Below are 57671 nucleotides of genomic sequence, written 5' to 3' on the forward strand. Positions count from 1 at the left end.
TCAGCGCCTCGCGCACTTTTTCTTTATCTTCTGACGCCGTCGCTCCCCCACCCCAGAGCGATCGACGATAAGGGTGCCGTCCGCGCTCCACAAGTTCTCCAACGGTCAATCCCGCCGGACACAGCGGGTGTTGTGGCAAAAGCGCAATTAGTTGGGCGGCTTCGCGCGACCGCAAACTATGCACGTCCTTTTTCTCTACAAGAACCCGTCCTTCGGCGGGAGCAAGCAGCCGAGAAAGCGTCTTGAGCAACGTCGACTTGCCACAACCATTGGGGCCTAAGAGCGTGGTGACCTTCCCGGGCTCTGCAGTGAAAGACACGTCCTTAACAATGCTTGGGCCGTCGTTGTAGCCCACGGTGACGTGATCAACTTGAACGTTCATTGAACCATTCCTTTCAGAGTTCCGCGACGGGCCGCCAACCACACAAGCAACACCAACGCGGGGCCACCGATGATGGCGGTAACCAAACCCACAGGGGATGTAAATGGCAGTGCGCCCGCCACGACGGCGCACGCAGCTAATAGAGCAGCGCCTGCAAAAGTAGAGCACAACGGATGGGGCGTGGGCGTTCCGGCCACCAGCTTGGCCAGCTGAGGAGCCAATAGTGCCACGAATCCAATTGGGCCGACAAAGGAAACCACCACCGCGACAATGCCCGTTGCGGCAATGAGCAAAATAGCGCGCACCCTCGTGACATTTACCCCAAGTGTGGACGCGGTGGCGTCATCATGAGAAAGAAGAGGGACATCGCGCGTAACACAGAGGCCTAAAACTACGAAGGGCAACAGGCCCAACACCATAGGAAACAAAGCTTCCATACGCACAAAGCCGGTAGACCCAGCGAGCCAAGTTTGGGCATCCGTGGCACGAGTTAAGTCAGCCCGGAGCAGGAGATACTGCACTAAAGACTGCGTGAGGAAAGACAGTGCCAGGCCGATGACCACTACGCGCTGCGACGTCCCGAAGCCACCGAGTAGAACGAGCAAACCAACGATCACTAGTGCGCCAAGCAAAGCGAGTGCAGCACGCCACCAGAACGTCGGCACCCCCTCACTCCATGCAGGGCGGGTAACTACGGTGCCCGCCACAACCAAAACCGCCGCGCCGCCGGATACACCGAGAATGTCCGGGCTGGCCAGCGGATTGCGGGCCATGGTCTGAGTCCACGCACCTGCCAGCCCTAGAGCCGCGCCGACCAGAACGGTAGCGATTGCTACAGGCAGGCGGAGATCCCACACCACGTTGATTGCTTGCTGTGTGCCCCCACCGGTGAGAACCTCGATGACTTCCATCGGGCTGAGCTTCACCGCTCCTTGCCCCAGGATTAAGCAGTAACAAAGAGCCGCTACGAGGGCGAACCCTGCCGAAGCCGCCAGGACGCGTCTGCTTCGTGAACGCTTAATACTACGGATAGACGTCATATCGCTCATATCGTCAGCTCCGAGTCATTCGAGGTCGGTGAACTCTTCTTACGTCGCACCGCCAGAATCATCACTGGGGCACCGACAATAGCTAAGACAATGGACATTTCCAGCTCGTTAGGCTGCAGGACGAAGCGGCCCACAATATCGGCTAGCAACACAGCCGCGCCACCAACAATGCCGGTCGGCAGCAAGAGGCGAGTCAGGGACGGGCCGGTAAACGGGCGTAGTAGGTGTGGCACGGCGAAGCCCACGAATGTCACAAGCCCCACAGTGGCTGTCGCCGAGCCGGCGAGGATGATCACCGCTGCGGCAGCCAACAAGCGGGTTCTCGTGGGCGAGCTGCCAAGGGAACGGGCGGAGTCCTCTCCCATCGCAAGTAGATCCAGCGGGCGTGCTGCAAGCGCACCACATAGAGCACCTAGTGCTAGACCTAAAGCAGCTAAGGCCACGTCTTCCATACCCCGCCCAGCTGTAGAGCCAACGGTCCAGCGGCGGAGCCCTTCCAGGGTGTCGGAAGAATAGAGGCTCAGCATATTCGTGGCCGCTTGCAGGGCGAAGGTAACTCCCACGCCCACGAGTACCAGAGTTAGCGGGTTACGCGATACGCGGGAAATCAACAGCACGATTAAGGCAGCGACGGCCGCCCCGACGAGCCCTACAAGTGTCCGCTCCCCGACCGTCGTTGCCCAGCCCAAGGTCAGTGCCGCAGCGACTGCGAAACTTGCTCCAGCGTTCACGCCGATAATGCCGGGATCTGCCAGGGGGTTGCGGGTCCAGCTCTGAGCAATGGCACCCGCCATAGCCAGGGCTGCGCCTGTGATCACAGCCAAGAGGGTGCGCGGAACGCGCAAGTCCCAAATGATGCCGGATTGCGTAGATGGGTGCGGACCATGCATGAGGATGCTGGTCACTTCGCCAATGGAAAGATCTTTGGAACCCAAGTACAGGGAGGCAAGCAGCAGCAAAGCCAAGCCAACGAGTGCGGCCGAAGTAAGCAAACGCCGGGAAAACACCAAAGAATGTCGAGCTCTTGAAACGGACACTTTCAATTAAATTGCGTCAGAGAACTTGTCGACTGCCCAGGGGATGGTCAATGGGTTCGGCATACTCATTGCATTGCCCACGTTTTCGTCCATCCAGCGGACCTTGCCTTCGCGAACAACGTCCAGCTTGCTGAATGTTGGATCCTTCTTCAAGGTATCGGCGGCACCCTGGTAATCAAGGATGAAGAGGTAATCGACGTTGTTGAGGTCGCTGTAGTTCTCAGGTGCGATGTCGCGGTAGAACTCGCCCCCGTTACCTTCGAGCTCCTTCGGGATCTCGAAGCCCAGACTCTTGATAAACTGCCCGCGACCGTCACCGGAGGTGTACAGGCCGATCTTTCCCTGATAAGGCATGACGATAGCCGCACGCTTGCCTTTGAGCTCAGGGTGCTGCTGTTGGAAATCATCGAAGGCCTTCTGCGTTTCTTCGACGAGTTTGTCGCCTTCTTCTTGCTTGTCTACAGCGCCGGCGATCTGGTTGACCTGATCCCGCCAGGGGATCTGCCAGTCCGTGGCACCGTCTGGCTTAACGGTGGTTGGGGCGATGTCATTAAGCGCCTTCTTCGCCTGCGCGTCTACGGCAGAGTTCACCGCAATGATCTTGTCCGGATCAGCGGCGGAGATCTTCTCCAGGATTTCAGCAGTGAATCCGTTGGCAGTACCGTAAACCACTTCAGGCTTGTTGTCGCCGAGCTTTTCGGTAGCCCATGGGCCGACGCCAGATGCATCAACATCTCCCTCAGCACCCCAGGGCGCTACGAGGACTGGTTGGATGCCTAGAGCGAGCAAGGTATCGCTGTCTCCCAGGCCAACTGCGGCGATGCGCTCGTCCCCGGTGCCCTCATTTTTTGACGCCGCCGCGTCGTCGCCTCGGGAGCAACCAGACAGAACAAGAGTGGATGCTGCCAAGACAGCGGCGGTCTTCAGCGCCGCTCGACGGGTCAGCGAATTGTTTCGAAACATGTGAAAGCCTAACGCGTAAGGAACTCTTTGAAACGCTGTAAAGTACCCGTAGCCCCAAGAGACTGATGGCCTCTTTCGGCTACGGCCAACACAGCAATCGAGCCTATATTACACAGGTAAGGCTAACCACACAACAGGCTACCCTAAATTAGTCCGCTTCCTGCTCGGCCGCTACCGACTCCATCGCCGCCCTGGCCACCGTCGCCACGCTGGCCACCCTAGCCACCCTGGCCACTGTCACCGCCCTGGCCACCCTAGCCACCCTGGCTCTCAATGCCGAGATGCTCGCGCTATTGCAACTCGTGGCACCAACTGTCGGAAAAGTTGCACTTCGAAGGTCGAAATGTCGCTAGAACGGGAATCTGTCAGCACAGGCGCGCCTCCGAATTTTGCGTCAATTCCCTGACCTGCAGTTTTGCGGAGCTGCAAATCAGTGTCTTTAACGCATTCCCGTTCTAGCGACATTCACCCCTGCTAGCGCCCCAAATACGGCGCCGTCGGCCACGCATTCCCGGTCTAGCGACATCTGCACATCCTCACGCCACCAAATAGGGCGCCGGCGCCTCCCGTCACGCAATCCCCCCAGCACTGCGCTCGCACAATCTCACATTCCGCTGGCGCTGCAGCCAAGCGGAAAGCGTGGGCGTCAATAAGAAAAAATAGGCCCCCCTACCGCAACAATGTGAACTGCTCCCCATTAGTTGGACTGAGAAATCAGTTACCGACTAGTGGGGAGTAGTTGTCATTGAGAGCACGAAGTTCGCTAAGTGCCGAGGCTTAACTTTTTGCGCTCTCAAGTACTGCGCTCAACTACTGGTCAGCGACCAACAACTCCGCAATCTGGATGGTATTCAGAGCAGCGCCCTTACGCAGATTGTCGCCAGAGACAACCAGCACCAGGCCACGCCCCTCCGGAACCGACTGATCGACACGGATACGACCCACCAGGGACTCATCCACACCAGCGGCAGCGAGCGGATTCGGAACGTCGACGACCTTCACGCCCGGCGCGGACTCCAGCAGTTCGGTTGCCTTCTCTACAGACAGAGCATTCTCAAACTCAGCGTGAATCACCAGCGTGTGGCCAGTGAACACCGGAACGCGCACACAAGTACCAGCAACAGCCAGCTCAGGGATAGACAGAATCTTGCGGGACTCATTGCGGAGCTTCTGCTCCTCATCGGTCTCCAGTGAACCGTCATCAACAAAGTTTCCAGCCACCGGCAGCGCGTTGAACGCAATCGGGGCGACATACGGACCAAAGTCCTCCGCAACCAGAGCCGAACCATCAGTGGTCAGCTTCTCCAGGTTGTCGATGTTCTCGCGCACCTGACCAGCCAGAGTATTCACACCAGCAAGGCCCGAACCCGAGACCGCCTGATAGGAGGACACACGCAGACACTGCAACCCGGCCTCGTCGTGAAGCGGCTTGAGAACCGGCATCGCGGCCATCGTGGTGCAGTTCGGATTAGCGACAATGCCCTTCGGGATGTCCTGCAGAGCATCCGGGTTGACCTCGGAGACCACCAACGGGACCTCCGGATCCTTACGCCACGCCGACGAGTTATCAACAACAACAGCGCCAGCAGCCGCAAAACGCGGAGCCTGCTCCTTCGACAGCGTGCCGCCAGCGGAGAACACCGCGACATCAATGCCCTTCAGATCCTCGTCAGAAGTAGCCGCGACATCCTCGACAACAACCTTCTCGCCGCGGAACTCCAGCTCCTTGCCCGCGCTACGGGCAGAAGCGAAGAAACGAACCTTATCGGCCGGGAAATTACGCTCCGCCAACAGGGTGCGCATCACACGACCAACCTGGCCAGTGGCACCAACAACAGCAATCGTGGTCATTAGAACTCCTTAACGTCCCGTACCAGCGTAAACAACAGCCTCAGTGTCGCCACCGAGATTGAAAGCGTCGTGCAGGGCCTTCACAGACTTGTCGACATCCTGGTCATTAACCAGCACCGAGATACGAATCTCAGAAGTGGAAATCAGATCGATATTCACACCCTCATCAGCGAGCGCCTCACAGAACGTCGCAGTCACACCCGGGTGGGACTTCATGCCAGCACCGACCAAGGAGACCTTGCCCACGTGATCGTCGTAAAGCACGTCCTTCCAGTCGTTGTCAGCCTGCAGCTTCTTCAGCAACGCCATCGCCTTCGGAGCATCCTCGCGCGGGCACGTGAAAGTAATGTCAGTGCGGTTATCCGCGACGGTGGAGACGTTCTGCAGCACCATATCGATGTTGATCTCCGCATCCGCAACAGCACGGAACATCTTCGCCGCCTGGCCCGGATCATCCGGAATGCCCAGCACGGTCACCTTCGCCTCGGAGCGGTCATGAGCCACACCGGTCAACACTGCTTCTTCCATAGGGATATCCTCCATCGATCCATCAACAAGGGTGCCAAGTTCATTGCTATACGACGAACGCACACGCAACGGGACGTTAAACGCGCGGGCGTATTCGACACTTCGCAGCTGCAAAATCTTCGCGCCAACCGCGGCCATCTCCAGCATCTCCTCGAAGGAAATGGTGTCCAAGCGCTGTGCATCCGGCACAATGCGCGGATCCGCCGTGTACACGCCATCCACGTCGGAGTAAATCTCGCAGACGTCTGCCTCCAGAGCTGCCGCGAGAGCGACCGCAGTGGTATCCGAGCCACCACGGCCCAGCGTAGTGACGTCCTTGGTCTCGCGGTTCACACCCTGGAAACCGGCCACCAGGCAGATGTGGCCCTCGTCGAGAGCCTCGCGGACACGGCCCGGAGTGACCTCGACAATGCGGGCGTTACCGTGGCGCTCCGTAGTAATTACGCCGGCCTGCGAACCGGTAAAAGAACGGGCCGATGCGCCGAGGCTTGCGATTGCCATAGCGACCAGCGCATTAGAAATACGCTCACCGGCGGTCAGGAGCATGTCCATCTCGCGTCCCGGCGGGACCGGGTTGACCTGCTCAGCGAGGTCCAGAAGCTCATCGGTGGTGTCGCCCATTGCCGAGCAGACAACCACGACGTCATTGCCCTGCTTTTTGGTTTCCACAATTCGTTCTGCAACACGACGAATGCGTTCGGCGCTCTCCAGGGATGAACCACCGTACTTCTGCACAACCAGTGCCATGGTCGGCAACCTCCAAAAACTAGGCAACTATATGCACGTAACTATTATTGACTCAATTTACTTGAGTCGCATTCGTAATTACATAGTGGGTTACCAAAACGTAGCTTGCGGGGGTTGTGTGGAGGGTTTGGATCGGGTTGCGTGGGGGTTGCGGGGTGATTGGGCGTGGGTTGGGTGTCGGTCGGGTGCGAATCGGACGCTGCTGCGCGGCGAGGGTGTGACGGCTGGGGTGTTTGGGGTGTTTGGGGTGTCGGTTGGGTGTGGATCGGACGCTGCTGCGGGCTGCAAATGTGAAACTGACTAAGTTTATGACAAAAACAGGCCATAAAATGCCTCGAAACTGTCATAAACCTAGTCAGTAACTCTCGGTACTGTGCCAGGAACTCCGGGCTCAGTCAGCTCCACTCCCTAACTCCCCGGCCCGAGCTCAGTCAGCTTCTTGGCCGAACCAGCTAATTCCCGAGGCGCTGCGGGCACCAACCACTGCCCCGCCCAACCCCTGCGAAGTGGACATGACAAGTGTTGCATGCCTAGCATTCCCTACGTGAACAATGACCTTCTCGCTGCGATACTGGCACTGCTGTCCGCACTCAGCATCGCGTGGGGAACCGTCATCCGCCACAACCTCTCCGGAACACTGGAAGAGGGCACCAGCACACTTCGCGGAGTGGCGAAGACCCTGAAGCTGCCGCGCTGGTGGCTGGGCTCGGGCCTGGCGATTGCCGGGTATGTATTTCAGGTCGCGGCGTTGGCATTTGGCACGTTGCTCCTGGTGCAGCCGTTGTTGGTCATGAAGCTGATGCTCACGCTCCCGCTGGCAGCGAAGGTCAACGGTCGGCGGATTTCGCGATCAGAGATGATCTGGTCCGTGGCGCTTACTTTTGCGGTGGCGACGCTGGTGTTGCTCGGCAAGCCGACTGCCGGCTCCACCGATATCCCCACCTACCTGTGGGGATGGGCTCTTGCCGTCGGTGGCGTGGTCACCTGCGGGCTTTACGCCGCTGCAGTTCAGTGGCCCAACACCGGCACCGGCGCCGGTGGCGGCTCAGACACCAAACAGCACGGAGTGCTGCGCCAGAACCCGAAGGCCCTGCTGCTCGGCACGGCAACCGGCTGGCTGTACGGCTTCGTCGCGCTGCTGTCTAAGTCGGTGGTCGATACCTATGTCAACGACGGACTTGTCCAGCTCCTGCTCTCCTGGGAACTCTGGCTGCTGGTGGCACTGGCGGTTATTGGCGTCGGCCTGCAGCAGGCGGCTTTTAACGCGGGACCGTTGCAAGCTTCGCTGCCAGCTATGACCGTCGTGGAGCCGATCGTTGCCTTCAGCTTGGGATACATCGTTCTTGGTGAGCGCTTCCAGGCAGTTGGTGTGCAGTGGGTGGCGCTGTTTATCGCACTGGTGACCATGATTTCTGCCACTATTGCCCTGGCGGCTCGGCCGGCAGAGACCACCTCCACAAGCGCCGCAAGCGCCCCAAGCACCGACACCACAAGCACCGCAGACACCCCAAACACCGACGCCCCAAGCACCGAAATCACCACCACAGACTCCACCGATGCCACCGCTCGGTAAGTAGAGTTCAGCTCTCCCGGGTTGCATGACCTAAATTGGTATGTGCACTTATTAAGTCGTTAGCGATTTGTCGGCCTGGCTATCCCCTGCCCGGGAACTATCCCTGGTGAGAAAGACCCGTGGCCGCTATGCACAAGGTCACCAAAGGTAGGACTCGATGGGGCGTCATTCCCATTCCAAGCGGGCAACTTCCAAGCGGGCATCCAAACCGACATCTAAGCGGAAGTCCGAACGCGCAAACAGCACCAGCGCCGCAACCAAAACCGCCGCAACCAACACCAAAGCAAAGCCCCAAAAGGGCAAGAAGCTCAACTCGAACACCATCATCGCCCTGCTGCTGATCATTGGCGGTTTGGGCGTGCTGCTGTACCCGGTTGTCGCAACGCAGTGGAACAACTTCCTACAGGCCCGCGCCGCAGATGAATACTCCAAGCTGGAGAAATCCGCTCCTCCTGAGGTCTTGGACACCGCCTGGAACGAGGCCCACGAGTACAACGCCAGCCTCGGCGAGGTCAATCCCGGCGATGCCTGGACCACCTCCGATGACGAGTCCTCCCCGGAGTACCAGCGCTATCGTCACTACCTCGACGTGCTTGGCGAGACCGACGCGCTCGGTCGCATCGTCATCCCTTCCATCAACTCTGACCTGCCCATTTTCCATGGCACGTCGGAAAAGTCGCTCTCGCGCGGTGTCGGTCACCTCTACGGCACCGACTTCCCGGTCGGCGGCGTGGGCGAGGGTGAAGGTCGTCACGCGTCGCTGTCCGCGCATACGGGTCTGCAGAATGCGACGCTGTGGGACAACCTCGACAAGGTCAAGAAGGGCGACGCGTTCTACATCGCAGTCGCGGGTCACAAGTTGAAGTATGAGGTCCACGACGTAACCGTCGTAAAGCCGGATGAAACCGATGCTTTACGACGCGTCCCCGGAGAAGACCTAATCACCCTGATTACGTGCACGCCTTACGGCATTAACACGCACCGACTGCTGGTGACGGGGCACCAGGTGCCGATGGATCCTGACGAGGAGTCCGTGTTCGACGGCAGCGGTTCGCAGTGGCAGTGGTGGATGTGGGCCATCCTGGCAGCAGCGGCGGTGATCATTGCGCTGCTGATTTGGTGGCTGCGGAAGCTCTCGCGCGACGGCAAGGGCGAGCCGGAAGCCGAGCGCGAGAGCGACGAGACAGAGAATGACGAGGCGGAGGATTAGGCCCCCTTACGAAGTCGCCATCACCTTCGTCTCCTCGATTGCATTCTTGATCTCGTTGATTCCCTTTTCAAAGATGCGCTGAAGGCCCAGCGCCAGAATCAGCGACGGGATGATGAACAGCGCCAACATGAACATCAGCTTCCAGTAGTCTGCCTCATAGATACCGGCGATGGAGCTGCGGAACATATCGATCGCGTAGGTACCCGGCAGCCAAGGGCTAATGTTCTGGACCCACTGTGGCACCAGCGGCAGCGGATACGCGCCACCTGCGGCCGAGACCTGCATCACCAGCAACAGCACGCAGATGGCCTTGCCGGCGTTGTCGAAGGTGAAGACGAACGAGAAGACGATCATCATAAACACCAGCGAAATCACCCAGCCGGCCAGCAGCATCAGGAATCGGTGCGCGGGCTCGATGCCCACGTACACCTGGAGTCCCAACACCATCAGTGTGGACTGAACCAGGCCCACGCTGGCGAAGGTGGCGAACCGGCCGAAGTACTTCTCGACGCGGGTGTAGTCATCGGCCTGCGCAGCGTTGATTTGTGCGTCACTGGTCGGCTCGTCGATTTCATCGCTGGCTGCATCGCCCTGCGCATCATCGACTGCATCGCTGACCACATTCTCGGCCTCATCATCGCCGACCTTCTGTCCGTCGCGGCTACGGACCGTGGTGCGGATCAGCACCGACGACAGCAGCGCACCGATCCACAGCGCGAGGGTCGCATAGAACGGCGCCATACCCGCACCGAAGCTCTGGACTGGGAAGACGGGGTCTTCCTCGACCTGCACCGGCGCGGCCAACTGCGCTGCCAGGGCACTTGGGTCATCACCGACGGCCTCAGCAATTCGCGAGAGGTCACCGGTGTCCTTCGCCTCTTCCAGCGCGTTGTGAATCTCGTCGAAGCGAGCGGCCAGATCATCAAAACGGTTGCTCAGGCCCATCGTGGCGGCGCTAGTCTTACGAAGCGTATCCACCGGCGAGCCGGAAATCGTACCGCGGATGCCGCGAATGTCCTCGCCAATGACCTCGATGTCGTTGCTCAGACGCGACACCGGCTCCGACAGTGCGTCGATCTGCGGGCGCAGGTTCTGCTCGTAGGAGTTTTTGGCATTTTCCACAGCGGCAATCGCAGCCGTGAAAGCGTCCTTCGCCTGGCTTATCGACGATCCCGTATCCCGGCCACCACGCAAATCCGCTGCCACGGCGGAGAAACTCTCCTGCAGCCCACGGGTGCGAGCAATCGAGGTGTTCAGATCGGAAATCGCGCGGTCATAGCCCGGCTTAGCGACACCCGGAACCACTGCCCCAACGGTGTCCTCCAGGCGGTCGCGCATCGCAGTCAGGCCATCGGCCTGCTGGCCGAATTTGGCCGCCATCGCGTCAAAGGTATCTGCGGTCGCGCCGCTGGTGGCCTGGGTGCCGTCGACAAGCTCGTTGACGCGGTCGCGCACGCCTTCGTAGCTCGACTGCGTTGCGTCGAGCGCCGTGCTAACCGAGTCGCGAACATTGCCGACCGCGGCTTCCAGATCGCCGGCGACGTTGCCGTCACCCGAACCATTGCGCAGAATGTCCATCCGCGCACCAGCGTTTTCCAAAATGGAATCCGCGGTCTCCACCAGCGGCACGGTGGTTTCCACCAGCGTAGACAGCGAACGAGCAGTCTGCGCACCGGAGCGCAGCCGCGCGGCGGTGTCATCAACGCGGTTTTGCACGCGCGTCAGTGCCTGCTTGGAGTCGGAGGTGTTTAGATACTCATCCAGCGAGGTGATCACGCCCAGCCCAACACTGGCGACGACCTGCGTGAAGTTCTTGTCAATCTCCTGAATAACGCCACTCGCGCCCTTACTCGTAATGATTGACGAAAGCGCGTTCTTCTTCTCATTCGTATAGAGCGTCAGCTTCGGCGCCTTGGTGCCCCGGACGTAGAAGGTCATCAGTTCAGTACTGAAGTTCTCCGGAAGCACGATTGCCGCGTAGTAGTCACCGGACTTAGTGCCGTCGATGGCGTCCTCAGAATCCGTAATCTGCCAGTCAATTTCGTGGTTACGGCTCAGCTTCGACAGCACCTCATTGCCCAAGTTGACGTCAATCGCACCGATATCCGTGCGATGACCACGGTCATTACTGGCGACCGCAATCTTCAGCTTTTCGGTGTTCTCAAACGGCTCCCAGCTGGCCAGCACATTAAAGCAGGTGAACAGCAGCGGAATCAGCACCAGACCGAAAACCATGATGCCGGTCATCGTGTTCTGGCGGATCACCCGAAAGTCATTCCGCACAATTTCAAGAACGTTTCTCATTAGGCTTCACCTTCTGGGGAAGTCTTCACGCTTGCCGACGACACCTTCGCCTGTGGCTCAAACGAATCACCAGCATTTTCCAGCGAGTACGCATGCGGATGGGAAGTTTGGTGCTCCATGTAGGCGCGCAGCTCCTCCTCCGACATCTCGCTGAGCTCCTGGGCGTGAATCACAGACTGCTTGACGTACTCGCGCACCGCGATGTAGGCGAGGCAGAGCAGCACAAACAGGCAAGCCAGACCGAAGAACAGGGCCTTCTGATCCGGGTAGTTACGGGCCAAAATACCCAGCACCACCAGGGCGGCCACGGCGATGCCAATGGCCATGCGCATGAACAGCGTGTAGCTGCCACGCAGATTCTCCATCCGCTCGTCGACTCGCGATTGGTACTCCTCGCGGTTACGCAGCGCAAAGACGAGGTCACCGAGCTTGTATCCGCTACCGACCAGGTGGACTTCTTCGTTGTTGACCAGTCCGCCCTCTTCAAGCTGGTGGTTAACCAAGACATTGACCGAGGACAGGCTGCGGCGCAGCCAGTAACCGACCACGTAGGCGACCACTGCCATGGCCATCAAGGTGAGCATGTTCTTCAGGTAGTAATTCGAGTAGAAACCACCAATGGTCTCGCGGAGAGCATCAATGCCGTAGGTCAACGGCAAGAACGGATTCAGCGCCTGGAAGAAGTCCGGGGTCATCTCAATTGGATAGAGACCGGCGGCGCCAGGAATCTGAATAAACGCGAGCACTACGGCAATACCACGTCCCACGTGGCCAAACGCCGCCACCAAACTGTAAATAATGGCGAGATAACACAACTCCACCACGACACAGGTGAGGACGAACGCAACCGCGCTGACATGCTGCACACCAATGACGATGTCACCGATAGAGACAATCAGCGCCTGGAAAGTAGCGATGATGCCCAGCAGCAATGTGCGGCCCATGTACGCCTGGCCCACCGTGATTTCCTTGAAACCTTCCGCGTCGACTTCCACGCGGAAAATCACAATCAGAATGAACGCACCAATCCACAACGACAGGTTGGTAAACAGCGCCGCCATACCCGAGCCGTAGTGATCCACCGGGAACACGGCCTCCGTCTTAACCTCAGCCGGATCGCTCAGGAACTGCGAGATACCCTCAGGATCAAGGTCATTGACCATGTTCATGGCTTCGCGCTCTTCGGTGGTTCCCAGGGTAAGGACATCGAGACGCGCAGTTTCCAGGCCATCACGCACACCATCAAGGTCGGCCTTGAAGCTCTCGAGGACCTGATCCGCAGCAGAAAGCTGCCCACTCGTAGCGTCGAGAAGCGCGGACGTTTCCTTGACGGTGTCCTTTTGCGCGCCAAGCGCCGCCGCGTACGAACCCACGCGCGCGTTGAGCTGATTAAGCGCCTTGCTCAACTGCGGGAGTGCGTCCTGGGACGCCTGACGAATCTGATCCGAGGCGGCCTTGCCGTCCTTAGTGGCCTGCGCCAATGCCTCGCTGGTGGCGTTGAGGGAGTCGAGAGTTCCCTGTGCCGAGCCGGAGACGTTCTTCAGGCCCTCCACCAGCTCTTTATTGGTGGCGTTGCTCTCGTCGAGCGCATCGATGGTGCGCTGGATTGCCTGCTTATCCGGGCCGTTGAGCGGGTTGGCCTCCAGCAGGGAATTCAGCCCACCAATGACCTGATCCGCCTGGTTGACGATGTCCTCCGCCGCAGCCGTCGCAGAATCCGAACGGGAAATTGCGCCCTGCAGATTGCCAGTCATCGCGCCAATCGCGGCGTTGGCGTTGCCGGTGCCCTCCACCAGAGCGGTGCTGCCCTGTAAGTAGGCGTCGTTGAGATCCGCGGAGAAATTCAGGACCTCATTGTTGAGCTCACCAGTAATCGCCTGCACCTGCGTCAACGCATCCTGGGCGTCATCGAGGGCCGTGTCCACGCTGCCGAGAGTCTTCTTGATCTGCGCAATCGTCGGCTGCAGATCGCCAATCTGCTCCTGGATAGCACCGACTTCATCGCGGCTATTGGCAACCGCATCAGCGACATCCTGGAAAGCGTCAGCGGAATTGAGACGAGCCGCATCGAACCGCCCCTGCAGCAGGCCGCCAGCTTCCTTAACCTCCTCGGTGACCGCCTTCGCAATCTCCTTATTAAAGGAAGCGGAAATCTGACCATCAATACCGGACGCGCCCTGCGCCGTGATGTGCGGCGAGATCGCGTTGATCTTCTGGTTAGCGCGGTATTTCAGCTTTGCTGGATGCCCCTGCCCTTGAATCAGGTCAACCATTTCCTGCGAGAAATTCGGCGGAATGGTGATTTCGGCATAGACCTTGCCGCGCTTTAGGTCTCGGTCTGCCTTCTCGGCATCGGGGAACTGCCAGCCCAGTTCATGATTTTGTTTTAGTTGTTTGACCACCTGGTTACCGATATTGAGGCTTCCGGTAACCGAGGAACTCGCGCCCTTGTCCTCATTCACAATTGCCACACCGATGTTCTCGGTGTGCTCGTACGGATCCCAGAAGCCCGGGATGTTGAACCAGGAGTACAAGGCAGGGGTGATCATCACGCCGATGATGATTACCCACACTCTTGGGCTATTGCGGAGACGGCGCAAGTCTCGCTTAAGAATAGACCAGCTAGTTTGCACCTTAAGGACGCTATCATCTTTACCCCGCTAAATACATTGGTACTAGTTTTAGAACTATCGATTGGCGGGGTGGGTGGCGTGGCCGAGATGAGTTGGGCGGGTGAAGCGGGTGGGTTGGGTGCGGGGTGGGTGGCGTGACCGAGATGAGTTGGGTGCGGGCCGCCGGCAACGCCTTTCACCCCGCGGAACCCCACAGCACAGAAACCCGAGCATATTTCCCCCACTAAAACCCCCGAATGATGAAATTCATATAACCATCGGGGTAAGGTACATCACATGCAACGCGGACTACTGCTTCTATGCCGCGGCGGGGCTTGGGTTTAAGGCCGGCTCCCCGTCGCGGGGTAAGTTGTGCCGGCCTACAAGAAAAGTCCGAATTAGAAAGGCCCACAACATGTCTCCTTCCGACGCTTTTATTTCCGCTCCTTCTGTAATCTCCACTCCTGCTGGCGAGATTCCGGAAGGACAGCCTGCTTGGAATAAGCAGCGCAACTCCCAGATGGCAACCAACCGCTACCTGCCTTACGACCAGGAAGTTCAGGACTTCCAGCTGAAGGACCGCACCTGGCCGGACAAGCGCATTACTAAGGCACCGGTTTGGTGTGCCGTCGACCTGCGCGACGGCAACCAGGCACTGATTGATCCGATGAGCCCGGAGCGCAAGCGCCGCATGTTCGAGCTGCTGGTCCAGATGGGATACAAGGAAATTGAGGTCGGATTCCCGTCCGCTTCCCAGACCGACTACAACTTCGTGCGCGAGATCATTGAGAAGAACATGATCCCGGACGATGTCACCATCCAGGTTCTGGTTCAGGCTCGCGAGCACCTGATTCGCCGCACCTTCGAGGCATGTGCCGGCGCAAAGAACGTCATCGTTCACTTCTACAACTCCACCTCGATTCTGCAGCGCGATGTTGTGTTCCGTAAGGACAAGGACGCAATCAAGAAGATTGCCACCGACGCCGCGGAGCTGATTAAGACCATCGCGAAGGACTACCCGGACACCAACTGGCGTTGGGAGTACTCGCCGGAGTCCTACACCGGCACCGAGGTTGAGTACGCCAAGGAAGTTGTCGACGCCGTGGTGGATGTCATCGACCCGACTCCGGACAACCCAATCATCATCAACCTGCCGTCGACCGTGGAGATGATCACTCCGAACGTCTACGCAGACTCCATCGAGTGGATGCACCGCAACCTCAACCGCCGCGACTCCATCATTCTGTCGCTGCACCCGCACAACGACCGCGGCACCGGCATCGCCACCGCCGAGCTGGGCTACATGGCCGGCGCGGACCGCATCGAAGGCTGCCTCTTCGGCAACGGTGAGCGCACCGGTAACGTCTGCCTTGTCACCCTGGGCCTGAACATGCTGACCCAGGGCGTCGACCCGCAAATCGACTTTTCCGACATCGATATGATCCGCCGCACCGTCGAGTACTGCAACCAGCTGCGCGTTCCGGAGCGCCACCCGTACGGCGGCGACCTGGTCTTCACCGCTTTCTCCGGTTCCCACCAGGACGCCGTGAACAAGGGCCTCGACGCAATGGCAGACAAGGTCCGCCCGGGCGCTGCCGTCAAGGAGCTTTCCGACGAGGACCTGCGCGCGGTGACCTGGGAAGTTCCTTACCTGCCCATCGACCCGAAGGACGTCGGTCGTTCTTACGAGGCCGTTATTCGTGTGAACTCCCAGTCCGGCAAGGGCGGCGTGGCCTACATCATGAAGACGGACCACGGCATGAACCTGCCGCGCTCCATGCAGGTCGAGTTCTCCTCCGTCGTGCAGGCAGTCACCGACGCCGAGGGCGGCGAGGTTAACTCCAAGGCGATTTGGGACATCTTCGCAGGTGAGTACCTGGACCGCGAGGCTCCACTCGAGCAGATTGCCCTGACTGTCGATGCCCCTCAGAACGAGTCGGACGCCACCAAGATCAAGGCTCACATCGTCTACGAGGGCAAGGAGCAGACCGTTGAGGGTGTCGGCAACGGCCCGCTGGCCGCTTACGCCAACGCCCTGGAGAAGCTCGGCATCAACGTCGAGGTTCAGGAATACGTCCAGCACGCTCGCACCGCAGGTGACGACGCCGAGGCTGCGGCCTACGTCCTCGCAGATGTCAACGGCACCAAGGTCTGGGGCTCCGGCATCGCTGGTTCCATCACCTACGCGTCGCTGAAGGCAGTCACCAGCGCGGTCAACCGCGCACTGGCTTAAACTCCACATAGTTACTGACTAGGTTTATGACACTTTCGTGGCAAAATTTGTGCTCAAAGTGTCATAAACCTAGTCAGTTTCTTTTTGGGGCAAACTATCCAGCGGTCCCTCGGCCCCGCTACCCAATCAACGGGCCGGCATTGCGCACATCCGCACGGAAAGTCACCCCACCTGCGGCTACCACGCGTTCGCGCTCGATGAGGATTGAACGGAGCGTCGATAAGCGAACTGCGTGCAATTCCACCTCTTTCCACACCACCCGCGCGACATCAAGCCCCGTTGCGCGCAGCGAACGCTCGCGGTAGGTTTCCCGCGTGAGCAGCTCGGACTGAGCCGCGGGCGTCGGCGCGACCTCGCTCGCCGAATACTTGATGTGGCCGTCGAACTCCACGACAAGCAGCAGGTCAGGGATATAAAAATCCACGCGGGCGAGAAAGTGCGGCGGATCGTGGCTGGTGCCGCGAGTCCAAATTTCGGCTTGCTCGTGGAATTTCAGGCCGAGTTCGAGAAGAGCGGCTTTAGTCAGCGCCTCACCGGGCGTTTCGCAGCGACCATGACAGACCGCGAGCGCACGGTGAAACAGCTCTTGGCCCCGCACGCTGGGATAATGCGCCGGGAGCTCCTCCAGCTGATCGCGCGTGGCGCCATGCCGCAGCGCACCTTCGACAGCCAACACCGCCGCCCGCCACGACACGGACTCCGGCCCCTTCTGCCTGAACCGGACGCGACACTCATCGAAGGCCGCACGCGCGAGCACCGCGACCCGCCGGTCCGCGAGCCCCTGCGTGTGATCCAGATGAATCTCCGAGCGCAAGCGCATGCAATAGTCGATGCCGTGGAACTCCTGACTCCCGCCCACGACCACAATCTTCGCATCGCGCACCAGCACCCACGAACCGTGCAAGGCCAGCGCTGCAGCTCCCGAAATAACGCCTGACGACGTCTCGGAGACCACCGCCAAAGCAGTAATAGCCAGGCGTTTCTCGCGGTGGAGCCCCTCCCAGGCGTGCGCGACTACATAGTGACCTCGGCAAAGCCGCTCCAGATAACCGGCCCGCGCCTGCCTTGCGACCTCGCGGTATCCATTCCCCGGCTGGTCATCCGGCCTAATGATTCCGAACTGGTCCGCCACCAGTTGCTTGCGTTTCTTGTTGACCATTTCTCCCCCGCCCCGTGGTTGTTGTCCTGTGGCTGTTGCCCCGTGGTAGTTATTTCGTCCTTATTCTTGTGGCGCTGTTTTGTGGCTCTATTTCGTGGCCTTGGCTTGTGGCACTGTTTTGTGGCCCCTATTTAATAAGGCGCGGAAATTGCCCTCGCGGTTCCATTCCTTTTCGGCTGAGCACCCAGTCGGGGGAAAACTTTTGGGGCTTGCGTGGTTTTTGTAGTTTGCGTGGTTTACGGGACCCGTGTGACCGTGCCCCACGGTCCTTCTGAGCTTGAGGCCGAGCTAGTGCCCAAGTTACTGACTAGGTTTATGACACTTTCGTGGCAAATTTTGTGCTCAAAGTGTCATAAACCTAGTCACTTTCTCCGCGGGTGAGCGCACCCGCTAGTCTTGAGGCATGACTGAATCGGCGCGCGAGGAGCGCAAAGCGACTGGGACCTCTTCTCAGACGAAGAGGCGGCGGCGGAATCGTCGCCGTTCTCAACGCGCGTCGTCAGCGGGCGCGAAAACACCACCAACAGCACCGGCTTCCACCACAACGGACGCAGCCACCACCGACGCGGCCACGACCAGCGCGGCTACTACCGGCGCAACCGCAACCGGCGCGAGTACCGCTGGCACACCCACAACGGCCACAACCACACCCGCCACGGCCGAGACCGCCGCAACAAAGGCCGCTGACGAGCACAAACAGTTCTCGTCGGCGGAGGACGCTCCTTACGCAATCGTGTCCATCCAGGCCACGGGCATCCATCCCAAGACGTCTCGGCTGGTCAGCCTGGGAGTGTCCACCGCCGACAGTAGCGGCAACATCGTGGACACCTGGCATGTCGTCATCAATCCCACCGAGGATCCCGGCCCGACACACCTCCACGGCCTCGAGCCCGCGGACTTCGAGGGGGCACCGAAATTCGGGGTGATCCAGGCCAAGCTCGCGCACGCGCTCGATGGGCGCACGTTGGTTGCTCATAATGCGCCGCTGGTCTGGGGTTTTATAGTTGCCGAGGCCAAGAGGGCCCGTCGTCAAGCGAATCGTGAGCGATCCGCGCGGAATAAGCGGGGGCGTCGTCGTACGCGCACTCGCGTCGCGAGAATTCCGGCGCCCGCACGGATTGCCGATACGTTGGAAACGGCGCGCCGCCAGGGCAAACGGCTTGACGACGCACGCCTGCGCGCCGTCGCGCGCGCCTATGGCCTCGATGTGCCTTCGCCCGAGGCATCGATTGCTGGCATCTCGGTGCCGGAGCGAGTGCGGACGTTGGATGACGTCACCACCACGCTTGCGCTGTTCCGCGCACAGGGCGGGCTCGATGCGGGCGCAACCGTGAACATGTACACGCCCGACCAGCTGCGCGAAGACATTGTGGGCCTGCAGCGCTCGGCAGTGCGTGTCGACGCGATGGAGGCGCCGCGCCCCGTGGAGAACCCCGGCCGCTATACGCCGGGGCGGAAGCTCGCGGAGGGCATGGAGTTCGTCGTGGCGCCAGAGGTGTCGCTGGACCCGGATGAGCTGATTGAGGCGGGAGTGCGGGCTGGGCTGGCCTACTCGGAGAAGGTCACGCGAGAGTCATCGGTGCTGGTGTGTAACCGACCTGCGGATGTGACACCGGATCAACTGACGGGCAAGGCCATGCATGCCCACCGGAAGGACATTCCGATCGTTTCCGATGAGGCATTCTTGCGACTGGTCGGAGAGATGTCGCCGGCCGCTGTGAAGGACGAGGCTAACGGCTGACTCGGTGGCTGCTCATTGGGTAATTGCAGTGGCACTGGGGCAACGGGCCTGCCGGATAGTCATCTTGTGGAGTCTAGTTTGCAGGCGTTAAGCCCCAGGACCGCGCTGATTCTGTGACGGTTGGAAGCGACGACCTTATAGATAAAGCTCCACAGTTTTGTCAGTGGCGGGAAGAGCAGGAATGTGCCCGCACATCGGAATAGTGCCTTGGTGCCGCCCTCACGCAAGGCGATACCTATCGCCTCGTGGCCGTACCGAAATTCTCGGCCGCTCTTAGCACCAGGTTCACCGACTGCTGCTTCGGCTGGGATTGTGGCGACCGCCGGGGTTGGAAGCATGGCGACCGCCTCAGCTGAGATGTGTTGACGAACTTCCTCTGGCAAGGACTGGTCTTCGGGACTAGCACCAATCATGCGGACACCACTGAGTTTGGCCAGAAGGGTCACGCTTGCCTCGCAGAACCCACAATCGCGGTCGTAGTAGAAAGTGATGTCAGGGTTCATCATTTTTCGGCGGCCTTTTTATACAGACTCTTGCCATTAAGTTTGGTGTGCTCAAAATTGACTAGGACATCAAATTTCTGGAGGTCTTCCCAAATTTCCTTGGCTTGCCCGCGCGACCCAATAGAGCCCGACTTCACGCATTGCAGTAGCACGTGCTCGGTATTGAAAATGTATCCAGCTTCTTGCTTCCGCGCTAGCTCACAGGCATCACCATCATCCATGATGAGCGCAGTGGCTACGCCCTTACCCTGATCTTTCGCATAAAGACAATGGGCGATAGCGATGTACTCTCCCAGGTGTTTAGCTTTGCCCCCTTGAAAGGTATAGCCAGGACCAGAATAGAGGCGAACATAGGGATAAAGTTTTTTGTGGTCATCGTCGAGAACTTCGACATTCGGGTGCCCCAGAAACCAATCCCAGTGTCTCTTTCCGCAGTTGAAGCGCCGTTTATCCAATTTGCGTTCGACTTCATTTTTGACTGCTCCTGGAATGCTGATGGTCTTCTTGCCTGCGAAGTCGAGCAAATACTGGTGATTCTTCGAACATACGAAATTAAGAAGTACGCTTGTATCAGCTATTAGGAGGTAACCAGCCATCGTTTATTGGGCGCTTTCTGAACTATCGGGACCATCGCCGAAGAAAGCGTCTAGTTCCGCGAAGGGATCTGCTTCCGTGTCAGCCGCATCCTGATTCTGCACATTCGCATCATGCCTCAATGGCGGTAACTGTGACTGCGATGCACTTATCAGCTCCTTCACCTCATCGACACTGCTCATTTCAGCAAAAGCAATGCTGGGAAGGTCGACTATCCCCTGTTCGTAAGCGCGATATACGTCTTTCACCAACCGCGCTGATGGTTGCACTAGTTCGGAGACCTTTACCGCGCGGTCATAGTCAGCTTTCCAGCCATACCGGGCAGCCAGCGTGGGAGCTGATACACCTTTCAGTTCTTCCGATTGCCCTTCGCTAATGAGGTCTGCGCGCCTCATCTGAATAAGTGCGACTCGCGGCGAAATTTGATACTTGCGAACGACATGGGACAACGCAGCAAGGACGTCACCTCCACCGATAAGCTCGCCGAGGTTCTGGTCTGTTTTCAACCCATCAGTTGGGCAGAGCACATTACGAGCGAAGGCATCAGCACGAACTTCCTGATAATCACGCTTGCCACAGGCGTATATTCCAGGCTCAGAGTGCTCATCATCTGCAACGATTTTCGAGGACTCGAAATCATTGGAAACAAAATGCCCAATTTCATGCGCAACGGTAAACCGCTGACGGTAAGGAACGGATGACTTCGCAATTCCAATGACTGTCGCTCCCGTCACGGGGTCACGCAAAGCAAGTGCATCAACATTGGCTGGTAAATCCAGAATCATAAAATCTGCATTAACCAACTGCATAAAGCCAGCGATGTCGGCGATTGGATCATTTCCTAGGGTGTGCTTCTTGCGGAACTCTATAGCAAGGTCGAGCCCCTCCTTGCTCGCACTGCACATGGGGAACCCTCCTTAATTTTGAGTTAGCAGCACTCGAAGCTGCAGGTAAGGCAAAAGCATCTCCCGCGCTCCCTTAACACTCGCGCCATCCTGTGAAGTGCGGGCCACGGCCTGCACACGCTGGCTGACCGGGTTTTCCTCCACAAGTTCATCCAACGGCACGCCAAGAGCCCACGCAAGCGCCATAACCTGCTCAAGTGAGTAAGTCGCCTTGCCATTTTCCAGGCGACTGACTGCAGATTGCGACACCACACCATCGGTGGCGTCAGCCAAATCACGTGTGGTCATGCCACGATTTGTGCGCAACTGATGCAAGCGCGCGCCGAAGAAGTTGCTTTCTGTATTAGCCATACCTCTTCCCCCTTATCTGCTAGTGGACAGTATAGGGCAACACATGAATCAAAACAATAATTCTTTGATTCAGTGCTTGAATTCGATTCCTCAAATACGCTTTCTCACCTCGGTAATCTCCTTCCTCTCTTCCGCCGCATGACCGCCTAATCCCCGAAGATCAACATGATCGCAATCACCTCAAAGTTCAGATTTCAAGGCTCCGCAGGGAGACCTCCCACAAATCCCATCAGGCCTCACAGGCCTGCTTCTTAGGCCTAGCCCTTTCGTGCGCGTAATATTTACACACATGACAAATGGCACCTCTCCGCAATCGCATTCCGCTGATAGCGCGGATGCCAGCCCGCACGGTACTGCTTCGAGTGGCTCCCGCGACTCGAATAGTTCTCGTGGCCTGCGCGGCACCGGCGCCCGCCTGCGCGCCGGCCTCGCCACATCCGCCGCTCACGCCGCCACCTGGGCCTCCCGGAAGTCCGGTCGCGGCGCGGGTGGCATGATCGGTGGCCTGATTGCGCAGAAGATTGACCCGCGCATTCTGGCTTCCCTCGGCAAGGGACGCCCGGCCGCGATCATCACTGGCACCAACGGCAAGTCCACCACCACCCGCATGTTCGCGGCCGCCATGCGCGCCGCTGGCCACAACGTGGCCACCAACGAGGGTGGCGACAACATGGACGCGGGTATTATCTCCGCGCTGCTCGCCACTCCCGATGCGGACAGCCTAGTCCTGGAGGTCGATGAGCTACACGTCCCGCACATCGCAGAGGACCTGAAACCGCAGGTCCTGGTGCTGCTGAACCTTTCCCGCGACCAGCTCGACCGCGTCGGCGAGATCAACAAGATTGAGGCCACACTCCGCGCTGCGGTGGACTCTAACCCGCAGGCGACGGTCATCGCCAACTGCGACGACCCACTCATCGCGTCGGCTGCGTGGGACGCCAAGAAGGTTATTTGGGTCTCCGCGGGCGGCGGCTGGACCAACGATGCCACCTCTTCCCCACGCACCGGCGGCCCTATCATCCAGGACGGCCACAACTGGTACGCCGTGAAGCCACTCCCGGACGGCTCGGAGTTCAAGCGGCCAGAGCCGGATTACCGCATCACTGCGGAGGGCGTCATCACGCCTGCTGGCGACACCCTGCCAATGAACCTCACGCTGCCGGGCAATGCCAACCGCGGCAACGCCACCCTGGCTATCGCGGGCGCTGTCGATATGGGCGCGGACCTGGAGAAGTCCCTCCGGGCCACCGAGACCGTCGACAACGTTGCGGGCCGCTACTCCACCATGGTTGTGCGGGATGACAAGGGCGCCGAGAAGCACGTGCGCATGCTGCTGGCCAAGAACCCCGCGGGCTGGCAGGAGGCGCTGTCCATGGTCGACCGCACCGCGGATGCAGTGGTCATCGCAGTCAACGGTCACGTCGCTGACGGCGAGGACCTGTCCTGGCTGTGGGATGTCCGCTTCGAGGACTTCGACGGCATGGATGTGCTGTCCGCGGGCGAACGCGGAACTGACCTAGCGGTGCGGTTGCTGTATGCGGGCATTGATGCGAGGTTGGTCGCAAATCCGCTGCAGGCGATCCGGTCGTGTGAGGCGCGGGGGTCGTCGTCAAGCGTCACCCGAGTTGAGGTGCTGGCGAACTACACCGCCTTCCGCGATTTGAAGCGCGACATCGAACGAGCACAGGAGGAAAAGTAAATGAGCGAGCTGTCTATCGGCCTGATCCTCCCGGACGTGCTGGGCACCTACGGCGATGATGGAAATGCGCTGGTGCTGCGGCAACGCGCGCGGATGCGTGGGATTGACGCCGAGATTGTCCCCATCAAGCTGGGCGATGCCGTCCCCACCGACCTGGATATTTACACCGTCGGCGGCGGCGAGGACGTCGCACAAACCATCGCGGTGGAGCATCTGATCAATGACGGCGGCATCAAAAAGGCGGCCGATGCCGGCAAGCAGATCCTCGCGATTTGCGCGGGCTTCCAGATTTTCGGCAATTCCTTCCGCGCGGGCGGACGCGACGTCGCAGGTCTCGGCCTTGTCGACTGCACCACTGATTCACTCGAGTCGCGCGCGATCGGCGAAATCTGCACGCTCGTCGATCCCACGAACGGTTTGCTTGACGACGTCGACGCCAGCCCGCTGACTGGCTTCGAAAACCACATGGGTCGCACGACCCTGGGTGCCGATGCGAAGCCGCTTGGTCGGGTTGTCCGTGGCGTGGGCAACTCTGGCCCGGAAGTGGAGCAGGCGGACTCCGGGATTGCTCCGGGAGTAGACGTTGCTGCACTTAACCCCGCCGGTGGCGTCGAGGGCGCGGTGCAGGGCTCGATTATCTGTACCTACCTGCACGGACCTGTGTTGGCTCGCAATCCGCAGCTGGCTGATCTGCTGCTGGCCCGCGCGACCAACCAGGACCTGTCGAGCCTGGCTCCGCTAGACCTCGAGGTCGTGGATAAGCTGCGCGAAGAACGCATCCTGTCCAAGCCGCGTCCGAAGAGCGAGCGCTAGTTTTGTGGTTTCGCGCGCGGCCGGTTGGCGGTCCTAGACCTTCAGCCGGCCCGTCAGCGCGCGGGACAGAGTGAGTTCATCGACGAACTCCAAGTCACCACCGAGCGGCATGCCGGAGGCCAACCGAGTGACTTCGAGATCCGGGAAGTCCCGCAGCAGCCGGGCCAAATAGGTGGCGGTAGCTTCGCCCTCGGTGTTGGGGTCAGTCGCGATGATGACCTCGTGGATTTCTGGGGGCTGGGTCTCGTCGACGTCGTCAAGCACGCCTGCGATACGTTGCAGCAGCGTGCGGATATTGAGCTCGTTCGGACCGATGCCGCCGAGCGGATCGAGCGCCCCGCCGAGCACGTGGTAGCGACCGTTGTACTCCCCCGTGCGCTCGATGGCCTGGATATCGCGCGCCTCTTCAACGACGCACACCAAACCTCGGTCGCGGCGTGTATCCGAGCAGTACTGGCACACGTCGGTTTCCGAAATATTGCTGCAGACCCGGCAGAATTGCACACCCTCGCGCACCCGACCAAGCGCGGATTGGAGCCGGCCGATGTCCTCCGGCTCCGCCTTCATCAGGTAGAAAGCGATACGCTGAGCTGACTTCGGGCCGATGCCCGGCAGGCGCGAGAACTCATCAATGAGATCTTGGAGTGGTCCTTCGAACAATGATAATTACCTACAAATACTGGTCTGAAAAGCTAATTTAGAAACCGAGGCCACCGAGACCGTCGAAGCCCTGGGACAGCGGGCCCATCTTCTGCTCCGCCAGCGACTGCACCTTAGCGGTAGCGTCCTGGAAAGCAGCGAGGACCAGGTCCTGCAGCCCGTCGACGTCCTCCGGGTCAACGACCTTCGGATCAATGGCGATGTCTGTGACCTCGCCCGAGCCCTGCATAGTCACCTTGACCAGACCGCCGCCGGCCTCACCGACGATGGTGGAAGCGACGATCTCCTGCTGTGCTGCCTGCAGCTGCGCCTGCATCTGCTGTGCCTGCTGCAGAATTGCGTTCATATCTGGCTGAGTCATAACTAACTTTCCTAACTATTGTGCTCTTTACGTGCTGATTTGTAGTTACGCGCACGCTTCTAAGGCTCATCGCCCATGCTTTACGACGCGCATCGCCGCCCCATTCTAACGGCTCTAGCGGTCTTCTAGCGGTTTGGCTCCCAGCTCCTTTTCCAGCATCTCCATGACCACGTCCTTTAGCGAGCGGTGATCGAGAGACCCGACCTCGTTCGCGGCCTCGAAATACTCGGAGGTGTCCTCTTCGTAGTTGTTGTCCTGCGGGGTTTGGGGAACCGGGTTGTAGTTGGTGTTGGCGTTGGAGGAGTAGTTGGACGGGTTGCGCGAACCGTAGCTCTCTGCGCCCTCTGTGCCCTCTGGCGGAGCGAATTCCTCCATCGGCTCTGGTGGCAGCGGGACGCCGCCGAAGCCCGAATCCTGATTGGCCTGGGCCTGGGCGTTCGCCTGTGCGTTTGCTTGCGCATTGGCCTGGGCCGCGCGCAGGAATGACTGCGGCTGGTTTGGCTGTTGCGGTTGTTGCTGGGCGGGGTTCGGGTTCGGTTGAGCTGGCTGGCTTGGTTGGCTTGCCTGATGTGGCTGTGTCGGCTGGTCGTGACCTGCCTGCTGTCCCATTGCAGCACGCTTGGCGGCTTCGATTTTGGCACGGCGCTCAACAACGGATGCGTATGCCGACGACCGCTGTGGGCCTGGCTGCGGCTGCTGTTCCTGCTGTTCCTGCTGTACCTGCTGCTCAGGTGTCTCTGGTTGCGCTGGCGCTGCTGGTGTCGGTGCAGGGGCGGTGTCGTTCGGCGAGGACGAACCTCTTGACGACGAATCATCCTCCCCGGAACCACCATTAGTAGCTGTTGAACGCGGTGCGCGCGGGCGCGTACCGACGACACAGTGCACCTGACCGTTGAAGCCCGTCACCTGCTTCACGGCAGTGGATAGTGCCTGAGCGTAATCAGGCGTATTGAGCCTGGTAGCGAGCGCTCCTGTGCTGTGTCCAATGACGAGCGTGTCGTTTTCGACATCGAGCGGTACCGCCTGCTCGGCCAGCACGCGAATGGGAAACGCATGCTGTCCGTCGACAGCCGCAAGGATGTCCTGCCAGTGCTCGCGGATTTGCTCGATACCGGCGGGTGCAGGTTCGGGCTCCGGCTGTGGTGTTGGTTCCGGCTTCGGTTGCGGTACTGGCTCTGGTGCTTGCTGAACTTGCGGTGCCGGCTGCGATTCCGGTTCCTGAGTAGTCTGCGTTGGCTGCTCAGGCTGTGCTGGTTGCTCGGGCTGTGGGGCCTGAGTTGGCTGCTCAGAGTGGGTTGGCGAGGCAGAGACAACTGGCTCTTCCTCGACAATCGACATCGAGCCGCCTTCACCCTCACGCTCGCGAGTCTGCTGCTCACGCTCTTGCGCAAGCTGCGCCCGAGTCTGCTGCTCGCTGATGCGGGCATGCTCCGCCATCTTCCGACGGAACTCACGAATCTTCTCTGCCTGAGCTTCTTCCTCGGACATCGGCTGCTCAGCCGATTCAGGCTGCTGCGGTTGTTCGGCCGGCTGAGACTGCTCAACTGATTCGGCCGGCGTAGGCTGTGCAGGCTGCTCAGCGGTCGCAGTAGATGCTTCTGGTGCAGGCTGCGGCTCAGTTACCGACTCCTGCGACACCGGTGCCGCTGGTGCAGACTGCTGCTGAACAGGTTCCGGCTGGGACTGAGGCTGCGACGATGCCTGCGCTGGCGCTGCCTGCCCAGCACGACTGCCCTGGGCCTGCGCCCCCTTCTTACGCTGGGCATTCCGCTGGCGCCATGCCTCACGAGCCGACTGGCCAGACTGCATCGGCGAAGCATCGGCCTCAGCCGCACCCGACCCCGGCCCCGCGGCGGAAGACGCCAGTGCCGCTGCGGGGGTTGCGGCCCCCGAGCCGTCGGCAAGCGCGGGCCTGCCGTGTTCCAACGCCTCTACGCGCTGCAGCAGCGACTCCACCGAATCTTCGGTGGCGGGCAGGAGCATGCGCGCGCACAGGACCTCGAGCAGCAGACGCGGCGAAGTCACGCCGCGGAAGTGGCGCAGGCCGTCAGAGAGCACCTGCGTGAAGCGCGTCAGGGTAGCCGGGGGAATTGTCCCGGCCTGCTCCAGGACACCGTCGATTTGGCTCTCCGGAATCTCTACAAGCCCCTGCTCCAGCGCATTCGGCACTGCGGACAGCACCAGCAAATCACGCACCCGGCCAAGCAGATCCGAGGCAAACCGAGCCGGATCCTGGCCCGACATAATCACACGCCCGACCACGCTAAACATGGCCGCGCGATCGCCTGCCGCCAGCGCCTCAATCGCATCCGTGATGATTACGCTGTCAGTGACACCGAGAATGGCCGCAGAAGTCTCATAATCCACACCATCGGTGCCGGAACCAGCAATGAGCTGATCCATAACCGACAGCGAGTCACGCGGCGAACCGCCACCGGCCTGGATGACCAGCGGATACACGTCCGGCTCTACCCGCACGCCCTCGGCCGTGACCACACGTTCAAGCAGCCCGCGCATATCCGGCGGAGTCAACAACCGGAACGGGTAGTGGTGCGTACGCGAACGAATCGTCGGCAGCACACGCTCTGGCTCCGTGGTCGCAAAAATGAAGATGAGATGCTCCGGCGGCTCCTCCACAATCTTCAACAGCGCATTGAAACCCGAGGCGGTAATCATATGCGCCTCGTCAATAATGAAGATGCGGTAGCGCGACTCCGCCGGCTGGAAGATAGCCTTTTCCCGCAGATCACGCATATCTTCCACACCGTTGTGGGAAGCCGCATCCAGCTCAATAACGTCCAAATTGCCCGGACCACCCGGCGCCAACGCACGACACGACGCACACTGGCCACACGGCGTCGCCGTCGGCCCCTCCGCACAGTTCAAACTGCGCGCCATAATGCGCGCCGACGAGGTCTTGCCACAGCCACGCGGCCCGGAGAACAAATACGCATGGTTAATGCGGTTGGGACGCCCCTGCGCATCACGAGATTCCAACGCCGCCGACAGCGGGTCAGTTACGTGCCGCTGCCCCACCACTTCGGCGAACGATGCCGGACGATACTTCCTATACAGAGCCACGTGCTCAGCCTACCTTCCACCCCGGACCGGCTAGTTCGAACCCTCCTGGGAAACAACCGAATCACGGCACCAATCCCGCAGGTCAGCGTCCACCTCGGCCAACTTCTGCATCAACGCCTGCGGACCCTGCTGCTCATAAAACACCAGCTCCGCATCCGTAATTGGCACCAGCTGCGTCATCGTGGTCATGCGCCCCTGCGGCGACTCCACATCGCCCTCATGCAGGCTGATTTTGCCCGGCATCTCGGACACATTGGGCACCCCGTCGCTCCACACATACGGCACCGTGCACAGCACGTGCGCCACGGTAAAGGCCGCGCTTGACGACGGCTCCCCTACCTCGGCCACCTGATCGGCAGCCAGCCGCACCGCATTCGGAATAACACGGCCCGGAATTGGCGACAGGAACTCCGGCTCTTCCTCCACCAGCGCTCCCGCGGCCGCGACCATGGTGGCCACGGGAAAATCAGCGTATGCGACGGAGAAGAGCTCCACGCGGATATCCGTCTTTGCTGCGCCGGTCAGGCCACAGTAGTTGCGGCCCAACTCCACGGTGGCGGCTGCCGTTTCCGGACGACGCTCGTTCGCTTGGCCGTCCGGCCCGTCGTAAAGCGAGAACTCAGCGACCCGCAGCGGAGCCGAATCGTGTTCCTGCCCGTGCCGACCACTGGCCGGCAGCTCCGTCACATACTCGCCGACCTGGGGTTCTCCGGGGAAAAGCCCGGAGATCCAAAACTTCGTCTCTTCGAAGTTCATATAGTCCTATCCCGACCTACCTGGCTTACTTGGCCTACGCAGTCGCCTTCTCAGCGGCGGCGAGCAGCACACAGGTAGCGACACCATCCATAGCAACCTCGAGCTCTTCCATCGGAGGCAGCGACGGTGCCAGGCGAATGTTGCGGTCATTCGGATCCTGCTTCAGCGGGAAAGAAGAACCAGAACCGGTCAGCGCAATACCGGCCTCCTTAGCCAGCTCCACCACGCGACGAGCAGTGCCATCAACCACGTCGAGGTTGATGAAGTAACCGCCAGCCGGCTTCGACCACTCTGCCACGCCGTACTCCGTCAGGCGCTCATCTAGAATCTGCAGAACCTTCTCAAACTTCGGAGCCAGCGAACCTGCGTGACGGCGCATCTGCTCGCGCACGCCCTCCGCGTCACCGAAGAACTTGGCGTGAGCCAGCTGGTTGACCTTGTTCGGGCCAATGCCGCGGATACCAGCGTGCTTGAGGTAATCCTCCAAGTTGGCGTCCGAGGAAGCGTAGAAAGCAATGCCAGCGCCTGCGAAGGTGATCTTCGAAGTCGAGCCGAAAGCCCACACGCGGTTCGGGTTACCGGCCTCTTCCGCCCACTTAATGACGTTGTGAATCTCCGGGAACTCATCCGTCAGCGTGTGAACCATGTAGGCGTTATCCCACATCAGACGGAAATCCGGAGCGGCGGTCTCCATTTCAACCAGACGGCGGCAGACCTCAGCGCTGTAGGTCACACCCGTCGGGTTGGAGAACATCGGGACATTCCACATGCCCTTAATCTGCGGGTCGGAGGCAACCAGCTTCTCCACGACATCCATATCCGGACCGTCTTCGTTCAACGGCACCTGGATCATCTCAATGCCGAAGTGCTGCGTAATGGAAAAGTGCCGGTCATACCCCGGAACCGGGCACAGCCACTTCAGCACCGGCTCCTCGTTCCACGGGCGCTCCGAGTCGACGTTGCCGAACTGCATGGCCCACGAAATCAGGTCAAACTGGATGTTCAGGCTGGAAGCATCCTGTGCCAGGACGTTTTCCACCGGCAGATCCAGCAGTTCCGCCCAGATAGCGCGGATATCAGTAATGCCCTTGGCGTTGCCGTAATTGCGGACATCCTCCCCAGAAGCCGAAATGTAATCCGGCGCCGGGAGACCCAGCAGGGCGTTTGCGAAATCAAGCTGCTCCGACGACGGCTTACCACGAGTCAAATTCAGTGCGAGGTTACGGGACTTCAGTTCCTCATATGCCTTCGCAAACTCATCCTTGTGTGCCGCCAACTGCTGAACATCGAAGGAATCCACGGCCATGGTGTACGCACCCTCCCAGGTATCGGACATAAGTTAAAACCTGACAAAACTGGCACGGAAAACTTTTTCCCCGCGCCGCATCCGGCTTTGCAACCAAGTGTAAGGCATACCCCGGATTGGGATTTCTACAACTTCCCCGACAGCGCATCCAGACGCTGCTTACTCGGCCCCTCCAAGCCGATAATTTCTACCTCTTTGCCCCGGTCAGCAAACTTGACCCGCACGGAATCTAACGCCGCCACCGTGGAGGCATCCCAAATCTCAGCCTCCGACATATCAATGACAATCCGCTGCGCAGGATCGGTGTAGTCGAACTGGTACACCAAGTCGTTACTGGAGGCGAAGAACAACTGCCCCCGCACCTTGTACGTCCGGGAGTGGGCGCTGGGGTCGTCGTCAAGCATTTCAATCCTGACCAGGTGAGCGACACGGCGCGCGAACATCAGCGACGCCACGACCACGCCCGAAATCACGCCGATGGCGAGGTTATCCGTCGCCAGCGTAGCGATGACCGTCACCAGCATCACCGCCGTCTCCGAACGCGGCATCAGGCGCAACGTCCGCGGGGAGATCGAGCGCCAATCGACCGTGTCCACCGACACCACGACCATCACCGCAACCAGCGCCGCCATCGGAATCACTCCAACTGCAGAACTGAGCAGAAGGACCAGAATGAGCAGGAAGACACCGGAAAAGAGCGTCGTCAAGCGAGTGCGTCCCGACGATTCCTTCACACCCACCATCGTCTGACCGATCATCGCGCAGCCAGCGATGCCGCCGAAGAAACCGCCCGCGATGTTCGCCACGCCCAGCCCCCACGTCTCACGGGTCTTGTCCGAATGTGTGTCGGTGATGTCGTCCACGAGCTTCGCCGTCATCAGCGATTCCATGATGCCGACAATCGCCACGCCCACCGAATACGGCGCAATCAGCTGCAGAGTCTCCCAGGTCAGGGGCACATTCGGGATCAGCAGCTGCGGGAGGGATTCCGGGAGCTCGCCCATATCGCTCACGTTCGGCACGCGCCAATCCGCCAACACCGCAACAAGCGTGACGACGAGCACCGTTACCAGCGGAGCCGGAATCGCGGTGAACACGCGGGGCAGGAACACCATAATCGCAATACCCAGAGCGACCAGCGGATACACTAACCAGGGCACATCGATGAGATGCTCGAGCTGCGCAGTGAAAATGAGGATACCCAGCGCGTTAACAAAACCAATCATGACCGCGCGCGGAATGAAACGCTGCAGCTTAGCGATACCCAGCGCCGCAAAAGCAATCTGCAACACACCCGCGAGCAGCACCGTTGGAATGAGGTAATCCATCCCGTACGTCCGCGACAACGGCGCGACGACGAGCGCAACCGAACCAGCGGCAGCAGTAATCATGGCCGGGCGGCCACCCGTAAAGGCAATCACAATGGCCATAATCACCGAGCTAAACAGCCCCACCGCCGGGTCCACGCCCGCCAGGATGGAAAACGAGATGACCTCGGGGATTAGCGCGAACGACACCGCAGCACCGGCCAGCAGCTCGGTGCGCAGGCGCTTCGGTGAAGAAACTGCGAACCGGAAGGAGTCCCACACGCCCATTGGCGCTGGGGTTTCTCGGGTTTCTGGTGGTCCTGGAGTTTCTAGCGGTTCTCGTGTTGTCTGTGGTGGCACTCGCGTGTCGTCTGCATCGCTCATGCACAGTATTCTTCCAGACCAGCGAACGCGACCACTTGTGGCCAAGGTATTCACCTATCGATGCGCTGCAGCGTGGCCATAAGTGAATAGCTCATCGATAGGTGAAATGGCCTGGCCAATTTCGCGGGGATAAGTGCCGAAAAAACATCGATAGGTCACAGGAAACCGCCGACAAGTGCCCGAAACCTAGCCATAAGTGCCAGAAGAACGCCGGGGATAAAAAAAGGGGACCCCACGCACCCGTCAGAGCTCGCTGACCCTTGCTGCATTCCTGCCCTGGGGGAGTTCACGAGATGGACGCCACATGGGATCCGTGAAGACAGCCTACTACAGGCCCACGCAAAAAGTCACACTGCTAGTGCTCGCCGCACCGTTCAGCGAAGAACTGCCACACTAATCAGCGCGCTGCCACCACGGATTCGTCACCAGTTTCGTGACAGCATTCATGACAGCATTCATGACAGTTCCCCGCCTCCCCGCGGGTTAAGTAAAGAAAAGTGTGTCCGCATGCCACCATAACCCCAGACCACACACCACAAATCACCAAAGAATAGCTCCCCGAAAGCTATTACCCACACCATCCCGCACCTCCGGCCACATTTGTGCTAACCGCACACCGGTTGGATTAAAGGATGACCACCAACCGCCCCAGCTGCCCACTATGCGGCAACAACACAAAGAAAAACGGCACCACCAGCAAATCAACCACCCGTTGGCGCTGCACCCACTGCGGACACTCCTTTACCCGCAACACCCAAACCCACAACAAAAACACCGCCACCATGGCTTTGTTCATCCAATGGGCCACCGGCACCCAATCTCTAACCACCTTCGCCGCACACCATGGCGTAACCAGGCAAACCATGCACCACCGATTCCGATGGTGCTGGTGGATCATCCCCACACCCACCATCGACTCATTCCGCATCCATGACCAAATCTTCCTCGACGCGACCTATCTAAAGTCCGGATGCCTCCTGATCGCAGCCAGTAAAACCCACGTCATCAACTGGACCTGGGCCAGACACGAAACCACCGCCGCCTACACCGAACTCCTACGCCCCATTGCCGCACCACTAATCGCAGTCACAGACGGCGGACAAGGTGCCCAATCAGCCATCCACCACTGCTGGCCAACAACACGCATCCAACGCTGCCTCGTCCACGCCCAACGAACAGTCCGCCGCCACACCACCAGCAACCCCCGCACCGATGCCGGCAAAACCCTCTACCGCCTAGCCCTGAAACTCACTCGCATCACCGACCTTGACCAAGCATCCACATGGGTCGCCCACCTGCACGAATTCGACCACACCTACCGGGAATGGATGAACGAGAAAACCACCATCAAAGACCCTGCTACCGGCGCCTACACCAAGGTCTACACCCACCAACGCGTCCGAGCGGCCTATCAATCATTGCTATCTCTGCACCGCAGAGACCTGCTGTTTACCTACCTGCACCCCCACCAACAACCATCGACCCCGACAACCTTGCAGCAACAACAAACAGCCTCGAAGGTGGCATCAACGCCCCCATAAAAGAACTAGCCCGCAGACACCGCGGACTATCACTACCGCATCAACGCACAGTGATGGATTGGTGGCTGTATCTACATACAGAAGTCCCTGACGATCCGGTCAAGATCGCCAGGGACCAACGATGGGGTCAAGACGCACTTTCCACAGCAACAGACCTGATCACCCACAACACCACAGCCACTACCAATGACATCGGTGCACCAGCAGAATACGACACCGCCATCGACACCAGCTACCAACACAACCTCGGCATCCAAAAAGGCTGGATCAAATAACCGCAACACGCCCGGAAAAGACACACTTTTCTTTACTTAACCCCTCCCCGCAGCCCCCGGCATATACTGCAAATCCACTCACCTGCATAAATACAAGAAAACCCCCGGCGTAAACCGGGGGTTTTCACTCTGCGGAGGATGTGGGATTTGAACCCACGAGGGATGTGACTCCCGCACGCGTTCCAGGCGTGTGACATAGGCCGCTAGTCGAATCCTCCAACGTCGTTAAAGACTACCCAACAAACCTCATTTTCCCAAAACGCGCCCCCTACCTGGGAAAACGAGGCATTTAAGCGACACTTCCGCGCAACCGGTGCCACCAACAGCAACCAACTCCGGTTGCCGGTTGCCGGTTGCCGGTTGCCGGCTGCCGACTGCTGTTTCGCCCCCACTCCCGGAATTTTTCCGGGAGTTACTTAGCCAGCCGAGCAATCGCCGCCGAGGCCTCCTCCAGCTTGGCGTCCAACTCCTCCGGGCCACCCTCAGCCGCATGCACCACACAGTGATGAAGGTGAGCATCCAGAAGAGTTAACGCCAACGACTTCAACGCCGAATTCACCGCCGAAATCTGGGTCAAAACATCAATACAGTACTCTTCGTTCTCAATCATCCGACCAATGCCACGAACCTGCCCCTCAATGCGACGGATACGGGATTCATAACGCCGCTTCTCCGCGAGGTAACCGGGATCAGTGGTGTCATGGCAGCAAGAATCGTCGTCAAGCGAATGCGATTGCGACGAACAACAAGACTCACTCATGAGTTACTCCTTTTTGAATAGCTGGTTGACTCGGAGAAAAACCGCGCAGACGCAGACTGTTGCCGACCACAAAAACCGACGAAAACGCCATCGCAGCGCCAGCCAACATCGGATTCAACAACCCCAGCGCGGCGACAGGAATTGCCAAAACGTTGTAGAAAAACGCCCAAAAAAGATTCGAACGAATCGTGCGGAGCGTCCGGCGTGACAACCGCAGCGCATCCGCAGCCGCCAACAAATCACCACGCACCAGCGTGATATCCGCAGCCTCCATCGCCACATCGGTGCCCGTGCCCATCGCCATGCCCAAATCCGCCTGCGCAAGAGCCGCAGCATCATTGATGCCATCGCCGACCATCGCCACACACGCGCCGCCAGCCTGCAACTTCTCAATCGTCGCGACCTTATCCTCCGGCATCACTCCCGAAATCACATCCTCGCGAGCAATACCGACCTCATCTGCGACCCGAAACGCCGGGCCGGCGGCGTCGCCGGTCAGCAGAATCGGCCGCACCCCCCACTCCCGGAATTTCGCGACCGCAGCCGCCGACGTCGGCTTCACCGAATCCGACACCTCCAACGTGCCCAGGAGCTCGCCGTCGCGGCGCACCGCAACCACCGTCCCCCCACTCCCGGAATTTTCCCCGGAGCGGCCGACCTCGATGCGGTGGCCACCCACGGTGCCTTCAACCCCCACTCCCGGAATATCCCGGAAATCCGAAACCGGGAGTAGAGAATCCGGATCCGCCGCACGCACAATAGCCTGCGCAATCGGGTGGTGCGACGCCGCCTCCACCGAAGCGGCAAGCGGCAGCAGATTTTCGGGAGTGGGAGGGACCTCCGTCAGCTCCATCACACCCGTAGTCACCGTGCCGGTCTTATCCAGCACAACCGTGTCGACCTTCCGCGCCGACTCCAGCACCTCCGGGCCACGCAGCAGCACACCAACCTTGGCACCTTCACTCGTGCCGACCAGGAGCGCTGTGGGCGTCGCTAAGCCAAGCGCACACGGGCACGCGATGATGAGCACGGCGACCGCAGCCGTGACCGCCTCACTCGCGCCGTGCCCCGTAAACAACCACGCGCCCAGCGTGACCGCGGCGATCGCGATGACGGCGGGCACGAACACTCCCGAAACCCGATCCGCCAGCCGCTGCACCGGCGCCTTACCCGTCTGCGCCGCCTCGACCATCGCCGCCATCTGCGCCAACTGCGTCTCCGAGCCCACGCGCGTCGCCCGCACGAGCAGCCGCCCTGACGTATTGATCGTCGCCCCCGTCACCTCATCGCCAGGGCCGACCTCGACAGGCATCGGTTCGCCGGTCAGCATCGACGCATCCACCGCCGACGCGCCCTCCACGACAACGCCGTCCGTCGCGATCTTCTCACCAGGCCTAACGACGAACACCACTCCCGGACGGAGCTGTTCCACGGGCAGCCGCTTCTCCACTCCCGAACTTTCGAGAACGGAGACATCCTTGGCGCCAAGCTTCATCAACTCCCGGAGTGCCTGACCGGCGTTGCGCTTGGAGCGCTTCTCGAAGTAACGACCAATCAGCACAAACATGATGATGCCGGCCATCGCCTCGAGGTAGATGTTCATATCGGCATCACCAGGAGTGACCGTGAAGTGGAACTCGTGCTTGAGCCCCGGCAGCCCGGCACGCCCGAAGAACAACGCCCACACACTCCAGAGGAACGAAGCGGTCGTCCCCATAGTGATCAGCGTGTCCATGGTGACCTCGCCATGACGCAGATTCTTCAGTGTCGCGCGGTGGAATGGCCAGCCGGCCCACACAAAGACCGGCGCCGAGAGCGTGAGACACAGCCACTGCCAATTAGTGAACTGGAGGGCAGGGATCATCGACATTGCGATGACGGGAGCGGTGAGGATGACAGCGCCGATGACTCGGTTGCGCAGGTCTTCCAGCTCCCGGTCTTTCCCTTCGGGAGCAGCACCCGGTTCTTGTTCGGGCTCCTCCTGCGGAAGCTCAGCGGTGTACCCCGCTGCCACGATTGTGTCGATCAGTTGCTGCGGGTTGATGTCCGCCGGCGCCTCCACATGCGCCTTCTCGGTCGCATAGTTCACGCTCGCGTTAACGCCATCAAGTTTGTTCAGCTTGCGTTGGATACGGTTTGCGCACGACGCACACGTCATCCCGCCGACGGGGATATCAAGGGTGAGAAGTTGCTGCTCAGACATCCGCTTTCCTCTTTGGGGGTTTAGTTTGCGACCGCCTTGTAGCCAGCTTCATCCACTGCTGCGATTACGGCAGCGGTGTCAATGTCTGCATTCGAGGTCACGGAAAGGAAATTCCGGGAGCGGTCAACCTGGACATCAGTGATTCCCGGGAGTTCAGAGACTTCCTCCCGCACCGATGCCTCGCAGTGTCCGCATGTCATGCCAGTAACAGTAAAAGTTTGATTAGCCATACCCCAAAGTATACCCCCTACGGGTATATCTGTAAAGCTATTCGCGCTGACGGTAGCCCGAGTAGGCCCGCCCCGCGAGAGCTGTCGGGAAGGCAAGGTTGAATTCGGGCGGCGCGTGCGGAGACGGCGGGTGGCGGTAGACCGCGCCGGAGCCGTCGTCACGCTCGAGGTGCCCGTTGAGGCCTTGCCTGTCGTCATCGTTGGCGGCGTTGTGTTCTTTGCAGGTCATGACCATGTTTTCCATAGTCGTGGCGCCGCCGTTTTTCCTGGCGACCAGGTGATGGGCCTGCCCGGCATGGGCGGGGCGCGGGCACCCGGGCCACGCGCAGATGGGGTTGTCGAGGATCATCGCGATGCGCTGTTCCTCCGTCGCCAGGCGCGGGTTGTGTATCGGGAGTAGGTCGGTCGGAGTGTTGTGCTCGTCGTAGACCAGCACCCAGCCGGTGTCCGCGAGCAATGCCTCGACGAATTGTCCGGGAGTGAGGACGGAGCCGTTGGAGGTCGACGCAAACCGCGGGCTGTACTCCACGATGTCTTGCGCGGTTACGATGAGCGCGGGCTGGTAACGGAGCTTGTCGACGTCGTCAAGCGGCCCCTCCGACCCGTGCGCCAAGCGTTCCGCCAGCGCTTGACCGACGCACCGATCCCGGGTGTAATCCTCGTGCGCTTTGGCGATTTCAGCTGCGCGCACGGTCAGCGGCGCGACCAGGTCGTCAATCATGTTCGCCGGACCAGTGACCTGCAGATGCTTCATCCCGCGGATGTCCGGATTCCGGGAGACGTGGGCGCGCAGGTGCTGCGGCGGCTCGTCGGTGCGGTTGAGCTCCTTGACCTTGGTGCGCATATAGGTGTCGAGGCCCTCGAAGTCGTAGGCCGCGGCAGCGCGGGTGAAGTCCAGGCGGTAGTACTCCCGGATTTCGACGTTGTTGAGCTGCCCGGAGCGCTTGTCGATCTGCATCACCGTGTCCAGCGACAGCTTCAGCTCCCGGGCGATCGCGACGGCTTTGTCGCGGGATTCGACATCCATATCGCCCTCGACCGTGCCGAACAGCCGCTCGGCACAGCGCAGCAGGCGCTTGAGGCGGAAGGGGTCGAAGCCGATGCTGGCTGCCAACTCCCGGTGCCCGGTGGATTTTTCCGGGAGTGCGGCGCGCAGGTCGGCGAGCACGTCAATCCCCCGTGTCGCCAGCGCGCTGAGCAGTCCCAATGTCGTCATGGGGCTAAGGCTAGTTTCCGGGAGTGGGCGGCTTCAATCGCTTTTTGGCGTTGTCCACAGCCGTCGTAAAGCATGCACAATCTGCACAAACGGGCTTGACGACGCACTCCCGAAAGTGCCCTACCGGAACGCAACCTCTCCCACCGGCCGACGCAACTTCCGGGAGTGGAGGGTGTCGGGAGCGGTGGCCATGTCCTCGCACGCGCGCACGGCGGCCATGAGGTGCTCCTCCTTGGAGGATTGGTAGAACTCGCGGGCAGATTTCGGGAGTTTGGGTTTGTCGTGCAGTGGCATGTCGGAGACGCTGAGCAGCGCGCCGTAGGGCACGCGGAAGCGGTAGCCGTTGGCGGCGATGGTGGCGGATTCCATTTCGACGCCGATGGCGGTGGATTTCTGCAGCTCCCGGTAGAGGTCGGTCTGGGAGCGCCACTCCCAGTTGCGATCGGAGGTCGACAGCACGGTGCCGGTGCGCAGGCGCTTTTTCAGTTCGTCGCCGGAAAGCCCGGAGACGCGGGCGAGCGCGTTGGTGACGGCGAGCTGGATTTCCGCAATTGGCGGGATGGGTTTTTCCAGGGGCACGTAGTTGTCGAGGACTCCGTCGGCGCGGTCGTAGCCGTTGGCGAGAATCATGTCGCCGATGCGCATGCGGCCGTCGAGACCGGCGCAGTGTCCGACCATCATCCAGCAGTGCGGGCGCGTGACGGCGAGGCAGTCGGTGATGGTTTTGGCATTCGAGGGGCCGACGCCGATGTCGATGATGGTGATGCCGCATTGGTCGTCGCGAAGCAGGTGGTACGCCGGCATCTGCGAGGCGTGCGCGTGCTGACGGCAAATTCCGGGAGTGGGGATGGCGCCGATGTCGTAGCGCTGCCCACCCGGGCACGCCAGCGCCGTGTACCCGTGCGGATTTCCGGGAGTGAGGGTGGCGGCGTATTCGAGGAACACGTCCGTGTGCAGCTGGTAGTTGGTAAATAGCACGAAGCGCTGGATGTTTGCGGCGTGCGACCCGGTGTAGTGCTCGAGGCGCTGGAGGGCGAGGTCGATGCGCTGGGCGGTAAAGAGGCTCAAAGGCTTGATGAGAAGGCCCAGGTAGTCGGCTTCGCCGTCGGCGATGGTGTCGTCGATGCTGGCGGAGTCGATGGGGGTAAACGTCTTCTCCACTGCCGCCAGCATGCTTGCCGACGCCCCTTCCCTCCCCGCCGCTTCCTCGGCGGCCGCATCGAAGCCGCGGCACATCCGGAGTGGGATGGGCTGGTCGGAGACGCGCACCTCGACTTCGCCGCCGTGGTTGGCGAGCAGGTCGGTGATTTGCTCGATGAGGTAGGTGCGGAACATCACCGGGCGGGTGATGGTGGTGGCATACACTCCCGGACGGTCGACGAAGCCGTGTGACAGGGAGGGGTCGACATCCTCGACGGCGCTGCCGGCTGGAACGGTGAAGCGTAGTTCGGGGTAGTAGGCGCGCACCGGCCCACTCCCGGAATTTCCTTCGGTGGCGGCGGTGTACTGCTCGACTAGGTAGGCCATCCCTGCCCGGTGGATTTCGGTGAGCCGGTCGACGGCTGCGGCGGCGTCGGTGTAGAAGTCGCCTTCGCCTTCGGTGGGCCAGAACGGGGGTGTTGCGGAGTCTCGTACCTGCATAGCCCAAGGCTAGGCGGAGAGGTTCCCGCGCGCATCCGCGCCGCGCTCATCACGCCAGGCACGCGCACGAAACCAGCAGCTCAGTGCCGGCTCCACACTCCTTCGCGGCTGCGGCGGACCTCAAAGACCTGGTGCACGTGGTAGCCGCCGATGGTGGGGATGGTGAGGAAGTGGCGACCGTCGTCAAGCTCGTGCCAGAGGATGCGGCCGTAGCGCACGCCGTCGCGGACGTGGGCGCTGAGGTAGTCGGCGCGTTGTTGGCCGCGGAGGGTGGCGTAGAAGGCGGGGTCGACGGGGAGTTGGACGAGATTCCGGGAGTGGGGGTCGATGTCGACTTCTTGCAGTCGGATGGCGACGGGTCGGCCGTCGACGAGAAGGTCAGCGGTGTGACGGCTGAGGTGGATGATGTGGACGTCGCTTATTGAGGTGTGCATTTGGCGCTCCTATTCGCTCTTCCCCGCAGGCGGTCTGTGGGGCTGATCTTCCTTTGGGGCACCGGGTCCGCGAATCGGGCGGTTGCCTATCGACGCTGTCAAAGGCCATTTCTCGTCGATATCTTGTGATCGTGCCGCCCACCCTAACACCAACTAGACAGCTTTGTCTACCATCTCCCGCACGCTTTACGACGAGGCCCCCACCTCCCCCTCCCGGAAGCTACCCCTTCCCCGTCAGCACCAGGACCACCAGCGCCACGTTGAGCGCGATGATGAGCCCGCAGATAACCCACGCGACCCGGCGCAGTAGTGGGGTGTTGGCCCAGATGCCCATCTCGGCACGCGAGGAGGTCATGCGCACCAGCGGGACCAGCGCAAACGGGATGCCAATCGACAGCACCACCTGACTGAGCACCAGCGCCCACGTCGGCTCCACGCCGCTGGCGATAATGAGCAGCGCCGGAATGATGGTGACTATTCGGCGCACCAGCAACGGCACGTGCACCTTCAGCAGGTCGCGCATAATCAGGTCACCGGCGTAGCAACCGACAGAGGACGATGCCAGCCCGGAGGCCAACAACCCAACGCCGAAGAGCACGCCCACCACGGGGCCAAGCACGCTGGTCACGGCAGCGTGAGCGCCTTCGATGGAGTCAGTCCCCTCCACTCCCGGAAGTGCTTCGGCCGCGAGACACAGCATGCCGATATTCACCGACCCAGCCAGCACGAGGGCACCGAAGACATCGATACGCGTGGCCCGTAGGTGCTGGCGCAGCGAGGAGTCATCTTCCACCTTGTACTCGCGGTCGCGCACCAGCCCGGAGTGCAGGTAGACCGCATGCGGCATCACGGTCGCACCCAGCATGGATGCCGCCAGCACCACGGTGTGCGCGCCTTGGAAGCGTGGCAGAATTCCGCTGGCCATCTCCCCGAGACTCAGGCCCGTGACAAACAGCCCGGCCAGGAACCCCACCGTAATGACCAGCAGGAACGCCACAATCACGCCCTCAAAAGTGCGTTGCGAACGCCCACCCTGAAGCAACAACAGCCCCAGCGAGACCACGCCAACAATGACACCGCCAAGCAGCATCGGCGTCCCAAAGAGCAGGTACAGCGCCGTGGCGCCACCAATAATTTCCGCCACATCCGTCGCTGCCGCCACAATCTCGGCCTGCACCCAGTACGCCAGCCGCCCCGGCCGGTTCGAACCGAAGCGGTCGGCGACACCTTCGGTCAGCGACCGCCCCGTCACCAGGCCGTACTTCGCCGACAGGTACTGCACAACCATCGCCATGAGGTTGGACACCACCAACACCCACAGCAGCAGATACCCATAGCTCGCGCCCGCGGACAGGTTCGCAGCCACATTTCCGGGGTCCACGTAGGCAATCGCCGCCACAAAAGCAGGCCCCAGCAGACTCATCATGGGCTTGCGGTTTTTCTCGCTTGATGACGTCACTTGCGACCCTTGTGCCCCTGAATCATTCACCCGGCCATTATTTCACGGCCTCGACACTAAATCTTCAATCAGCCCAAAATTTGGGCAGCCATGGTGCCACCGAGATTTACCAGGCGGTCGGAGATGTCGTCGTCAAGCGAACCGACGAACACGACGGGTTCGGCCGCAAGCTCCCACTTGTAGCCGGTCGTGATGGTTTTCATGGCGTTTTCCGCGCCGGTGGTGTCGAAGCCGCCGCGGATCCAGTAGGAAAATGGCAGCCCCTTGGTAACTTCCTGTGCCTCCCGGAAGGTGGTGTCGAAGAAGTGCTTGAGCGCGCCGGAGATGTAGCCGAAGTTGGCGGAGGTACCGAGCAGGATGGCGTCGGCGCTGGTCAGGTCGTCAATGGTGGCGTCGAGAGCCTCGACAACCTTGACATCCACGCCCTCTAGCGCGGGATCGTTGGCGCCCTCGAGCGCGTGACTTAAGACCTCCTGCAGGAGCGGGGTCGGGGAATGGTGGACGACTAGAAGAGTAGGCATGTCCCGAGGGTATCGGCAGTGATAGGGTAAGCGCAGGTTTCAGCAACAATCCAATGTTTATCAATTCGAGTAAACGTGGCGTCCAGTAAGAAAGCCTCAAATTCGTACTGAACTAGGGGGCAATCGAAGAACGGAAAAATAGATGGAACCATACATCGGAATTGCAGTTTTTGAGTTAACAAAGCAAAGAGATTCAACCTCGGCGAATGAGAGCTTCTTCCGTGAGGACTTATACATTGTCTTTGCCGATTCTGATAGCGCCGCATACGCGCAGGTCGAAGCATTAGCCCACGAAAATGAATTAGCCCCAGAAGATCCTTCCCACTCGGGAGGATCTGTCACGTTGCGCCACATCGTCGATGTCGCCCCCGCTCTTTACGGTCGCGTCGATACAGACATCGACATCTATTCTCGCCACTTCGCATCCCTCGAGGATTACAAACGCTTCGAAATGAAATTAGGTGGCAAAGATCCTCTAGCGGAATCCTAAGACCCATATCATGAACCGCTCCCGCAATTTTGCAGTTGCTGCACTTCTCTTAGCCTTGACCTGCTACATTGGACTGTTTTTCGTCAGCACTGCGCTCTCCGATGCCTGGACAATCCCCCTCGCCGTCGGAGTCTTCGGATTCGGCCTGGTTAGCTTTCTTGCAGCACTGAAGGCCCGGGCAAACGGTTTGACAATCGTGGCGGCACTAGTTGCATTCGCACTCTTGCCCCTAACGTATGTACTAGCCGTAGTTCTCGGCAGCCCCTAGAAAATCACCTGTTCGCGAGGAATTTCCAGACCCGCACGCAGGGCTTCCGGGAGGTCAGCGATGGAGTCGAGCTCTACGCTCCCGCCGCCATCGCTAGCATCACCGCCACCGCTCAGCGAATCCAGAATCCACCGCTGCGCTGCATCCACCGACACCTCGCCGAGAGTCACGTCGCCATCGCGCTTGGACAGTCGCCGCCCTTCAGAGTTCACCACCAGCGGAACGTGCACGAACGAAGGTGCGGTGTGACCGAGCAATCCGGCTAAGTACGCCTGCCGCGGGGCCGAGGACATCAGGTCATCGCCACGCACAACCTCGGTGACACCCTGCTCGGCATCATCGACGACGACCGCCAGGTTGTAGGCCCACATGCCATCGGCACGCTGGAGGACAAAGTCATCGATCGGAGCGGCAATCTCGCCATACAGCTCATCGGTCGCGGCCCCCTCACTCACCTGCGATTTCAGGCGTATCGACGGCCTTCTCCCCGCCGCCGCAAATTCGGCCTTTTTCGCGGAGAGGTGCTCGTCGTCAAGCGAACGGCACGTGCCGGGATACTGCCCTGGCACGCCATGCGGCGCGGAGGAGGCGGCGAGGATTTCACGGCGCGTGCAGAAGCAGGGATAAGTCAGGCCGCGTTGCGTGAGGTCGGCGAGCGCGGATTCATACAGGTCAGAGCGTTCTGACTGGCGGACCGGGGCGCCATCCCAGTCTATGCCGATGGCCTCGAGATCGGCGAGCTGCTGCGCCTCATACTCGGGGCGGGAGCGCTGGCGGTCGATATCTTCGATACGCACGATGAAGCGACCGCCCTGCGCGCGGGCGTGCGCCCAGGCGAGAACCGCGGTGCGCAGGTTTCCCAGGTGCAGCCGACCGGTCGGCGAAGGGGCGTAGCGGCCGGTGGGTAAAGTGGAATTAGTCAACCGTTGGGAACTGGTCACAGGAATATGTTAGCGAGACCCCAAGATGATAGTTGAAATCTTGGGGAAAGATCTCCGGTTGAATAATTCAAATCATCTTGGAGGAAATTCATCTATTACTCGAAAGGCATTCATGACCTCTCAATAAAATCAAGGGTTAATGTATGCGTGACTTTTTGTAAGCGGATCTTTTAGAGGAGAACAATGTCATCACGTTTGCGCGTAAATTGGCTAGCATCGATTTCCATTATCGGACTAGTCGTGAGCCTCCTCTGTCTCCTGGGCATCGCAAATGGGATGTACACATTGAGCAAACTAGCTAACCAGACTGCCGTTATGAGTACAGCAGCTATTACGGCAAAGACAGATCGCGCGCTGCTCTACTGCTTAATCGCTCTTGCCAGCCTGATTGTAAGCTGTTTTACATTTATTGTTAACGGAATGCGCAGTAAGCGTGGAGCTAAGAAAACAAATAATTAAACCCGCTCATCCTCTAACTCCTGCGGACTCAAACCCACAGGAGTTAGAGGATGAGAGGCAGAGTCGGCCTCGAAGACTTCATCGGCACTCGCTTGGAGCCCTGAGCGGCAGGTAACATTCCCTCCCGTGACAAATAACGAAAACCTGCCCAAGTCTGGGCCGGGCAACGCCGAGGCTGCCGCTGTGAGCACCTCGCACGCGCCCGAGAACGCAGTAAAGTCCGAATCCACAGCAACCACGCCACGCCACATCCCGGTACCAAAATCGCTGTACCCGATGTTCACGGCCATTTTCATCGGCGTGCTGATCGTCTCCAACATCACCGCCACCAAGGGCGTGGAAATCTTCGGCCTGGCCACCGACGGTGCCTTCTTCCTCTTCCCCTTGAGCTACGTCATCGGCGACGTGCTTTCCGAGTGCTACGGCTACAAAGCCACCCGCCGCACCGTGTGGACCGGTTTCGCCATCCTCGCCGGCGCAATGCTCTGCTTCTTTGCCGCCATCAAGCTCCCGGCGGCACCGTGGTACGAAAATCAGGAAGCATTCACCACCGTGCTCGGCACCGTACCGCAGCTTGTTCTCGCAGGTCTGGCCGGTTATGTCGTCGGCCAGCTGCTCAACGCCTGGTCGCTCAACGCCATTAAGAAGCGCACGGGCGAAAAGGCCCTCTGGGCGCGCCTGATGGGCTCGACTGTGGTCGGCGAGTTCGTCGATACGCTCATCTTCTGCTCCATCGCCGCCACCGCGATCGGCATCGACACCTGGGGCACCTTCGTCAACTACGTCATCGTCGGCTTCATCTGGAAGACCGCCGTCGAGATCGTAGTCATGCCACTCACCTACGCCGTCATCGCGTGGGTCAAGCGTCGCGAAGGCTACTACGACATGCACGTTCCCGCTTAACGACGAAAAAAGTGCCGCGACCTCGCCTGAGAAGCGAAGAAGTCGCGGCACTTTTTGCTTTTACTTCACATCCCGTTTGGCATTGACCCAATGAGCAACGCCAACAGCCACAACAATCCAGGCCACCAGCACCACGATGTTGAACCACATTGGCTGCGTCATCCCGGCTTCAAACCCAGTGCGTGGATTCTCCGGGTTTGTCATCATACCGCCCAGCTGCGTTGACAACTGCTGAATGCGTGCACCCGGCGTGACCAGCCATAATGGCCGGAAAATCGCATACGCCAGCGCCGCGAACTCCAGCATGCTTTCCACCACCAGAATCCACACCAGCGGAATAGCGACAGCGGCCACGCGCGAGCGCGTCAACACTCCCAGCGACATCGCGATTAGTCCAAACACTACAAAGCCAAGCACTCCGGCGAGCATGTCCGTGGCAGCGTCGCCGCCCTTGAACTCCACGCGCGGGGAAACCGTCACCGATAACCAAGCAAGCGCCACACCAATGACCCAACAGACAGCAATCAGCACAAGCGTCAGCGTCATCCGTGCCGAAAGCCACAGGCTCCTTCGGTCCTGCGTCAAGAACGCATGCGCATTCATCTGATCGTTGTACTCACCCGCCAGGGTGGAGCCACCAAAGGCAATCACGATCATGTTGAAGATCACGGTCCCCAACAGCAGCAATTCCCAATCAGCGGTCGCACCAGCATCCGCCGCCATGCTGAAAGCCGCCATCGGCCCAGCTATCGAGCCGACCAACAGCACCACATAGACCCACGTGCCACGCAGGCTGGCTAGCTTCGTCCATTCCGACCGCAAAGCGTTTCCAAAACTCATCTCAGTCACTCCCCTACTGCCCAATCGCCTGCGCGCGGTACTCCTGCGATTCCTGGGTCGCAGCCAGGAACTTCTCCTCCAGGTTGTCGCGCTTCGTGTGCAACCGCGTCACCAATAGCCCCTCACGCAAGGCAGCAGCCGCAATGTCGCGGCGGAGTTGCTGCTCACTGATGCCGTCGTAAAGCGGAATGCGCAATTGCTTATCGACGTCAACCCCCTGCGCCACCGGCCCTAACGCCTGCAGCAGCCGAGCCGGATCATCGACCTCAACTTCGATGACCGTGCCGTCAGCGAGGAACTCATCCATGCTGTACTCGCCAATCATGCGGCCGCGCCCGATGACGACGATGCGGTCGGCGGTGAGCTGCATCTCGGAAAGGAGGTGCGACGACACGAGGACAGCACAGCCCTGAGCGGCCAGCGCCTTGATGGTGTGGCGCATCCACGAGACGCCTTCGGGGTCCAGGCCGTTGACCGGCTCATCCAAAATCAGATGCTGCGGCTTGCCGAGCAGAGCCGCTGCCACTCCCAGACGCTGCTTCATGCCCAGCGAGTAGCCGCCGACCTTGTCCTTCGCCGCCTCGGTCATGCCGACCTGCTCAAGGCACTCTTCCACGCGGGTGTCGGGGATGCTGGCGCCGCGGGCGAGGGCCCGCAGATGAGCGCGGCCCGAACGAGCCTTGTTGTGCCAACCGGCATCCAGAATTGCACCGGCGATGCTGGGCTTATTCTTCAGCGTGGAAAAGGGCTGGTTGCTGTAGGTGTTGCCCTGGGAATCCGTCCCGGTGAACAAGGCCTGGCCCGTGGTCGGGGTATCGAGGCCCAGCATGCAGCGCATGGTGGTGGACTTGCCGGAGCCATTTGGGCCGAGAAAACCTGTCACTACACCGTCGGGAACGGTGAAGGACAGGTCATCGACGGCTAATTTCGAACCGTACTTCTTGCTGAGTCGTTCAACCGTGATCATGTCCTCCATGATGCCGGTTGAGACTGCCTCGCGCAGTAGAGCTAGGTCTAGTTTTGGGCTTCCCCCGGGCCCGCCCAGCCGCCACTTCACGCCACTGGACTGATTCGGGTGTTCCCTGCCACTTCACGCCACTGGTGTCACCTCATGCCACCTCCACAGATGGCACGAAGTGACATGGCTGTCGTGAAGTGCGAAAAGGCAGAAGCCTAGCCCCAGCCCAGCCACAGCCCAACCGACCCAAGCACTCCCCAGCACACCCCAGCCCCCAGCCGAGCCCTAATTCCCCACCGCACGGCCACCGTTGGCGTAGTAGCGGCCCATAAACTCATCGCGATACTCGAAGAACCGGTCCTCCAGGATCGCAGCGCGAATGTTCTCCACCAGCTGCACCATGAAAAACAGGTTGTGAATCGTGCACAGCGTGCCAGCCAGGTACTCCTTGGCCTTCAACAGATGATGCAGGTAGGCCCGGGAATAATTCAGCGAAGTGTAGGAGGGCACCTCCGCATCCACGGGGCGGAAGTCGTTCTTGAAGCGGGCATTCGTCAAGGTCATCCGGCCATCGAGCGTGTACACACCACCACGGCGGGCAAGCCTAGTCGGAGCGACGCAGTCAAAGGTGTCGGCACCGGCCTCGACAGCGGCAAAAATATCGTCCGGCTCGGAAATCCCCAGTAGGTGGCGGGCGCGGTCGTCGGGAAGCTCGTCGTTGACCCAACCGCAGATCAGGCCCAGATTCTGCTTCTCAATCGCCCCACCAATGCCATAGCCGTGGAAGCCGAGCTGGCCGGCGTCCTCGAACTCGCGGGAGAGCTCCACCAGCCCGCGCGCGGCCTTGCGGCGCAGGTCTTCATACTGCGCACCCTGCACGACACCGAATAACTGCTGGATGGGCAACTGGCCGTCGTCAAGCGAATGGACATGCGCATCGACCTGACCGCGCGAAACTGTCAGCTCGTTGTGAGCCTCCAGGCAACGGCGCGCCCAGCGGTGCGTGCGCTCGACGGATGCCTCCTGGTAGCCGCGGGTGTTCATCAGCGTGGTGAGCTCGTCGAACGCCATCATGATGTCGGCGCCCAGCGCGTGCTGGATACGCATGGACACCTCCGGCGTGAAGCGGTGCTCGGAGCCATCGATGTGCGAGCGGAAAGTCACGCTGTCCTCGTCGACGAACGCGTTGCGCTCTTTGCCCTCGGCGACGATGTCGTCTTTCTGCATGCCGGTGACGTCCATCGCGAGGGTCTTCTTAAAACCCGCGCCGAGGCTGAGCACCTGGAATCCGCCGGAGTCGGTGAATGTCGGGCCGTTCCAGTTGGAGAACTTTGCCAACCCGCCGGCCTGGTCGACGATTTCCTCGCCGGGCTGCAGGTACAGGTGGTACGCGTTCGACAGCATGGCCTGCGCGCCGGTGGATCGCACCTGCTCGGGCGTGAGCGTCTTCACGGTCGCCTTCGTGCCGACCGGAATGAACGCCGGCGTAGCAATATCGCCATGCGGGGTGTGGATGGTGCCAGCACGTCCGCGCGCGCCTTCGATTTGCTTTACGACGTCAAAGCCCGTCGTCCTCGACTGCGACATGAAGCTCCTTGGTTGTGGTCCAGTGCTAATGCCTTGAGGTTACCTGGGTGCTATTCGCGAGTTACTCAGCGCTGTCGTTTTCCTCGGGTTGGGCAGCGTTTTCCGGGTCCCACACGGCGCGGCTACGACGTGGCGCTTCCTCTTCGAGTCCTTCGCGCTTCATCAGTTCCGCAACCGTAATCTTCTTCCGCTTACGAGCCGGGCTGTAGTACGGGCGGACCTCGACGTCCTTGGCATTTTCCGGGTTCGGCTGGGCGTCGGTTGGTTCAGCTGGCGCGGGCTGCATGAGCTGTTCGGTCGGCTCCGCCTGCTCTGGCTGCTCTGGCTGTGCCGGCTGCTCCGGATCAAAAGGCGCCGTAGGGGCGGACAGTTCGGCCTGCTCAGAGCGTTCGGCCTGCTCAGCCTGGTCAGCGGGTTCGAGCTCCTTCAGCTTTGCCTTCTTCCGCTTCGGAATCCAGCGGTTACGCTTCTTGGTCGCGACAGCCACAGCAGTACCACCAGCTGCGCCCGTTGCAGCGGCCGCGCCCTCTGCACCAGCACCGACTTCACCATCGGCACTGTCTGCTTCGTCCTCGTCAGCGTCAGCCCCGCCAAAGCCACGCCCAGCGCCTTCGCTTTCGGGCAACAGGGACTCACCGCGAGCCATACGCTCGCGGCGGCCCTTCTCCACCAGTTCCTCGGAAACCTCTTCCAGGGCAGAGCCTTCGACATCCACAGAAGGCAACACCTTGTCCAGCCACTTCGGCATGTACCAAGTAGCGCGGCCAAGCAGGAACATGGCTGCCGGGATGAAGGTCATGCGGATAACGAAGGCGTCGAAAAGCACTGCGGCACCCAGCGCGAAACCGAATACCTTGATGATCGCCAGGGGTTGCCCGGCGAACGCCGCGAAGACGGAGATCATAATAATCGCAGCGGCCGTGACCACACGAGCGCCAAGAGTAAAGCCTTCAACGACCGATTCTTCGACCGCGTTGTACTTCGATTCTGGCGAGGATTCACCCTTGTTGTGGGTGTAATGCTCGCGCATGCGGGAAACCAGGAAGACCTGATAGTCCATGGCCAAACCGAACGTCACACCAATGAGGAAGATTGGCACAAAGCTGACCAGCGGACCCGGAGTGCTAATCACACCCCAGAGGCCATCCTGGAAAAATGCCACCGTGACACCGAATGCGGCTGCGACAGAGAGCAAGAAACCCACACCGGCAGTCACCGGCACCATCAGGGAACGGAAAATCATCAGCAGCAGGATCACTGCCAGACCCACGACAACGCCCAAGTAGAGCGGCATTGCGCCTTGGAGACGGTCGGTGATGTCAATTTCGATAGGAACCAGGCCAGTGACACCGGTGAATAGGCCGGTGGTTTGCTCAATCTGCTTCTGCTGATCGCGCACCGCGTTCATCAACTGCTTGGTCGCAGGATCGAGCGGACCCGACTTCGGGGTCATAATCATCTTGACCGCAGTGCCGTCATGATTCATGCCAATCATCTGGATGTGCTCGACACCGACGTTGGACTTGAACTGGTCGACAGCGTAGCTATAGGAAGCCTTGCGGGCGGCCTCGATGTCAGAGAGTTCCGGGTTGGTCTGCTTCAGGGACTCGATAAGCGGTTTGAGCACCGGCGCATCGGGCTTCACATCATCCGACTTGGCAATAATGATGAGCTGCGAATTACGTCCCGCGCCGAAGCCCTCTTCAATCATGGTGATGGCCTTGCGGTTCGTGCTGTCCTTCGCCGCAGTAGAGTCCGACGGCAGCGCCAGCTTCAAGTGCATAGCCGGGTAGGCCAACGCCAACAGCAAGACGATACAGCCGACCAGGAACAACCCTGGGGCCTTGTGCACGAAGGTGACCCAACGACGCCCCATCGTCATCTCGCCGAAGAAGGAAGAGCGGCGTCCCTTGCGCGCATTACGCGAGGGATTGCCAGCAACACCGGGCACGCGGCCAGCGAAGACCTTGTCGCCCAGCAGAGACATAACTGCCGGCAGCAGGGTCAGAGAAACCAGCACTGTGAAGGCCACCGTGATTGCAGCCGAAATACCCATCAGGGACATGAACGGCACCTTGGCAACCGTCAGCGCCGCCAACGCGACAATCACAGTAAGACCTGCGAAAACCACAGCGGAGCCAGCCGTACCGGTAGCCATACCGATGGCATCTTCGTTGGTCATCCCTCGGGCTCTTTCTGCCCTGTAGCGAGAGAGGATGAACAGTGCGTAGTCAATACCGACAGCCAGGCCGAACATGACGGCAAGCACCGGGGTAATCGAGTTGACGTCAGTGAATGCGGTCATCAATGTCACACCGAAGACACCGATGATGATGCCCACTACCGCCGTCACAATAGGCAGGAACGAAGCCACCAGAGAGCCGAAGGTGACAACCAGCACGATAAACGCCACGGTCACACCGATAATCTCCGAGGTCGGAGCCACCTCAATCGCGGGCTGCATGCCCGGACCAGAGGCCTCGACCTTGATACCTGCGTCACGACCGGCCTGCATCGCGTCGAGAAGCGCCTGCATATTCTCCGGCTCGATGTCCTGCGGCATCTTGGCATCGAAAACGAAGGTGGAAATACCGTAGCGACCGTCATCGGACACGGTACGCATGGCATTGGCATCGGCCTCGGCGACATCCTTGGGCAGGCCAGCGGCCATGCCCTGTTCCTTGACCATCGCCTGCATCTTCGGATTGAGGTCTACCGGGTTGTGAAGCTGCAAATCGTCGGCGATTTGGCCGACATTGTCGCGGATGCCGTTAATGACCTGGTCAACAGCTTCTTTATTCTGTGGGTCATCGAGCCTCTGCCCCTCGGGGGCCTCGAAGGCGACATAAATACGCTGCTCTCGAATTGGGTTCGGAACATCGGGGAACTTTTCCTCAATCACGTGCGAAGCCGTTGCCGACGGCATGCCGGGGATCGAGAACTGGTCGATGAACCCCTTCTGGAATGCGGCAACTGCACCGCCCAGCCCCGCCAAAATCAGGAACCACGCGATGATCACAGTCCATTTATGCAGGTAGGAGAACCTGCCGAGTTTGAACAAGGCCTTTGCCATGTCAAGTTTCCCTTACGTCTAATATTCGCCTGGACCGCCCCCAACTGCAGCTTCCCCAAGTTCGCGCTAACCAAGCACTTCCTCGGACTTCACCTGCAGTTTGAAGCCTCTTCGCTACTCCGATGCTAGCGACCACCCCGGATTGGCCAACATCAACTCTGGCGCTGACGCGGTCATTGGGGGCGGGCACGACATAAAAACCGGAAATACTTTTGCTAAGAGTAGCGGACTTCCCGGATAAACGTGAACAATGGGGTGTGTGTTACTGATGTTATTTTTGTGATTTAGGCGCTCCAGGTCGGGTGCCTCACCATTTGCCGCTTTACGACGGACACCTCCCACACCTCCACCACACCCAGACAATCAGGGCCGATTAAATGCAAAACCCCCGGGGCTCCTATTTAAAGGAACCACCGGGGGTTTTATTGGCGGTGACGGAGGGATTTGAACCCTCGGTACGGGGTTACCGCACAAAGCATTTCGAGTGCTTCACCTTCGGCCGCTCGGACACGTCACCGCTAGAAAACGTTACAGGTAGCCCCTTTATCTACCAAATCCCCAGGTCAGAGTAGCCAGGCCTTCGCCAAGCAGTTCACGGCGCACTTCAACCCGCGTCCCCCAAGCCCCTCAACCCTCCACCGCGCTATTCGGGGTGGCCAACGCCCGCTGAGATATGAAGGAATAGTCTGTAGCTTGAAATCTAGAAACTTAAACACAGAAGTACAGCCACACAGAAAGGGTTCTCCCTCATGATTCGTTCCGCCATCATCGGCTACGGCAATTTGGGCCGCAGCGTCGAAAAGGTCATCGCTGACCAGCCGGACATGGAACTCGTCGGCGTTTTCTCCCGTCGCGATTCGCTGGACACTGAGGCCCGCGTACTCCCGGCGGCGGATGTCGAAAAGTACAAGGATGAGGTAGACGTACTGTTCGTGTGCCTCGGCTCGGCCACCGATGTCCCGGAGCAGGCTCCTGAGCTGGCAAAGAACTTTACGACGGTCGACACCTACGACAACCACCACGAGATTCCGAAGCACCGCGCGGCCATGGACGCCGCCGCCCGCGAAGGTGACAACATCGCCATGATCTCGACCGGCTGGGATCCGGGCCTGTTCTCCCTGAACCGCGTCCTGGGCGCTGCTATCCTGCCGGGCGCAGACCAGATGACCTTCTGGGGACCGGGTCTGTCGCAGGGCCACTCCGATGCCGTGCGTCGTGTGCCGGGAGTAAAGAAGGGTGTCCAGTACACCAAGCCGAACCCGGAAGCTATCGAGGCCGTGAAGAAGGGCGAGGGCGCAGACCTAAAGGGCAACGAATGCCACCTGCGCCACTGCTTCGTCGTCGCTGAAGAGACCGGCAACGCCGACGAGGACGCCAAGCTCAAGGAGCAGATCCGCGAAACCATCGTGACCATGCCGGATTACTTTGCCCCTTACGAGACCATCGTGGACTTCATCTCCGAGGAGGAGTTCGACCGCGACCACCAGGGCATGCCGCACGGTGGCCAGGTCATTACCCGCGGCCAGGCCGGTACTTCCGGTCACGTCATCGAGTTCGGCCTCGACCTGGAGCGCAACCCCGACTTCACCGCAGCTGTCCAGGTTGCCTACGGTCGCGCTGCCTACCGCCTGAAGCAGGCCGGCGAGACCGGTGCCCGTACCGTCTTCGAGATCGCCCCGTACCTGCTGTCCGCCGAACCACTGGATGACCTGGTGGCCCAGAAGCTGTAGCCAGCCCCAACGCTGGCAGCCGGCCATCGAAACACAAAGAACCCAACCGCCTCCGCATATCAGACGCGGAGACGGTTGGGGTTATCTCTACCCGAGAACTAAGCGCTTTACTTGTCAGTCAGCTTGCCCAGGGTCTCAGTAGCCTTGTCCTTCAGGTCCTCAGCACCCTGCTTGACCTTCGAAGCAGCCTGCTCGCCCTTGCCCTGGTTTGCCAGGTCGTCGTTGCCAACGGCGTCGCCGGCAGCTTCCTTAACCTTGCCGCCCAACTCGTCGGCCTTGTTCTGCAGCTCGCTCATTATGTAAGCCTCCTATGTAAACGACTTATCTATTCTCTAGAGCCACCGTCTAGCAGCTCCACTAGTTCCGACGGTACGTGAAAATGAAGACCCGTCACGGCCACGACGGGAATTGTGACCTAACTGTGACCCCGCTCACGCTTCCAACTGCCGTTGCCGCTCGAAGAATTCCCGCAGGTAAACGGAGCATTCGTCGGCAAGCACACCTCCGCGCACCTGCGGCGTGAACGCGTGGGCGGGATCGCGGATGACATCGGCGATAGAGCCGCACGCGCCGGTCTTGGGCGACCACGCGCCGAAGACCACGCGCCCCACGCGCCCCATGACGCACGCGCCGGCGCACATCACGCACGGCTCCAGCGTCACGACCAACGTGCACTGCTCCAGCCGCCAGCCGTCACCAACGACGCGGGTGGCCTCGCGCAACGCAATGACTTCGGCGTGGGCAAGCGGGTCACCATCAGCTTCCCGACGGTTCGAGCCCCGGCCCACAACCTTGCCCTCGGCATCCACGACCACAGCTCCCACCGGCACATCCCCGGGCGCCGTGTGAGCAGCTTCGGCAATAGCCAGGCGCATCCACTCTTCGTCGAGAATGTCCTGTTTTCGACGGGGTAGGGCGCTTGGCCGACCAGCTGGCTGGCTGGTCGTAAGGGCGCTTGGCCGCCCGGCCAGATTACCTTTGTCAGGGTTAGTCGTCATAGGGGTCGTAGTCGTCATCGTCGCCGTCGTAATCCAGGTCGGCGACATCGGCTAGCTCCTCGGCACACCCCAACTCCTCAGCGATGGCCAGAAGCTGCTCGGACGCCCACAGCGACTGATCGTCACAGATGGACTCCAGGGCTTCCTCCGAACAGCCCAGGTCAGCGAGGATATCCATGTCCCCCTCAGCCCAGGCATCGACATCGTCGAGCTCGTCCTCGTCGAGGTCGGGGATATCCAGATCCAGCTCGTCGAACACATCTGCCGCAATGTCATCGGTCACGGCAGCGGTAGCGTCGGAAAGCACAACGCGCAGCGACCCAACTCCCTGGCGCACGAGAATGAAGTAGTCGTCGTCGATATTGAGCATTCCGACAGCAGCGCGTTCCGAACGCAGATTGCGCAGCGCCTGTGCGGCGTCAGCGAGCGAATCGGTGGCGTCGTCCCCGAGGTCGACGACGCGCCAACCGCGCTCCCCCATAGTTACGGCAACCGCGAAGGAGCGGTCGTCATCGGAGGTGTACCCTCCGGAAAAGGTCGTGCTCATAACCCACAACGCTAGTCGCTGTATGTCATGCTTGTCAGGTGAGCAATTTCGAGTCCCCCTCCCCTGCTTCGTCCTCCCTGTCAGCTGCACAACTACCCGCGGTATGCATCCTCGGTTTGGGCCTCATCGGTGGCTCCATGATGCGCGATCTGCGGGCTCATAATGTCGAATGCTTCGGTTGGAATCGCTCGTCCGCAACGGTCGAGGAAGCCACGAAGGAGGGATTCGACGCCAGTACAGATCTTCAAGCCACGCTCGAACGTGCTGAGGCTAGCCGCGCGCTCATCGTGATCGGCACCCCCATGACAGTCGTCGGCACGATGCTCGACGCCATCAATGAGCACGCCCCCAGCTGTAGCATTACGGATGTGGTCTCCGTGAAGGCGGCCGTCGCCGCCGAGGTCTCCGCTCGCGGGATGGAGGAACGCTTCGTCGGCGCGCACCCAATGGCGGGGTCCGCGCAGGCGGGCTGGTCCGCCACACTCGAAGGGCTTTTCGACGGCGCCCCCTGGGTCATCACCTACGACCTGGCAGCCGCTGCCGACGTTGCGGGCGAGCCCGCCCCGGAGCGCTGGATTGAGGTCTTTTCGCAGGTCGCCAACTTGGGAGCAGCTCTTGGCAGTCAGCTCATTCCAGCGCTGAGCGACCACCACGATGCTAGCGTCGCCCGCATCTCCCACATGCCACACCTGACCGCCTACGCAATTGCCGCCGCCGGTGAAGCCGGTGGTCCTCTGGCCATTTCGCTGGCGGCCGGCTCTTTCCGCGACTGCACCCGCGTCGCCGCCGCTGCTCCCGACATGGTCATGTCCTGGTGCGAGAACAACACCGAACCCGTGCTCGCCGCGCTTGACGACGTCATCGAGCGCCTCACCGCCGCGCGCACCCAGTTGGCCACCGAGGGAACCGCTATGGACCTGGCCAAAACCGGTCAGATTGCCCGTGTCCGCTACGAGGCCCGCCCCGCTCACCGCCCGGTTTTCCGACTGCGCGTCGGAGAGGGCGATTGGATCAACCAGTTGAAGTTGGCCGAAAGCGTCGGCGGCCAGGTAGATGTGTTCTAGTGTGGAACTATGTTTTCCCCCGAGCTGCACACCAGCCTCGCCGGCATCACTGTCGTCAACTTCGCCATTAACGTTCCGGGACCACTGGCCGCTCAGCACTTGGGCCAGCTAGGCGCCCGGGTGATTAAGGTCGAACCACCCACAGGCGACCCGCTCGGTTCCTTCGGCCGCCCCTGGTATGAAGCTATGTCCGCAGGTCACGAGATTATCCAGGCGGATCTGAAGAGCGATGAGGGCCGCGCACAGCTGAGCTCGCTGATTGATGAGGCCGATGTGGTCATCACCTCGGTTCGCCCCTCCGCGCTGGAACGCATGGGGCTGGCGGGTCTCCACGAGCGCCCGAATGGGCCGGTGCATATCGACATTGTCGGTGATACCAAAGCTCCAGAAACACCTGGCCATGACCTGACCTACCAGGCGGAGGCCGGAACTCTCACGCCCCCGGCCATGCCGCCAGTGCTGTTGGGCGACATCCTGGGTGCACACTTTGCGGTCACCGCTGCCCTTGCCGGGTTGATTAAGCGGGCGGGTGCTGGGGCGGACGTCGTAAAGCAGCCTGGACTGCACTGCCGCATCGGCCTGAAGCAGGCGGGTGAGGCCGGTGCCGCGCCGCTGAAGTACGGCATGACGGCGCCCGGCGGACTACTCGGTGGCGGCCTGTGGACGTACGGCCTCTACCCCAGCGCCGACGGCTACGTGGCCGTGGCAGCGCTGGAGCCGCACTTTGCCGCCGCCCTGACCGAGGCCACACGCGCGAGCAACCGCGAGGAGCTTGCGGATTTCCTCCGCGAGCGCACCAACGCCGAAATCATGCAGATTGCCAGCGAAAAGTCGCTGCCGCTGGCTGCAGTGGAGTAAGCGGGTCAGTTTAAGGCCGCGCGCCTCGGGGGTCGGGGCCTGGAGCCTTACGCCGTCAGCCCCGCGGCCTCCGCGGTGAGCTCCACCGAACGCAGCCGGTCAGGAACCTTCAGCGATTGATGAGCCACAATCAGCTCATCCGCCGTCGAGTACTCACCGAACTGCGCAATCTGCTCACGCACCTGCGCCACCGTGCCGACCGCCGTGTGACGGAACATATTTTGCACCTGACGCCCCTGCGGGGTATCCATCAGAATCTCCGCCTCATCGTCAGTGAGGTGATGCCCACCGCGACTCAGGAACCGCCTGACCATGTTCCTGCGGGTAGCGAAGTACTGCTGCTGTGCGTCTTCTTCGCTTTCCGACGCAATGACATTCATGGCCGCAAAAGCGTACGGCTTATCCAGCTGCTCAGAAGGCTGGAACTGCTCGCGGTAGACCGCGATGGCATCGCGAAGCGCGTCCGGAGCGAAGTGCGAAGCAAACGCATACGGCAAGCCGAGCGCCGCTGCGAGCTGAGCACCAAAGAGCGAGGAGCCCAGAATGTACAGCGGCACATGAGTGCC

Annotated in this window: 48 protein-coding genes, 2 tRNA genes, 1 other RNA gene, 1 pseudogene and 1 riboswitch (2 of these 53 running past the window's edge); of the genes and pseudogenes, 14 read left to right on the plus strand and 38 right to left on the minus strand. The window is 60.5% G+C overall.

The features are described 5' to 3' along the window. The 6 genes from HMPREF2820_RS08295 to HMPREF2820_RS08320 form a co-directional block, all read right to left on the minus strand. Positions 1 to 382 carry the beginning of an ABC transporter ATP-binding protein gene (locus tag HMPREF2820_RS08295; protein WP_016421888.1) on the minus strand. Its footprint begins 413 nt before the window's first position, so 382 of the gene's 795 nt are visible here — the first part of the coding sequence; it begins with the start codon at positions 380 to 382; the stop codon falls past the left edge of the window. Continuing rightward, positions 379 to 1431, minus strand: coding sequence for a FecCD family ABC transporter permease (locus HMPREF2820_RS08300; RefSeq protein WP_371450598.1), 1053 nt, complete (start codon positions 1429 to 1431; stop codon positions 379 to 381). Before HMPREF2820_RS08300 ends, HMPREF2820_RS08295 begins: the two co-directional genes overlap by 4 nt. Beyond that, entirely contained in the window at positions 1428 to 2423 is a 996-nt protein-coding gene (locus HMPREF2820_RS08305; RefSeq protein WP_222865141.1) for a FecCD family ABC transporter permease, read from the minus strand. The genes HMPREF2820_RS08300 and HMPREF2820_RS08305 overlap by 4 nt, the downstream gene beginning before the upstream one ends. Positions 2424 to 2474: 51 nt before the next feature. After that, positions 2475 to 3431: an iron-siderophore ABC transporter substrate-binding protein gene (locus tag HMPREF2820_RS08310; protein WP_016421885.1), complete on the minus strand. Its 957-nt coding sequence runs from the start codon at positions 3429 to 3431 to the stop codon at positions 2475 to 2477. 810 nt (positions 3432 to 4241) lie between these two features. Beyond that, entirely contained in the window at positions 4242 to 5282 is a 1041-nt protein-coding gene (locus HMPREF2820_RS08315) for an aspartate-semialdehyde dehydrogenase (protein ID WP_070603617.1), read from the minus strand. A gap of 9 nt (positions 5283 to 5291) precedes the next feature. Beyond that, positions 5292 to 6557, minus strand: coding sequence for an aspartate kinase (locus HMPREF2820_RS08320; RefSeq protein ID WP_048733180.1), 1266 nt, complete (start codon positions 6555 to 6557; stop codon positions 5292 to 5294). Positions 6558 to 7101: 544 nt separating this feature from the next. Between HMPREF2820_RS08320 and HMPREF2820_RS08325 the strand changes: the two genes are divergently transcribed. Both HMPREF2820_RS08325 and HMPREF2820_RS08330 read left to right on the plus strand, forming a co-directional pair. Beyond that, entirely contained in the window at positions 7102 to 8130 is a 1029-nt protein-coding gene (locus tag HMPREF2820_RS08325; RefSeq protein WP_210398711.1) for a DMT family transporter, read from the plus strand. A 157-nt stretch (positions 8131 to 8287) separates the two neighbouring features. Beyond that, the gene (locus tag HMPREF2820_RS08330) at positions 8288 to 9340 is read left to right on the plus strand and encodes a class C sortase (RefSeq protein WP_070603619.1); all 1053 of its coding nucleotides are present in this window, start codon (positions 8288 to 8290) and stop codon (positions 9338 to 9340) included. 6 nt (positions 9341 to 9346) lie between these two features. Here the strand turns inward: HMPREF2820_RS08330 and HMPREF2820_RS08335 are convergent, their stop codons facing one another. Next, positions 9347 to 11644, minus strand: coding sequence for a YhgE/Pip domain-containing protein (locus HMPREF2820_RS08335; protein WP_070603620.1), 2298 nt, complete (start codon positions 11642 to 11644; stop codon positions 9347 to 9349). Then, positions 11644 to 14277, minus strand: a complete 2634-nt coding sequence (locus HMPREF2820_RS08340) for a YhgE/Pip domain-containing protein (RefSeq protein ID WP_070603621.1) — start codon at positions 14275 to 14277, stop codon at positions 11644 to 11646. Before HMPREF2820_RS08340 ends, HMPREF2820_RS08335 begins: the two co-directional genes overlap by 1 nt. A gap of 394 nt (positions 14278 to 14671) precedes the next feature. Here HMPREF2820_RS08340 and leuA point away from each other — a divergent pair, with 394 nt between their 5' ends. After that, positions 14672 to 16489, plus strand: coding sequence for a 2-isopropylmalate synthase (leuA, locus tag HMPREF2820_RS08345; RefSeq protein ID WP_049193461.1), 1818 nt, complete (start codon positions 14672 to 14674; stop codon positions 16487 to 16489). A gap of 118 nt (positions 16490 to 16607) precedes the next feature. On the opposite strand, the gene HMPREF2820_RS08350 is transcribed toward leuA, so the two are convergent. Continuing rightward, positions 16608 to 17621, minus strand: coding sequence for a hypothetical protein (locus HMPREF2820_RS08350; protein ID WP_246820047.1), 1014 nt, complete (start codon positions 17619 to 17621; stop codon positions 16608 to 16610). Positions 17622 to 18051: 430 nt separating this feature from the next. Here HMPREF2820_RS08350 and HMPREF2820_RS08355 point away from each other — a divergent pair, with 430 nt between their 5' ends. Then, positions 18052 to 19389, plus strand: a complete 1338-nt coding sequence (locus tag HMPREF2820_RS08355) for an exonuclease domain-containing protein (RefSeq protein WP_083308465.1) — start codon at positions 18052 to 18054, stop codon at positions 19387 to 19389. Between the two features lie 59 nt (positions 19390 to 19448). Here the strand turns inward: HMPREF2820_RS08355 and HMPREF2820_RS08360 are convergent, their stop codons facing one another. From HMPREF2820_RS08360 to HMPREF2820_RS08375, 4 genes are all read right to left on the minus strand, one after another. Next, positions 19449 to 19895 (minus strand): thiol-disulfide oxidoreductase DCC family protein, encoded by a 447-nt coding sequence (locus HMPREF2820_RS08360; RefSeq protein ID WP_049190150.1) that lies wholly within the window; start codon positions 19893 to 19895, stop codon positions 19449 to 19451. Beyond that, on the minus strand, positions 19892 to 20416 hold the full coding sequence (locus HMPREF2820_RS08365) for a PIN domain-containing protein (protein WP_141737768.1): 525 nt from the start codon (positions 20414 to 20416) through the stop codon (positions 19892 to 19894). Before HMPREF2820_RS08365 ends, HMPREF2820_RS08360 begins: the two co-directional genes overlap by 4 nt. A 75-nt stretch (positions 20417 to 20491) precedes the next feature. Next, positions 20492 to 21391: an ImmA/IrrE family metallo-endopeptidase gene (locus tag HMPREF2820_RS08370; RefSeq protein ID WP_049190155.1), complete on the minus strand. Its 900-nt coding sequence runs from the start codon at positions 21389 to 21391 to the stop codon at positions 20492 to 20494. A gap of 12 nt (positions 21392 to 21403) precedes the next feature. Further along, a complete protein-coding gene (locus HMPREF2820_RS08375; protein WP_049190157.1) occupies positions 21404 to 21742 on the minus strand; it encodes a helix-turn-helix domain-containing protein in 339 nt (112 codons plus the stop codon). 289 nt (positions 21743 to 22031) lie between these two features. Here HMPREF2820_RS08375 and HMPREF2820_RS08380 point away from each other — a divergent pair, with 289 nt between their 5' ends. Further along, entirely contained in the window at positions 22032 to 23441 is a 1410-nt protein-coding gene (locus HMPREF2820_RS08380; RefSeq protein ID WP_246822245.1) for a MurT ligase domain-containing protein, read from the plus strand. Beyond that, positions 23442 to 24254 carry a type 1 glutamine amidotransferase gene (locus tag HMPREF2820_RS08385; RefSeq protein WP_070603622.1) on the plus strand — a complete coding sequence of 271 codons (813 nt, stop codon included), beginning with the start codon at positions 23442 to 23444 and terminating at the stop codon, positions 24252 to 24254. It begins immediately after the preceding gene. Between the two features lie 33 nt (positions 24255 to 24287). On the opposite strand, the gene recR is transcribed toward HMPREF2820_RS08385, so the two are convergent. From recR to ffs, 7 genes are all read right to left on the minus strand, one after another. After that, positions 24288 to 24914 carry a recombination mediator RecR gene (gene recR / locus HMPREF2820_RS08390; RefSeq protein ID WP_070603623.1) on the minus strand — a complete coding sequence of 209 codons (627 nt, stop codon included), beginning with the start codon at positions 24912 to 24914 and terminating at the stop codon, positions 24288 to 24290. A 37-nt stretch (positions 24915 to 24951) separates the two neighbouring features. Further along, complete coding sequence (locus tag HMPREF2820_RS08395) at positions 24952 to 25275, minus strand: YbaB/EbfC family nucleoid-associated protein (RefSeq protein WP_005511884.1); 324 nt, start codon at positions 25273 to 25275, stop codon at positions 24952 to 24954. A gap of 114 nt (positions 25276 to 25389) precedes the next feature. Then, positions 25390 to 28356: a DNA polymerase III subunit gamma and tau gene (locus HMPREF2820_RS08400; RefSeq protein WP_070603624.1), complete on the minus strand. Its 2967-nt coding sequence runs from the start codon at positions 28354 to 28356 to the stop codon at positions 25390 to 25392. A gap of 30 nt (positions 28357 to 28386) precedes the next feature. After that, positions 28387 to 29112 carry a suppressor of fused domain protein gene (locus HMPREF2820_RS08405; RefSeq protein ID WP_070603625.1) on the minus strand — a complete coding sequence of 242 codons (726 nt, stop codon included), beginning with the start codon at positions 29110 to 29112 and terminating at the stop codon, positions 28387 to 28389. Positions 29113 to 29146: 34 nt separating this feature from the next. Further along, complete coding sequence (locus tag HMPREF2820_RS08410; protein ID WP_187400622.1) at positions 29147 to 30418, minus strand: aspartate aminotransferase type Ic; 1272 nt, start codon at positions 30416 to 30418, stop codon at positions 29147 to 29149. A 125-nt stretch (positions 30419 to 30543) separates the two neighbouring features. Further along, positions 30544 to 32013, minus strand: a complete 1470-nt coding sequence (locus HMPREF2820_RS08415) for a SulP family inorganic anion transporter (protein ID WP_070603627.1) — start codon at positions 32011 to 32013, stop codon at positions 30544 to 30546. A 317-nt stretch (positions 32014 to 32330) separates the two neighbouring features. Then, an RNA gene (gene ffs / locus HMPREF2820_RS08420) (signal recognition particle sRNA small type) lies at positions 32331 to 32425 on the minus strand. Positions 32426 to 32741: 316 nt separating this feature from the next. Here ffs and HMPREF2820_RS08425 point away from each other — a divergent pair. After that, positions 32742 to 33925, plus strand: a pseudogene (locus tag HMPREF2820_RS08425) (IS256-like element IS3503 family transposase). 132 nt (positions 33926 to 34057) lie between these two features. On the opposite strand, the gene HMPREF2820_RS08430 reads toward HMPREF2820_RS08425, so the two are convergent. The 6 genes from HMPREF2820_RS08430 to HMPREF2820_RS08455 all read right to left on the minus strand — a co-directional run bounded on the left by HMPREF2820_RS08430 (position 34058) and on the right by HMPREF2820_RS08455 (position 39975). After that, positions 34058 to 34143 (minus strand) — tRNA-Ser (locus HMPREF2820_RS08430). Positions 34144 to 34337: 194 nt separating this feature from the next. Beyond that, positions 34338 to 34685, minus strand: coding sequence for a metal-sensitive transcriptional regulator (locus HMPREF2820_RS08435; protein ID WP_016421867.1), 348 nt, complete (start codon positions 34683 to 34685; stop codon positions 34338 to 34340). Continuing rightward, positions 34678 to 36888 (minus strand): heavy metal translocating P-type ATPase, encoded by a 2211-nt coding sequence (locus HMPREF2820_RS08440; RefSeq protein ID WP_070603628.1) that lies wholly within the window; start codon positions 36886 to 36888, stop codon positions 34678 to 34680. Before HMPREF2820_RS08440 ends, HMPREF2820_RS08435 begins: the two co-directional genes overlap by 8 nt. A gap of 20 nt (positions 36889 to 36908) precedes the next feature. After that, on the minus strand, positions 36909 to 37118 hold the full coding sequence (locus tag HMPREF2820_RS08445) for a heavy-metal-associated domain-containing protein (RefSeq protein ID WP_070603629.1): 210 nt from the start codon (positions 37116 to 37118) through the stop codon (positions 36909 to 36911). A 37-nt stretch (positions 37119 to 37155) separates the two neighbouring features. Next, on the minus strand, positions 37156 to 38334 hold the full coding sequence (locus HMPREF2820_RS08450) for an HNH endonuclease signature motif containing protein (protein ID WP_070603630.1): 1179 nt from the start codon (positions 38332 to 38334) through the stop codon (positions 37156 to 37158). 120 nt (positions 38335 to 38454) lie between these two features. Then, positions 38455 to 39975, minus strand: a complete 1521-nt coding sequence (locus HMPREF2820_RS08455; RefSeq protein ID WP_070603631.1) for an AMP nucleosidase — start codon at positions 39973 to 39975, stop codon at positions 38455 to 38457. A gap of 83 nt (positions 39976 to 40058) precedes the next feature. Between HMPREF2820_RS08455 and HMPREF2820_RS10975 the strand changes: the two genes are divergently transcribed. Beyond that, entirely contained in the window at positions 40059 to 40400 is a 342-nt protein-coding gene (locus HMPREF2820_RS10975) for a hypothetical protein (protein WP_070603632.1), read from the plus strand. A 19-nt stretch (positions 40401 to 40419) separates the two neighbouring features. Continuing rightward, a riboswitch (SAM riboswitch) is annotated at positions 40420 to 40540 on the minus strand. A gap of 89 nt (positions 40541 to 40629) precedes the next feature. On the opposite strand, the gene HMPREF2820_RS08465 is transcribed toward HMPREF2820_RS10975, so the two are convergent. Further along, positions 40630 to 41868 carry an Nramp family divalent metal transporter gene (locus HMPREF2820_RS08465; protein ID WP_070603633.1) on the minus strand — a complete coding sequence of 413 codons (1239 nt, stop codon included), beginning with the start codon at positions 41866 to 41868 and terminating at the stop codon, positions 40630 to 40632. 68 nt (positions 41869 to 41936) lie between these two features. Next, on the minus strand, positions 41937 to 42389 hold the full coding sequence (locus HMPREF2820_RS08470; protein WP_016421860.1) for a flavodoxin family protein: 453 nt from the start codon (positions 42387 to 42389) through the stop codon (positions 41937 to 41939). A 142-nt stretch (positions 42390 to 42531) separates the two neighbouring features. Between HMPREF2820_RS08470 and HMPREF2820_RS08475 the strand changes: the two genes are divergently transcribed. Further along, positions 42532 to 42879 (plus strand): DUF4288 domain-containing protein, encoded by a 348-nt coding sequence (locus HMPREF2820_RS08475; protein WP_016421859.1) that lies wholly within the window; start codon positions 42532 to 42534, stop codon positions 42877 to 42879. Positions 42880 to 43143: 264 nt separating this feature from the next. On the opposite strand, the gene gluQRS is transcribed toward HMPREF2820_RS08475, so the two are convergent. Then, positions 43144 to 44088, minus strand: a complete 945-nt coding sequence (gluQRS, locus tag HMPREF2820_RS08485) for a tRNA glutamyl-Q(34) synthetase GluQRS (RefSeq protein ID WP_016421857.1) — start codon at positions 44086 to 44088, stop codon at positions 43144 to 43146. Positions 44089 to 44403: 315 nt separating this feature from the next. Here gluQRS and HMPREF2820_RS10740 point away from each other — a divergent pair, with 315 nt between their 5' ends. Next, positions 44404 to 44547: a hypothetical protein gene (locus HMPREF2820_RS10740; RefSeq protein ID WP_224783815.1), complete on the plus strand. Its 144-nt coding sequence runs from the start codon at positions 44404 to 44406 to the stop codon at positions 44545 to 44547. 126 nt (positions 44548 to 44673) lie between these two features. Next, positions 44674 to 45450, plus strand: coding sequence for a queuosine precursor transporter (locus HMPREF2820_RS08490; RefSeq protein WP_069359013.1), 777 nt, complete (start codon positions 44674 to 44676; stop codon positions 45448 to 45450). 60 nt (positions 45451 to 45510) lie between these two features. Here the strand turns inward: HMPREF2820_RS08490 and HMPREF2820_RS08495 are convergent, their stop codons facing one another. The 5 genes from HMPREF2820_RS08495 to HMPREF2820_RS08515 all read right to left on the minus strand — a co-directional run bounded on the left by HMPREF2820_RS08495 (position 45511) and on the right by HMPREF2820_RS08515 (position 52425). After that, positions 45511 to 46290 (minus strand): ABC transporter permease, encoded by a 780-nt coding sequence (locus HMPREF2820_RS08495; RefSeq protein ID WP_070603689.1) that lies wholly within the window; start codon positions 46288 to 46290, stop codon positions 45511 to 45513. Positions 46291 to 46303: 13 nt separating this feature from the next. Beyond that, positions 46304 to 47257 carry an ABC transporter ATP-binding protein gene (locus HMPREF2820_RS08500; protein WP_070603687.1) on the minus strand — a complete coding sequence of 318 codons (954 nt, stop codon included), beginning with the start codon at positions 47255 to 47257 and terminating at the stop codon, positions 46304 to 46306. 276 nt (positions 47258 to 47533) lie between these two features. Beyond that, positions 47534 to 48835 (minus strand): tRNA guanosine(34) transglycosylase Tgt, encoded by a 1302-nt coding sequence (gene tgt, locus HMPREF2820_RS08505; RefSeq protein ID WP_070603634.1) that lies wholly within the window; start codon positions 48833 to 48835, stop codon positions 47534 to 47536. Positions 48836 to 48896: 61 nt separating this feature from the next. Continuing rightward, a complete protein-coding gene (locus tag HMPREF2820_RS08510) occupies positions 48897 to 51908 on the minus strand; it encodes an MMPL family transporter (RefSeq protein ID WP_070603635.1) in 3012 nt (1003 codons plus the stop codon). A gap of 426 nt (positions 51909 to 52334) precedes the next feature. Continuing rightward, positions 52335 to 52425 (minus strand) — tRNA-Ser (locus tag HMPREF2820_RS08515). 232 nt (positions 52426 to 52657) lie between these two features. On the opposite strand from HMPREF2820_RS08515, the gene HMPREF2820_RS08520 reads away from it, so the two are divergent. Then, positions 52658 to 53638, plus strand: coding sequence for a diaminopimelate dehydrogenase (locus HMPREF2820_RS08520; protein WP_070603636.1), 981 nt, complete (start codon positions 52658 to 52660; stop codon positions 53636 to 53638). Between the two features lie 107 nt (positions 53639 to 53745). Here HMPREF2820_RS08520 and HMPREF2820_RS08525 read toward each other — a convergent pair whose 3' ends face one another. The 3 genes from HMPREF2820_RS08525 to HMPREF2820_RS08535 all read right to left on the minus strand — a co-directional run bounded on the left by HMPREF2820_RS08525 (position 53746) and on the right by HMPREF2820_RS08535 (position 55183). Continuing rightward, positions 53746 to 53934, minus strand: coding sequence for a CsbD family protein (locus HMPREF2820_RS08525; protein WP_005510930.1), 189 nt, complete (start codon positions 53932 to 53934; stop codon positions 53746 to 53748). A gap of 135 nt (positions 53935 to 54069) precedes the next feature. Continuing rightward, positions 54070 to 54531 (minus strand): tRNA adenosine(34) deaminase TadA, encoded by a 462-nt coding sequence (gene tadA, locus HMPREF2820_RS08530; RefSeq protein WP_256375239.1) that lies wholly within the window; start codon positions 54529 to 54531, stop codon positions 54070 to 54072. Between the two features lie 94 nt (positions 54532 to 54625). After that, entirely contained in the window at positions 54626 to 55183 is a 558-nt protein-coding gene (locus HMPREF2820_RS08535; RefSeq protein ID WP_005510946.1) for a tRNA adenosine deaminase-associated protein, read from the minus strand. A gap of 38 nt (positions 55184 to 55221) precedes the next feature. Between HMPREF2820_RS08535 and HMPREF2820_RS08540 the strand changes: the two genes are divergently transcribed. Together HMPREF2820_RS08540 and HMPREF2820_RS08545 are read left to right on the plus strand one after the other, a co-directional pair. Next, on the plus strand, positions 55222 to 56247 hold the full coding sequence (locus HMPREF2820_RS08540) for a prephenate dehydrogenase (protein ID WP_070603637.1): 1026 nt from the start codon (positions 55222 to 55224) through the stop codon (positions 56245 to 56247). A 9-nt stretch (positions 56248 to 56256) separates the two neighbouring features. Next, positions 56257 to 57105: a CoA transferase gene (locus tag HMPREF2820_RS08545; protein ID WP_070603638.1), complete on the plus strand. Its 849-nt coding sequence runs from the start codon at positions 56257 to 56259 to the stop codon at positions 57103 to 57105. A 47-nt stretch (positions 57106 to 57152) separates the two neighbouring features. Here the strand turns inward: HMPREF2820_RS08545 and HMPREF2820_RS08550 are convergent, their stop codons facing one another. Next, positions 57153 to 57671, minus strand: partial view of an LLM class flavin-dependent oxidoreductase gene (locus HMPREF2820_RS08550; RefSeq protein WP_070601690.1) — the 3' portion only. It continues 471 nt past the right edge of the window; the window shows 519 of its 990 coding nt (coding positions 472-990); its start codon lies off the right edge, out of view; it ends in the stop codon at positions 57153 to 57155.

Origin of the sequence: Corynebacterium sp. HMSC064E08 (genome assembly GCF_001811805.1) — a bacterium.
In the GTDB taxonomy this organism is placed as follows: domain Bacteria; phylum Actinomycetota; class Actinomycetes; order Mycobacteriales; family Mycobacteriaceae; genus Corynebacterium; species Corynebacterium jeikeium_D.

Coding starts and splice junctions, on each gene's coding strand:
- HMPREF2820_RS08300 (WP_371450598.1), bottom strand. CDS start 1,431: ATGAGCGATATGACGTCTATCCGTAGTATTAAGCGTTCACGAAGCAGA.
- HMPREF2820_RS08310 (WP_016421885.1), bottom strand. CDS start 3,431: ATGTTTCGAAACAATTCGCTGACCCGTCGAGCGGCGCTGAAGACCGCC.
- HMPREF2820_RS08315 (WP_070603617.1), bottom strand. CDS start 5,282: ATGACCACGATTGCTGTTGTTGGTGCCACTGGCCAGGTTGGTCGTGTG.
- HMPREF2820_RS08320 (WP_048733180.1), bottom strand. CDS start 6,557: ATGGCACTGGTTGTGCAGAAGTACGGTGGTTCATCCCTGGAGAGCGCC.
- HMPREF2820_RS08330 (WP_070603619.1), top strand. CDS start 8,288: ATGGGGCGTCATTCCCATTCCAAGCGGGCAACTTCCAAGCGGGCATCC.
- HMPREF2820_RS08335 (WP_070603620.1), bottom strand. CDS start 11,644: ATGAGAAACGTTCTTGAAATTGTGCGGAATGACTTTCGGGTGATCCGC.
- leuA (WP_049193461.1), top strand. CDS start 14,672: ATGTCTCCTTCCGACGCTTTTATTTCCGCTCCTTCTGTAATCTCCACT.
- HMPREF2820_RS08355 (WP_083308465.1), top strand. CDS start 18,052: ATGACTGAATCGGCGCGCGAGGAGCGCAAAGCGACTGGGACCTCTTCT.
- HMPREF2820_RS08360 (WP_049190150.1), bottom strand. CDS start 19,895: ATGATGAACCCTGACATCACTTTCTACTACGACCGCGATTGTGGGTTC.
- HMPREF2820_RS08370 (WP_049190155.1), bottom strand. CDS start 21,391: ATGTGCAGTGCGAGCAAGGAGGGGCTCGACCTTGCTATAGAGTTCCGC.
- HMPREF2820_RS08375 (WP_049190157.1), bottom strand. CDS start 21,742: ATGGCTAATACAGAAAGCAACTTCTTCGGCGCGCGCTTGCATCAGTTG.
- HMPREF2820_RS08380 (WP_246822245.1), top strand. CDS start 22,032: ATGACAAATGGCACCTCTCCGCAATCGCATTCCGCTGATAGCGCGGAT.
- HMPREF2820_RS08385 (WP_070603622.1), top strand. CDS start 23,442: ATGAGCGAGCTGTCTATCGGCCTGATCCTCCCGGACGTGCTGGGCACC.
- HMPREF2820_RS08395 (WP_005511884.1), bottom strand. CDS start 25,275: ATGACTCAGCCAGATATGAACGCAATTCTGCAGCAGGCACAGCAGATG.
- HMPREF2820_RS08405 (WP_070603625.1), bottom strand. CDS start 29,112: ATGAACTTCGAAGAGACGAAGTTTTGGATCTCCGGGCTTTTCCCCGGA.
- HMPREF2820_RS08410 (WP_187400622.1), bottom strand. CDS start 30,418: ATGGCCGTGGATTCCTTCGATGTTCAGCAGTTGGCGGCACACAAGGAT.
- HMPREF2820_RS08415 (WP_070603627.1), bottom strand. CDS start 32,013: ATGGGCGTGTGGGACTCCTTCCGGTTCGCAGTTTCTTCACCGAAGCGC.
- HMPREF2820_RS08435 (WP_016421867.1), bottom strand. CDS start 34,685: ATGAGTGAGTCTTGTTGTTCGTCGCAATCGCATTCGCTTGACGACGAT.
- HMPREF2820_RS08440 (WP_070603628.1), bottom strand. CDS start 36,888: ATGTCTGAGCAGCAACTTCTCACCCTTGATATCCCCGTCGGCGGGATG.
- HMPREF2820_RS08445 (WP_070603629.1), bottom strand. CDS start 37,118: ATGGCTAATCAAACTTTTACTGTTACTGGCATGACATGCGGACACTGC.
- HMPREF2820_RS08450 (WP_070603630.1), bottom strand. CDS start 38,334: ATGACGACATTGGGACTGCTCAGCGCGCTGGCGACACGGGGGATTGAC.
- HMPREF2820_RS08455 (WP_070603631.1), bottom strand. CDS start 39,975: ATGCAGGTACGAGACTCCGCAACACCCCCGTTCTGGCCCACCGAAGGC.
- HMPREF2820_RS08470 (WP_016421860.1), bottom strand. CDS start 42,389: ATGCCTACTCTTCTAGTCGTCCACCATTCCCCGACCCCGCTCCTGCAG.
- HMPREF2820_RS08475 (WP_016421859.1), top strand. CDS start 42,532: ATGGAACCATACATCGGAATTGCAGTTTTTGAGTTAACAAAGCAAAGA.
- HMPREF2820_RS10740 (WP_224783815.1), top strand. CDS start 44,404: ATGAGTACAGCAGCTATTACGGCAAAGACAGATCGCGCGCTGCTCTAC.
- HMPREF2820_RS08495 (WP_070603689.1), bottom strand. CDS start 46,290: ATGAGTTTTGGAAACGCTTTGCGGTCGGAATGGACGAAGCTAGCCAGC.
- HMPREF2820_RS08500 (WP_070603687.1), bottom strand. CDS start 47,257: ATGATCACGGTTGAACGACTCAGCAAGAAGTACGGTTCGAAATTAGCC.
- tgt (WP_070603634.1), bottom strand. CDS start 48,835: ATGTCGCAGTCGAGGACGACGGGCTTTGACGTCGTAAAGCAAATCGAA.
- HMPREF2820_RS08510 (WP_070603635.1), bottom strand. CDS start 51,908: ATGGCAAAGGCCTTGTTCAAACTCGGCAGGTTCTCCTACCTGCATAAA.
- HMPREF2820_RS08520 (WP_070603636.1), top strand. CDS start 52,658: ATGATTCGTTCCGCCATCATCGGCTACGGCAATTTGGGCCGCAGCGTC.
- HMPREF2820_RS08525 (WP_005510930.1), bottom strand. CDS start 53,934: ATGAGCGAGCTGCAGAACAAGGCCGACGAGTTGGGCGGCAAGGTTAAG.
- HMPREF2820_RS08535 (WP_005510946.1), bottom strand. CDS start 55,183: ATGAGCACGACCTTTTCCGGAGGGTACACCTCCGATGACGACCGCTCC.
- HMPREF2820_RS08545 (WP_070603638.1), top strand. CDS start 56,257: ATGTTTTCCCCCGAGCTGCACACCAGCCTCGCCGGCATCACTGTCGTC.